We start from the raw sequence: 56,165 nt of genomic DNA, 5'->3' as shown, positions 1-56,165 counted from the left end.
GTGATCGCGCTGCAGATGATGAAGGACAGCGCGAGGGCAATAGCCGTCGCGGCGAACAGCGCGGCGCGCGTGCCGGGCGCCTGGATCGAATAGCCGACGATCTCGCGAAAATCGGTCAGGCCGTTGTTGCCGCCGAAGCCCATGTCGTTGCGGAAGAAGGCGAGCATCAGCGCATAGGTCATGGCCTGCGTGATGATCGACAGATAGACGCCGGTGACGCGGCTGCGGAAGGCGAACCAGCCGAAGACGAAGGCCAGCAGGCCGGGCACGACCATGACCATCAGCATGGCGAACCAGAACTGGTCGAAGCCCCACCAGTACCAGGGCAGTTCCGACCAGTTCAGGAAGACCATGAAGTCTGGAAGCTCAGCGTTGCCGTAGACCCCGCGCGAACCAATCTGGCGCATCAGGTACATGCCCATCGCATAGCCGCCGAGCGCGAAGAAAGCGCCATGGCCGAGCGAGAGGATGCCGACATAGCCCCAGACGAGATCGAGCGCGAGCGCCAGCATGGCGTAGGTCAGGTACTTGCCCATCAACGCGACCATGTAGTTCGGGACGCGCAGCGGATGGCCGACGGGAAGGAGGAGGTTCGACGCCGGAACGAGGATGGCGGCCAACAGGAGCAGACCGACGACCCAGTAGAGCTTCGCGCCGAGTGCGCGGTAGAAGAATTGGGTGATCATGCTTCCACCGCCCTTCCTTTTTGCGCGAAGAGGCCGCGCGGGCGCTTCTGGATGAACAGGATGATGAAGACGAGGAGCAGGATCTTCGCCAGCACCGCGCCGGCATAGGGCTCGAGGAACTTGTTGAGGACGCCGAGCGTCAGCGCGCCGACGAGCGTGCCCCAGAGATTTCCGACGCCGCCGAAGACCACGACCATGAAGCTGTCGATGATGTAGCCCTGCCCCAGATTGGGCGAGACGTTGTCGATCTGCGACAGCGCGACGCCCGCCAGACCGGCGATGCCGGAGCCGAGGCCGAAGGTCATCGCGTCGACCCAGGGCGTTCGGATGCCCATGGACGAGGCCATGCGACGGTTTTGCGTCACCGCGCGCATCTGGAGGCCGAGCGCGGTGCGCTTGAGGACCAGCAGCAGTGCGGCGAACACGATGAGCGCGAAGATGACGATGAAAAAGCGGTTCCAGGTGATGGCGATGCCGTAGAAATCGAACGAGCCCGACATCCAGCCGGGATTTCCGACCTCGCGGTTCGACGCGCCGAAGATCGTGCGGACCGATTGCTGGATGATCAGCGACAGGCCCCACGTGGCGAGCAGCGTTTCCAGCGGACGGCCATAGAGAAACCGGATGACGCCGCGCTCGATGGCGACGCCGATCAGGCCGGTGACGAGGAAAGCGGCCGGAAGGGCGAAGGCGAGCGACCAGTCAAAGAGGTCCGGAAAGGATGCGCGGATGAAATTCTGGACGAGGAAGGTCGTGTAGGCGCCGAGCATGACCATCTCGCCATGCGCCATGTTGATGACGCCCATGACGCCAAAGGTGATGGCAAGACCGATGGCGGCGAGAAGCAGCACGGCGCCGAGCGAGATGCCGTACCAGACGTTCTGGCCGACATCGAGCAGTGCGAGGCGGCTCTGGATGTCCGCGATGCCGCGTTCGATGGTGGGCGTCACGTCGGCATCGGCGCTGGAAAGCGCCGCCTGCAGGATGCCGAGCGCCTGTCGGTCGCCGCGCGCTGCGATCGTGTCGACGGCTTCGGCGAAGGCGACGGGCTCGGCATCGGAACGCAGGATCGCGACGGCGCGGGCTTCGGCCATGACTTGCAGAACGGCGGGGTTTTGTTCCTCCGCGATGGCCTCGTCGAGAAGTTCGACATTGTCGGGATCGCCGGCCTGGAACATGGCGCGCGCGGCCGTCAGGCGGGTGTTGGCGTCCGGGCTCATGAGGGTGAGTTGGCCGATGGCGGTTCGGACGGCGCGGCGCAGCGAATTGTTGACGCGGATGCGTTCGACGGAGGCCTTGGCGACTTCGCCGACGGGGTCGCCGGTTATCGCGTCGGTGGCTTCGACGGGGTCGCCGCGGCTGGAGAGCGTGACGATCTGGCCGGTGGGCTCGACGACGTTGAGGTCGCCGGCGGCGAGCGCTTCGAGGAGCGGGACGGCGCGGGGGTCGGCGGTTGCGGCGATGGCGGAGACGGTTTGAGCGCGGTCGGCAAAGTTGCCTTCGGGGAGCTGGCGGGCGAGGTCTTCGAGGGATTGGGCGTGGGCGGGGAGTGCGGTGAGGGTGAGAAGGATGGCCAGGAACCAACGCAGAAACTGAACGCTCAGTGCTTTGGCGCGCCCCCCTCTGGCCTGCCGGCCATCTCCCCCGCAAGGGGGGAGATCACGCGCGTCGACGCGTGCAATCAACCGCTTTCCGTGACAAAAGAGGAGATCACGAGCGTCGAGGCTGGCGATTGGCTGATCTCCCCCCTTGCGGGGGAGATGGCCGGTAGGCCAGAGGGGGGCAACGTAGGGCATCAGCGAAACCGGTGATCTGCTTGGGAGTTGAGAGGCCGCACTCGTCGGCCTCTCGATGATGCGAAAAGATCAGTTCGCCGCAGCCTGCGCACCGCCGCAGGTTTCGGTCTCGGTGTTGAAGTTTCCGCAGTTGACCGGGTCGGTCCAGTCGGCTTCGAGCACCGCCGACTCGGGAAGGAAGTCGGACCAGGCGTCGCCGGGGACGAGGTCTTCGGTTTCCCAGACGACGTCGAACTGGCCGTCGTCCTGGATTTCGCCGATCAGCACCGGTTTGGTGACGTGGTGGTTGGGCAGCATTACCGCGGTGCCACCGGTCAGATTCGGAACCTCGACGCCGACGATGGCGTCGATGACAGCGTCGGCTTCGGTGGAGCCGGCCTTTTCGACGGCGGCGACCCACATGTTGAAGCCGATATAGTGGGCTTCCATCGGGTCGTTGGTGACGCGTTCCTCATCGCCGATGAAGGCGTGCCAGGTCTCGATGAACTCGGCGTTCTCCGGCGTGTCGACAGACATGAAGTAGTTCCAGGCGGCCAGATGGCCGACGAGCGGGGCGGTGTCGAGACCGGCGAGTTCCTCTTCGCCGACCGAGAAGGCGACGACCGGGATGTCCTCGGCAGCGACGCCCTGATTGCCGAGTTCGCGATAGAACGGAACGTTCGCGTCGCCATTGATCGTCGACACGACAGCGGTTTTCTTGCCCGAGGAGCCGAACGCCTTGATGTCGGACACGATCGTCTGCCAGTCGGAATGACCGAACGGCGTGTAGTTGATCATGATGTCCTCCGCGGCCACGCCCTTGTCCTTGAGATAGGCCTCGAGGATCTTGTTGGTGGTCTGCGGGTAGACATAGTCGGTGCCGGCGAGCACCCAGCGCTCGACGCCCTCGTCGTTCATCAGGTAGTCGACGGCGGGGATTGCCTGCTGGTTCGGCGAGGCGCCGGTATAGAAGACGTTGCGCTGGCTTTCCTCGCCCTCATACTGGACGGGGTAGAACAGGAGGCCGTTCAGTTCCTCGAAGACCGGCAGGACGGACTTGCGGCAGACCGAGGTCCAGCAGCCGAAGACGGCGTCGACGCCGTTGACCTCATACATCTCGCGCGCCTTTTCCGCGGCGAGCGGCCAGTCGGACGCGATATCGATGACGACCGGCTCGAGCTGGCGGCCAAGCAGACCGCCCTTCTTGTTCTGCTCCTCGATGAGCATCAGCATGACGTCCTTCAAGGTCGTCTCCGAAATCGCCATTGTGCCCGACAGCGAATGGAGGACGCCGACCTTGATCGGGCCGTCCTGCGCGGCGGCAGCCGACATCAGAAGACCGCTGGCGACGGCCGCGGCTAGCGTTTGACGAATTCCCCTCATGATTGCCTCCAGTGGCATTCTTGTTTGCACCGCAATATCGGTTGCAACCGGCATGCCAAGCTTCGGCCATGATGAAGATGGCTGAATTCTTCTCAACGTTTTCATGCGCTTACGGCATTTTTCTGCGCCGGTATTGGCGGAGCCGATATCGGCGTGCAGCGCGTGTTGAGGATTATCTGCGCATTGATCTCGCTATCGTGATTAATTGTTGTGCGCTTGCGAGGTGGCGAATTTTCTGCACAAAAAAAGGGCGATATCGACATGCGATATCGCCCGAGTCCGCGGGGGATGATGGGATCAGATCGTGCCCGACGACATTTCCTTGGCGATGTGGTCGGCCTGGCGGATGGCGAGCGCGACGATGGTCAGGGTCGGATTTTCAGCCGCGCCGGTGGTGAACTGGCTGCCGTCGGAGACGAACAGGTTCGCGATGTCGTGCGTCTGGCCCCACTGGTTGACGACGCCGTCCTCCGGCTTCTCGCTCATCCGGTTCGTGCCCAGATTGTGGGTTGAGGGATAGGGCGGCGTCGGGAAGGTGCGCGTCGCGCCGACCGCATCGTAGAGCGCCATGCCCTGTTGGTAGGCGTGGTTGCGCATTGCGGTGTCGTTGGGGTGGTCGGTAAAGGCGACGTCCGGAACCGGCATGCCATACTTGTCCTTCAACTCGGCATGGAGCGAAATCCGGTTGGTCTCCTGCGGCATGTCCTCGCCGACGATCCACATGCCGGCCATGTGGTCGTATTTGTCGAGCGCCGAGGTGAAGGAGCGTCCCCAGCCGCCAGGATTGAGGAAGGCTGCCATGAAGGGCAGGCCGAGCGCGAGTGTTTCGAGCTCGTAGCCGCCGACGAAGCCGCGCGAGGGATCGTGCCTGGCCTCGTCGCGGATGATGCCGGCCATCGTCGTGCCGCGGTAGAAGTGGACCGGCTGGTCGAAGACGGCGTAGACCGAGCCCGTCGTGTGGCGCATGTAGTTGCGGCCGACCTGACCGGACGAGTTGGCGAGGCCGTCCGGATATTTCGAGGAGGCTGAGTTGAGGAGCAGGCGCGGGCTTTCGATCGAATTGCCGGCGACGGCGACGATGCGGGCTTTCTGTTCCTTCAGATTGCCGTCCTTGTCGGCATAGACGACGCCGGTCACCTTGCCGCTGTCGTCATGCTCGATCTTGACGACGTGGCTGTCGGGGCGCACTTCCAGCTTGCCGGTCGCCTCGCCCTTGGGGATTTCGGTGTAGAGCGTCGACCATTTCGCGCCCCACTTGCAGCCCTGGAAGCAGAAGCCGGTCTGCTGGCAGCCCATGCGGTCATCACGGAAGTCGGAATTGATGGCCATGTTGCCGGTGTGGCACTCCGTGTAGCCGAGCTTGTCGGCGCCGGCTTTCAGGATCTTGAAGTTGTTGTTGCCCGGCAGTCCCTCGATTCCGTGGGTGCGGGTCACGCCCATCTTGTCTTCCGCCTTCCCATAGTAGGGCTCGAGATCGGCGAGCGTGATCGGCCAGTCGAGAAGGTTGGCGCCTTCGACGGCGCCGTAATTGGTCAGCGTCTTGAATTCGTGTTCCTGGAAACGCAGCGAGGCGCCGGCCCAGTGGGTGGTCGTGCCGCCAACGGCCTTGACGATCCAGGCCGGCAGGTTGGGAAAGTCCTTCGAGACGCGCCAGTCGCCCGACGTGGTGCGGTTGTCGAGCCAGGCGAGCTGGCCGAAACTGTCCCATTCGTCGTTGATGAAATCCTCATATTCGATGCGCGGCCCGGCTTCGAGCACGACCACGTCGACGCCCTTCTGGGCGAGTTCGTTGGCCAGCGTTCCGCCGCCGGCGCCCGAACCGATGATGACGACGACCGTGTCGTCGGTAAGTGCATAAGGAGCAGGCATGATATCCTCCCGGAAACCTGTCTATGGCTGAATGGTCGGGTCGAGGCGGTCAGAGCCACTCGATGTCGTCGAAGCCGCGGGTCATGTAGCCGCCTTGGGAGTACGATTCGCCTTCGTAGCCGAACAGCGGCCAGAGCTCTTTCTGGTTGTACAGCCCGACGACCATGCCGCCGCGCACCGCCTGGAAAAACGGGGTGGTCTCGATGGTCTGCAGGAGCTTGACGCGGTCTTCCTCCCAACCGACGCCACGATAGCCGCCCTCGCCCGCGCGCTGGTCGAGATCGGCGATGCCGGCTTCGATCAGATCCTTGTGGGCTGCATCGCTGCCGGCCTTGGTGTCGTGGTCCTTCATCGCGATGGCGTAGAAGCGTTCGGCGACGTGATCGTGCGGATAGACGTCGCGGGCCATCTGGATGAGCGTCGCCATCGTGTCCGGTTTCAAGGCCGTGGGCTCCATGCCCCATGCCTGCTGCGGGCTGATGACGGCGCTGCCCGTCACGACGAGGACGAGAGCGGCGGCGCCGCCCTTCAGCAATGCCCGCCGCGAAAGAGCGGGCTCTCTTTGATAGACTGTAACCATGGTTTCCTCCCTGGCTTGCTGGTCGCGCCGATGGCGCGATTGACTGGCTTGGGCCCCGCCTCCCCGCGCGGCCCCTCAGATCATTTGAAACGTCCGTGTCGTTGCAGCACCTCGATCTTGTATCCGTCGGGATCGGCGACGAAGAAGAACCGGGCGATGAGCTGGCCCTCGTTCTTGAACTCGACGATGTCGCGCGGGGCGAGATCATTGGCCTTGAAGCGGGCATGCTCGGCGTCGAGATCGTCGACGCAAAAGGCGATGTGGCCGTAGCCGTCGCCGAGATCGTAGGGATCGGTCCGGCCCTTGTTGACAGTCAGTTCCACCTCGAAATCGGCATCCGCATTGCGCAGATAGACCAGCGTGAACGTCTCGAAATCGAGCCGGTCGGCAATGTCGAGCCCGAAGGCCGTCCTGTAGAAATCGATCGACCGCTGTTCCTCAAGAACCCGGATCATCGAATGGATTGCTTTCGCCAAATCGGCCTCCGCGTCGTTGCTTCGATTAGGATTATGGTCCGTCCGGGCGACCTGTGGTGGCAGCGGGCTACTACGGATGAAGCGGACGAAGATGCGCCGTGCTAAAGTACGACTTGCTCTCGCGCCGACCTTCCCGGAGACTTCGAAAATCGCAGGGCGGCGCGATCGCCACGGTGTCATTGGACGTACAAGAAAAACGATGTCGCGGAGGAAATGTCATGTGCAGGGTGTTTGCCGGACAAGATCCGGAAGGCTACCGGCCGGTCAACCGGTCGGTGCGAATTGGCGGTCATTCGACCAGCATCCAACTGGAGGCGACGTTCTGGCTGCTGCTCGACGAAATTGCGCAGTCGCAGGGGCTGTCGACGCCGAAATTCCTGTCGAAGCTCTATGACGAGGCGATCGAGATCAACGGCGAGATTCCGAATTTCGCCTCGATGCTGCGCACGACCTGCGCGCTCTATCTGCGCGGCCACCGGCCGCAGGATGGCGAACTGGAAGCGTTGCGGCACGAGGCGGCATAATTTTCGTGTAGCAGCCGGCTACCACCACTGTTGATCGGCCGGGTCTGATCTTCCTTCCGCAAGGTAATTCTGGGAGGAAGCCATGAACAAGACTAGTCTGCTCGCAGCAGCAGCACTGATGACGGCGAGCGCATCGACGCTCGCCTTTGCACAGACGCAGGATTCGAATCTCGAGCGTCTGAGCAATTTCCAGACGACGGGAACGAGCCAGTTCGAGGTCATCGAGCAGGGCGGCGAGAAGGCCGAGGCGATCCGCCGAATTCTCGAAAAGGTGCGGGTGCCGAGCGGCTTCAAGATCGACCTCTACGCGATCGTGCCGGATGCGCGGCACATGGCAGTCGGCCCGCAGGGCATCGTCACCTTCGTGGGCACGCGCAAGACCAAGGTCTGGGCCGTGACCGACCGCGACAAGGACCGGGTGGCCGACGAGGTCAAGGACTTCGCACCCTCGCTTGCCATGGCGATCCCGAACGGGCCGTGCTTCTCGCCCGAGGGGGTTCTCTACATCGCCGAGCAGAACCGTGTTCTGTCCTACCCCGCCGCCGAATTCTTCTACGAAAGCCCCGACGTCGCCGCCTTCAAGGTGATGGAGACGCTGGTGCCGGAGGCGGAGGTTTCCTACAACCACACCGCGCGCGTCTGTCGCGTCGGGCCGGACGGCAAGCTCTACATCTCGCTTGGGCAGCCCTTCAACGTGCCGCCGCCCGAGAAGAAGGAGCTCTACGAGCGGGAAGGGATCGGCGGGATCATCCGTGTCGGCCAGGACGGCAAGGGCCGCGAGGTCTACACGCACGGTGTGCGCAATTCGGTCGGACATGACTTCAACCCGGCCAATGGCGAACTGTGGTTCACCGACAACCAGGTCGACGGCATGGGCGACGACATTCCGCCTGGCGAACTCAACCGGCAGACAGCGGCCGGCGAGCATTTCGGCTTCCCCTGGTTTGGCGGGGGGTCGATCCGCACCAACGAATACAAGAGCGAGGAGCCGCCGGCGGGCGTGATCGCACCCGCGGTCGAGATGGACGCCCATGCGGCCGATCTCGGCATGACGTTCTATTCGGGGAACCAGTTTCCGCAGAAATATCGCGGCGGGATATTCTCGGCGCAGCACGGTTCCTGGAACCGCACCACGCCCGTCGGCGCGCGGGTGATGTTCACCGCCGTCAACGAAGACGGCAGCGCAGGCGAGACGGAAGTGTTCGCGGAAGGCTGGCTCGACGAGAACGGCGAATATCTCGGACGTCCCGTCGACGTGGCGCAATTGCGCGACGGTTCGATCCTCGTCTCCGACGATCTCGTCGGCGCGATCTACCGCATCTCCCACAGCAACTGACCACCGTCCGAGAGGCCTCCCGGAACAGATCCGGGAGGCCGGTCGGCGCATTTTGGAGCAAACATGAACAAAGCTTTGTTGCTGGCCGGCATGCTCGGCCTTTGGACATCAGGTGCATTGGCGGACGACCCTGCCGAAGGCCGCAAGGTCGCGGCGCGATGCCAGGCATGTCACGGCATCGACGGCATCGCCAAACTGCCGATCGCCCCCAATCTGGCCGGCGAGAGCGCAGGCTATCTCGAAACGCAGTTGAAGGCGTTCAAGGACGGCAAGCGCGAGAACGCGATGATGACGGTCGTCGTCAAGGATCTGACCGCCGAACAGATCGCCGATGTCGCGGCCTGGTACGAATCGATCGAAGTCACGGTCAAGCTGCCCGAATAGGCCTCAAGGCTGGTCGAGCATGTCCTTGACCACCGTGGCGAGCTGCTTAAGCGAGAAGGGCTTGGGCAGGAAGCCGAACTTCGCTTCCGGCGGCAGGTTCCGGGCGAACGCGTCCTCGGCATAGCCCGACACGAAGACGAACTTGATGTCGGGCTGGATCTTCAGGAGTTCACCGAGCAGCGTCGGCCCGTCCATTTCGGGCATCACGACGTCCGAGACGACGATGTCGACCTTGCCGGCCAACTCATGGAAGGTTTCGAGCGCTTCGACGCCCGACGAGGCTTCGTGGACGGTATAGCCGCGTGACGACAGGGCGCGGACGCCGCCCATGCGCACCGCGTCCTCGTCCTCGACCAGAAGCACCGTCGCGGTGCCGGAGAGGTCCTTGGCCGCGCCGTCCGTCTTTGCAGCGGGAATTTCGGCAGGAGCTTCGCTTGCCGCCGCATCCAGTGCTGCCGCGACATGGCGAGGCAGGAAGATGCGGAAGACGGTCCCCGTGCCCTCCTCGGAGTCGCAGAAGATGTAACCGCCGGTCTGCTTGATGATGCCGTAGACCATGGAAAGGCCGAGGCCAGTGCCCTTGCCGACTTCCTTCGTGGTGAAGAATGGCTCGAAGATTTTCGAGATCACTTCGGGCGGAATGCCGGTTCCCGAATCCTCGACCTCGAGCATGACGTAATCGGCCGGGGCCAGTTCTCGGTAGCCGAAGGCGCCGCAATCCGCGGCAACGACATTGCGGGTTCGGACGGCCAGCATGCCCCCCTCGGGCATCGCGTCGCGCGCGTTGACCGCCAGATTGACGACGACCTGCTCGAACTGGCCGATATCGGCCTTGACGGGCCAAAGGTCGCGTCCGTGCTCGACGGAGAGCTGGATGTCCTTGCCGACGAGGCGAACGAGGAGCATCCGCAGGTCGGCGAGGACGTCGGTAAGGTTCAGCACTTCGGGACGCAGCGTCTGCTTGCGCGAGAAAGCGAGAAGCTGGCGCACGAGCGAGGCCGCGCGGTTGGCATTCTGCTTGATGTTCATGATGTCGGCGAAGGACGGGTCCGACGGGCGGTGACTGGTCAAGAGGAGGTCCGACGCCATGATGATGGCGGTCAGGACGTTGTTGAAGTCGTGCGCGATGCCGCCGGCGAGCTGGCCCACGGCCTGCATCTTCTGGCTTTGCGCCATCTGGCCTTCGAGCGCCTTCTGCTCGGTCGTTTCCACCGCATACACGATCGCCGCTTCCTCGGCGCCATCCTCCCCGCCGCCGTCGGCGACGGCGTTGATGTAGAAGCGCAGATAGCGCTCCTCATTGCCGGGCAGGACGGTGTCGATCGGCGCGATGTCGGCTTGGCCGTGTTTCGCAGCTTCCAGCGCTGAACGGAAGGCATCGTGGTTGCGCGGATGGATGACGCGCTCCAGCGGAGCGCGGCCATCGATCGCATCGCGGTCCACGACGCTGGAGAAGAGCGACAGGAACGGCGCATTGGTGCGCAGGATGCGCCCCTCGCCGTCGATGCCGGCAATCGCCATCGGCGTCGAATTGAAGAAGCGGGTGAAGCGGATTTCGGACGCGCGCAGCTCGGCCGACGAATCGGTGCCTTCGGCCCGGTTGAGGACGATGGTGCGACTGGTCGCGGCGATGCCTTCGCGCGAACTCGCCACACGGTGCATGATGCGCACCGGTATCGCGGCGCCCGAAATGGCCATCAGGTCGAGATCGACGACCGCGTCCCGGGTCGATCCGGGCTCTGCCTTCACCGACGACAAGAGCGCCATTCCGTCACCGGCGACGATCTGGGACAGGCGGACCGAGCCGGGCACGAAGTTGGCCAGATCGATCCCGAGCCAGTCTGCGAGCGTGGCGTTGAGATAGGTCAGGCGGCCCGAGGTGTCGGATGCGAAGAAGCCGGCGGGGGCGTGGTCGAGGTGGTCGATGGCTTTTTGCAGGTCGAGGAAGAAGCGTTCCTGTTCGGCGCGTTCTTCGGAGATGTCGATAAGCGTCCAGAGGGCGGCTGGCTGGCGCATGTCGAGAATACGGAAGGTGCGAGCCGAGGCGCGATACCACCGCGCACCACCCTCGCCGCCGGCACGCAGCGGGCGTGGCAGCCGAAATTCGCCATCGGCGTTGCGACCGTCGCGGATCGCGGCCGCGAGCTTGTAGATCACCTGCGCGGCTTCGGGACTGTCGGCCAGAAGCGCCTCGATCGTCCGGGTCTCCTCCGGCGACGTGGCGCCGGTCAGGTCTGCATAGGCGCGGTTGGCGTAGAGAATGCGGCCCTTTGCATCGGTGACGACCATGCCCTGCGCCGAGCTGTCGACGAGCGCGCGCGACAGACCGTCCGAAGGCGAACGCCCGGCGACGTGGACGAAACCGATCGCGGCCGCAAACAGGAAGCCGACGCCGATCATCGCCAGAACGCCGAGCAGTCCAAGCAACGTGTTCGCGCTCAGAAGATCGTTGAAAACGATCAGAACGACGGCGCAGATGACGAGCGCGATGATGAAACCGATCAGCCGCGACAGCGTCGACATACGGGCATTCTGGTCGACGATCGGCGCCGGATTGAGCTCGCCGCCACTCTTTTGCGCCATGAAGGCGGTCCCCCAACCGATCGGATCATTCGAGATGACACCGGCATACATCATCGCAACGCGAAGCTGCAAGGACGGCACCGGCGGCGGGGAAAGCTTCGTTCCAGTCTCGACGCAACCGGTTGACGCCTGACGCGTTGCGGAGTTTAGCGTCTACTTATTTACGAGCGGAGACAGACATGCCGACATGGTTTGAGGATATTGCGGGCCCCGGATATGCGGGGGCCGTCATGTGGACGCTGGTCGCACTCGTGGCGCTGGGCGTCATCATGCTGATCGTGAAGATCGTCCGGAGGGTTTCGGGCGGGACGTTCTCATCCTCCGGCAGCTACCGGTCGCGGCTTGCCGTGATGGATGCCGCCGAAGTCGACACCCAGCGCCGGCTCGTGCTGGTGCGCCGCGACGAAGTCGAGCATTTGATCATGATCGGCGGGCCGACCGATATCGTCATCGAGCAGAACATCACCGGACCGGGACGCAGTGTTCCGCAGTCCGCGACAGTGTCGCCCGCTCCAGAGCGCCACCCGGAGCCGGTACGCGCCGAACCGCAGGTGGCCGCGCAGCCGGCCGTCGATCATCGTGAGCCCTCTGCCGCGCCGGCCCGTCGTCCGGTCGAGGCACCGGTCGTCGAAAGGCGCCAGCCGGTTGCACCGGTGCCCTCGCCCGCCCCAGCCCCGTATGCACCGGTCGCGCCCGCAGCCGCGCCGCGCGTCGAACCGCGCCAGGAACCGGCAATTGCCGAACGCGTCGCCGCGAGCGAGCCGACCGTCGACGAGGCGATGGTTTCGGAGTTCGAACGGGATTTCAAGTCAAGCGAGGCGCCGCAACGTCGTGAACCCTCGATCGAGGACGAGATGGATCGCCTGCTCAATGAAGCGCCGCGGGAGCGGCGCTGACCGCTACTCGTCGCGGTAGACCTTCTCGCGGCGCTCGTGGCGTTCCTGCGCCTCGATGGAGAGGGTCGCGATGGGACGGGCGTCCAGGCGCTTGAGGGCGATCGGCTCGCCGGTCTCCTCGCAATAGCCATAGGTGCCTTCGTCGATGCGCTGCAGCGCGGCGTCGATCTTGGAGATCAGCTTGCGCTGCCGGTCGCGGGCGCGAAGCTCGATGGCCCGATCGGTTTCGGACGACGCGCGATCGGCCAGGTCGGGGTGGTTGGCGTTTTCGCGCTGGAGGATGTCCAGCGTCTCGCGCGCCTCGCGCAGAATGTCGTTCTTCCAAGAAACAAGCTTGGTCCGGAAGTATGATTTCTGCCGCTCATTCATGAACGGCTCATCTTCGGATGGCATATAGTCAGACTCGATAGCCTTGCTCATCAGACTCACCCCACAGAAGCAATCCGGCGCCTATATATTCGGGCGACTTGGCCCATACAAGCACTAAGAATTGCCATCTCACGCATTTGTCAGCCTTTCGCGAGACAGCAACGGGCGGGACTAACGCTTGTGCAGGAGGCGCCGGGAAGCTAGGCCTAGGCGGAAAGGCGACTGGGGGACCCGATGCCGCGACTTTATCTCCTGCGCCATGCCAAGGCGCGATGGGCCGAGCCCGGACAGCGCGATTTCGACCGCTCGCTCGATCCATCCGGCGTCGCCGACGCGAGGCGGCTCGGCGCTTATCTGCAGGAGAACGAGAGCAGGCCGGAGCGCATCGCCGCCTCTTCGTCGACCCGTACGCGCGAGACGGTCGCCGCTCTCGGCGACCTCTTCGCGAAGGGCGACGTCGCCTATCTGGACAGCCTCTACGAGGCGACTGCCGTGCAGGCGCTCGACATTGTCCGCAAGCAGGCCGGCGACGGCGACCTGATGATCGTCGGACACAACCCGGTGATGGAAGATCTGGCGACCGCGCTGGTCGGCAGCGATGCGGCCGCGCTGAAATCCGGTTTTCCGACCTGCGGCCTTGCAGTCATCTTGTTCGACGTCGCGCTTTCCGCCGCCGAGCCGGGAACGGGCACGCTCGAACTCTTCTGGACGCCCGCCGGCGTGAAATAGGCCCCGCCCCTGTTGCGGAGGCCCCTGCGCACCTATCTCGTCTCCAGACAGGCAGCCCCGGGAATTCGCATTTGGCATCGCAGACAAATCTGGGCGACGAAGCCCGTCTCGCACTCGAAACCTTTGCCGGCCGGACCGCCGGGCTTCTTTCGCCGTCGCTGCGGCTGGGCGTGACGGGGCTTTCGCGTGCCGGCAAGACGGTCTTCATCACCTCGCTCGTCCACAACATGCTGCATGGTGGGCGGCTGCCGATGTTCGACGCGATGAAATCCGGCCGGATCGCGAAGAGCTATCTGGAACACCAGCCGGACGACGCCGTGCCGCGCTTCCAGTACGAGGATCATGTCGCGGCGCTGGTCGGCGAGCGCATCTGGCCCGATTCGACCCGCGCAATCTCGGAACTGCGGCTGACGATCGACTATGAATCCGCTTCCGGCTGGGGCCGGATGTTCTCGCCCGGCCGGCTGTCGCTCGACATCGTCGACTATCCCGGTGAATGGCTGCTCGACCTGCCGCTCCTGTCGAAAAGCTACGAGGACTTTTCGCGCGATGCGGTGTCGCTCGCCGAACTGCCGGTGCGCGCGGGCCTTTCGCGCGAATGGCGTGAGCTGGCCGCGACGGTCGACCCTGCCGCCGAGGCAGACGAGATGACAGCGCGGCGGCTGGCAGAGGCGTTCACGCGCTACCTCAAGGCCGGCAAGGACGATCGCAGTGCACTTTCAACTTTGCCACCGGGCCGTTTCCTGATGCCGGGCGACCTCGAAGGCTCGCCGGCGCTGACCTTCTCGCCCCTGCCCGCGCTTGGCGACGCAAGGCCCGCTCCCGGTTCGCTGCACGCGATGATGGCGCGGCGCTACGAGGCATATAAGGCGCATGTCGTGCGGCCGTTCTTCCGCGACCACGTTGCCAAGCTCGACCGGCAGATCGTGCTGATCGACGCGCTGCAGGCGCTGAATGCCGGGCCTGCGGCCGTCGCCGACCTCGAACGTGCGCTGACGGAAATCCTTTCCTGTTTTCGCCCCGGCGCCCGCAACATCCTGACCGATCTCTTCCTGCGCCGGATCGACCGCATCCTGATCGCCGCGACCAAGGCCGACCATCTCCATCACGAAAGCCATGACCGGCTCGAGGCGATCGTGCGGCGGCTGGCCGACCGGGCGATCTCGCGGGCGAGCGCGAGCGGGGCCGAAATCGAGGTGCTGGCGATGGCGGCCGTGCGGGCGACGCGCGAGGGCACGGTGCGCGAGAATGGCGATACGCTGCCCGTCATCATCGGAACGCCGCTTCAAGGCGAAACGATCGGCCGCGACACGTTCGACGGCGCAACTGAAACGGCGATATTTCCCGGCGACTTGCCGCGCGATCCGAAGGTTGCGCTGGAGGAAAGCGGCAGTCGCGCGCCGATCCGCTTCGTGCGGTTTCGGCCGCCGAAACTCGAGCGTACGAGCGAAGGCGTGACGCTGTCGCTGCCGCATATCCGGCTCGACCGCGCGTTCCAGTTCCTGCTTGGAGACCGTCTGGCATGAGCCGCGAGCGCGAACCCCAGTCCTTTGCCGTGCCGGGTGAAAAGCCTGCCATGACCGCTGCGCCGCAGCGCGAGCCGCGCGCGCTTTCCGGACGCGATCTCGAGCGCATCGAGGAAGCGGAAATCGACGTCTTCGACGGGGTCGACACCGAGGCCCCGCCGCCGGCCCTGCCGAGACGCCGGCGCGGTTTGCGGCTCGGCCGCATCTTCGCGGGCGCATTCGGGCTGCTCGTCAGCTTCGCCATCGGTTTGTGGGCCGAGCGTGTCATCATCGAGCTCTTCGCGCGATCCGAAGCGCTCGGGTTCGTCGGCATCGGGCTTGCCGCGATCGCGGCTCTGGCGCTCGTCGCGATCCTCATCCGAGAGGGCTTGGCGCTGGCGCGGCTGCAATCGGTGACGCGTCTGCGCACCGAATGCGAGCGCGTGCTGCGCGACGGGCGGCTTGCCGAGGCGCGGAGTTTCGTCGACAGGCTGAAGGCGCACCTTGCCGCACGACCCGAGACCGCAGCCGGGCGCGCGCATCTCGACGCGCTACGCGACGACGTGATGGACGGGCCGGACCTCGTGCGTCTCGCCGAAACCGAGCTCGTCGCGCCGCTCGACGCCGAGGCGAAGCGCCTGATCCTCGACGCGGCCAAGCGCGTCAGCGTGGTGACGGCGGTCAGTCCGCGCGCGCTCGTGGACGTTGCCTATATCCTGTTCGAATCAGGCCGCTTGATCCGTCGGCTCGCCGAACTCTACGGCGCACGGCCTGGCACGTTCGGCTATTTCAGACTGGTGCGAAACGTTCTGGCCCATCTGGCGGTCACCGGCGTCATGGCCGTCGGCGACGAGTTCGTTCACCAGGTCGTCGGCCAAGGGCTTGCCGCGCGGCTTTCGGCCAAGCTTGGCGAAGGCGTCGTCAATGGCGTCATGACCGTACGCGTCGGCCTTGCGGCCATGGAAGTGGTGCGGCCCCTGCCCTTCCACGCGGTCAAGCGGCCGGGCGTCGCCGACTTCATCGCTAGCCTTGCGTCTTTTGCGACACGGCGCGGACGTGAAACATCGCCGCCGCAACAATAGGCTTGCGCACGCCGCGAAGCTGACTCATTGTCGGGCGCATTGCTGCTTCGCCGTCCAAATCATTAACCATTCGCGGCCAAGCTTCGCCGAGCCACGCCACGTTTACAGGTGCCCGTTCGATGACCGCCCTACGCCTCGCCTCTTCTGTCCTGGCGGCCACGGCCGCAACCGTGATCGGTCTTGCCGCGCCTGCAACGGCGTCGGAAAAGGACCGGAAGTTCTTTTCCTCCGTGGAAGGCTCGTGGTCGGGTCCGGGCGAAATCGTCGCCGGCAAGTACAAGGGCACCAAGTTCGTCTGCAATTTCACCGGCGCGACGCCGGGCGAAAAGGTCGGCATGTCGCTGGACGGCGGCTGCCGCGTCGGCCTTTTCACGCAGAAGATGCAGGCTAGCGTCGAGCATCAGGGCCGCTCCGGCTATCGCGGCTCGTTCATGGACGGGTCTGACGGCACGGGCCTCGACGTGGTGGGCGGCAAGGTCGATGGCCGCAAGGTCACGCTGACGCTCAACCGCAACCAGCTCAACGGCGCGATGCTGGCGCGCCTGCCCGACGACAACACCATGACCGTGACCGTCTCCGTGCTCGTCGACGAGCAGATGGTGCCGGTCATCGGCATGAACCTGAAACGCGTCGACAGGGGCGCAGTCGGCTCGGTCGCCAATCGCTGACATGCCGGATCGGCGCTGCTGACAGCTTGACAAAATCACGAAGGACCGGGCCTCATCGCCCGGTCCTTTCGCTTTTCAGGAGGCCGTCATGGCCGTCGAGGCTGCCCACGGTGTCGATCTCGTTCCGATCGTCGCGCTTCTCGGCGCCGGCGTCCTGGCGGTGCCGCTCTTCAAGCGGTTCGGCCTTGATTCCGTGCTCGGATATCTGGCCGCCGGTATCGTCATCGGGCCGTTCGGCATCGGCCTCTTCTCCGATCCGCAGTCGATCATCCACGTCGCCGAACTCGGTGTCGTCATGTTCCTCTTCGTGATCGGGCTCGAAATGCAGCCGTCGCGCCTCTGGGGATTGCGGCGCCAGATTCTCGGGCTCGGCGTACTCCAGGTGGCTATTTGCGGGGCGCTTCTGACGGGCGCCGGCATCGCCTTCGGATTTTCGCCACTGGTCGCATTCGTCGCCGGCATGGGGTTCGTGTTGACCTCGACGGCGATCGTCTTCCAAATTTTGAACGAACAGGGCGAGTTGTCGACACCCAAGGGGCAGCGCATCGTCTCGATCCTGCTGCTGGAGGACATCGCCATCGTGCCACTGCTGGCGCTGGTCGCGTTCCTGGCGCCGGGCGGGGAGGATGGCGATGCCGGCTCGCGTGGCGTCACGATCGCCATCGCGCTGGGAGCGATCGCCGCGCTGGTGCTCGTCGGGCGCTATCTCCTCAATCCGCTTTTCCGCATTCTGGCGCAGGCGGAGGCGCGGGAGGTGATGACGGCGGCGGCGCTGCTCGTCGTGCTCGGCTCCGCCCTCTTGATGCAGATGAGCGGGTTGTCGATGGCGATGGGGGCATTCCTCGCCGGCGTGCTCCTCTCCGAAAGCACGTTCCGGCATCAACTCGAAGCCGACATCGAGCCGTTTCGCGGCATCCTGCTCGGGCTGTTCTTTCTCGGCGTCGGGATGGCGCTCGACCTGACGGTGATCGGGCAGAATGCAGCGCTCGTGGCAGGGCTCGTCGTGGTCTACATGGTCCTCAAGGGGTTTGGCATCTATGCCATCGCACGACTGCTGCGCACGCCGCATGGCGAAGCGCTGGAGCGCGCCGGGCTGATGGCGCAGGGCGGCGAGTTTGCCTTCGTGCTTTTCGCGACCGCCGCTTCGGTCGGCGTCATCGACCAGTCCCTCAACGCCATCTTCACGGCGAACGTCATCCTGTCGATGATCCTGACGCCGTTCGTCATCATGGCGCTGCGGCGGTTTATGCCGACACCGACCTTGTCCACCGATGGCGTCGACGTCGCTGACGGCCTTGAAGGCAGTGTTCTCGTGATCGGATTCGGGCGCTTCGGCCAGATTGCGAGCCAGCCACTTCTCCTGCGCGGCATCGACGTCTCGATCATCGACAATGACGTCGAGATGATCCAGGCGGCCAGCGATTTCGGGTTCAAGGTCTATTTTGGCGACGGGACGCGGCTCGACATCCTGCATGCGGCAGGCATCGGCCGGGTCGAGGCGGTGATGATCTGCGTCGACAAGCCCGAGGCGGCGCTTCGCATCGCCGAACTCATCAAGGGAGAATATCCGCTGCTGCCGGTCCTCGCCCGCGCCTTCGATCGCGGTTCGGCGATTTCGCTGATCAATACGGGCGTCGAGTATCAAATCCGCGAGACACTGGAATCGGCCCTGCAGTTCGGCGCGCAGTCATTGCGCACCGTCGGGCTCGATGAGGATGAAGTTGCCGAGGTGATGCAGGAAGTGCGTGTCCGCGACGCCGCCCGTCTCGATCTGCAGGTCGCCGGCGGCATCTATGCAGGCAACGATCTGCTGCGCGGCAATGTCCCCACACCGACGCCGCTGGCGACGCCGCGCCGGGCGGGTCAGGCGCTGAGCGAGGAAACCGCCGCAATTATCGTCAGTGAAAAGGAAAAGGTCGGCTCACCCTAAGGTGCCACTCGCCACCAGTCCGCCGGCAGATCAAGCCGGACGATTCCGCCGGTGTCGAGCGACGTGAGCGCGTGCGAAAGCGGCTGTCCGTCCATCGCGAGTGCCGGCGCGATTTCGAGCAGCGGCACGAGGACGAAAGCGCGCTCGGCGATTCGCGGGTGCGGGATCGTCAAGCCATCTTCGTGGATTGCGAGATCGCCGTAGATCAGGACGTCGAGATCGATGGCGCGCGGTCCCCACCGTTCGGTGCGAACCCGTTTCAGCACAAGCTCGGCATCGAGGCAGGCAGCGAGCAGGTGACGCGGCGACAGGGTCGTCTCGACCTCGGCAACCGCATTCAGGAAATCCGGCTGGTCGACGAGGCCCCAGGGCGGCGTGCGATAGAGCGAGGAGACGCGGATGACCGCGATTTCATCGGAGGCATCGAGCATGGCGAGCGCGGTGGCCATCGCCGTCTGCGGATCGCCCAGATTGCCGCCCAGGCCGAGATAGGCCCGCACCTTATTGCGGCCAGACAATATTGACCTCAACGTAATCGAGAACGCCGGGAACGGGCGCACTCGGCTTGCGGACCGTGATCGAGGCCTTCGTCACCTGCGGGAAACGCGCGCTGAGCGCCTTGGCGACATCGACGGCGAGCTTCTCGATCAGGAACCGGCGGGCACCGGTGACGACGCGCTCGATCTCGACGAAGGCCGCACCGTAGTCGACCGTCCCCTCGATGGAATCACTGTCGAGCGAGCCTTCGGGCACGATCGTGAGTTCCGCATCGATATAGAAGCGCTGGCCGAGGGTTTCCTCTTCGACGAAGACGCCGTGGCGGGCGAAGAACGCGCAGTTCTTCAGTCGGATCGTGTACATGGTCGAAGGTAACTCCGGTCAGGCGTGCCGTGCCAGTATGGCGTCGGCGACCTTTAGCGCGTCGGCGTTGATCGCGACATCATGAACACGAAAAACAGCGGCGCCGGCAAGCCGCAATGCGACGCTCGTTGCCGCTGTACCGACGCCGCGATCTGCGGGTTCGCGACCGGTGACCTCGCCGAGGAAACGCTTGCGCGACGTGCCGACCAGCCAAGGGCTGCCAAGTTCATTCAACTCGGAAAAACGCGCGATCAAGCTGATGTTTTCGTTTGCGTCCTTCGCAAACCCAAAGCCGGGATCAAGGACGATGGCATCGCGCCCGACGCCGGCTTCTTCGGCGATTTCCAGCGAACGGCGGAGAAAATGAAACTGGTCGTCGACAGGGTCGGGAAGCTTCTGGCGGTCGCGTCCGGTGTGCATGATGATGAGGCCGGCGCCGGTTTGTGCGGCGATATCCGCCACGGCGCGCTCGCGCTGGAGGCCCCAGACGTCGTTGACGATGTGCGCGCCCGCATCGATCGCGAGACGTGCCGTCGCGGCGCGATAGGTGTCGATTGACAGGACGATATCGCCCCGCTCCGACAGCGCTTCGATGACCGGTAGAACGCGGTCCTGTTCTTCGGACGCCGAAACGGGCTCGGCGCCGGGACGGGTCGATTCACCGCCAATGTCGATGATGGCCGCGCCGGCCGCGACCATTTCGTCGGCCTGCCGCAATGCGCGCTCGAGCGTATCGAACCGGCCGCCGTCGGAAAACGAATCCGGCGTGACGTTCAGTATACCCATGATCAGCGCGCGCGGGCCGAGCGTCAGCGTGCGGCCATGGGCGAGTGGCCAGTTGCGTTCGGCGAAGGGATCGGTCGACATGGCTTCGCTATGGAACGACCCGGTGTCCGAGATCAACGGATTTCGCGTCTTGCGCAGCAATTGTTCAGCTTTGGGTGTGATCGTGGTGCCGATCCCGCAAGCGTGGTTGCGCCTTTGGCGCATGCGCCGCATGAATAGGCCAAGGAGACGACAATGAAGCACATGCTGGCGGGCGCCATCGCCATTCTCGCGACGACCCTTGCCGCCGATGCAGCTTCGGTGTCGCGCTCTTACAGCTATTTTTCGATCGGCGGCCAGACGCTGAGCGAGATCGAGACCGAGTTGCAGCGGCGCGGCCCCATCCTCGGCTCGACCGGCAATCGGCACCCCGGCGCCACGCGCATGGAGTTCAAGACGCGCATCGGGTACCAGGAAAGCGGCCGCCGGTGCAGCGTGAGCGAGGCGGACGTTCAGATTTCGGCCGAAGTGCATCTGCCCCGTTGGCGCAATCGCAGCGGTGCGCAACTCGACACGGCACTGATGTGGGACACGCTTTCCGCCGACATCAAGCGTCACGAGGAAGGGCATATCGTGATCGCCCGCACCTTCGCGCAGCGCATGGAGCAGTCGCTGCTGGGCGTGCGCAATGCCGCTTCCTGCGAAGAGGCTGCGGCCACGGCCGAGGGCATCAGCAAACGCTTGCTGGCCGAGCACGACGCCGAACAGGCGCGCTACGACAATGTGGAAAGCATCAATTTCGAAAGCCGCATGCTGCGTCTTCTGGAATATCGTCTCCAGAGGATCGAGGACGCGCGCTGAGCGACCTGGCGGCCTGCTGTCAGCCCTGACGTTCAGGGATGTGGACGGTGAGGCCGTCCAGCGCGTCGGCCACGCGGATCTGGCAGGACAGGCGCGAGGTCGGACGCACATCATAGGCAAAATCGAGCATGTCCTCCTCCATCGCCTGGGGCTCGCCGACGGCCGGCGACCATTCCTCGTCGACATAGACATGACATGTCGCGCAGGCGCAGGCACCGCCGCATTCGGCCTCGATGCCCGGGACGCCCGCCTTGATGGCGTTTTCCATGACGGTGGAGCCGTTTTCAGCCTCGACGTCGAAGCGCGTGCCGTCAAAGGCGACAAAGGTAAGCTTGGTCATTGAAAAACCTGTCGGAAGATGGCGCGTCCGTCGAGCGGCGCGGGTCGCGGCGATGACATAATGGCTGGGAACCGGGTGTCAACCCGGGGAGCGAACGCGCCCCCTCACCTGTGCGCCAAGCGTGGTGGCGACGTGCCCCAGTCGATCGAGGGCTGCCGCATCGAGCAGAGGGGCCTCCAGCGCCGCCGCACATTCGGCCACGGTTGCGATTCCGAGCGATCGGGCGGTGCCCTTGAGTGAATGGGCTATTGCCATCCGCTTCTGCGGCCCGGCGGTTGCCAGTTCGCGCATTGCGGCGTCGAGTTGCAGGAGGAACATCTCGAGGAGTTCACCTGCAAGGCGCGCATCGCCCATGGTCTGGCGGTCGAGATGGCTCTCGTCGATCAGGTTCGTCCGCGAATCTCTCAACTGTGTCATTCCGGGATCGTGCGCGTGGCGAATGGACGGTCCGTTAACGCGGCCGGTCGCATTCGCCCGAGCCCGCCAAGGAATCTTTCATCTGCGTTGAGGGGCATTAACCTTATGTTTAAAGTTTTACACATGGCGGGAATTGCGAGTTCCCATCCCGGCCTTGTCCCGATACGATACGAAATGGGCGAATTGGGCCTCAACTGGCGGGTGGTTTCAAGCCGAATACGGTGACCCGCTGCGATCGTATAGGGTAGAGCGGCATGGCGATGAAACCGGCGACAAACAAGGAACTCGACACCGATATCGAGAAGGAGCTCGAAGACGCTCTCGACATCGAACTCGTCATGGATGACGAGGACGCGGAATCCGCGCAGGACGAGAGCCTCGATATCGCTGCGTCGATGGAAGATTTCGAGGCGCAGATTTCGCAAGCCGCCGAAGAATTGGCGCTGGAAAACCGCGAAACCGAGACGGCGGATACCGTACCCGCTGAGGCGGTCGCCGCCGCTGCCGCCGCCCCGGTCGTCGCCAAAGCCGCAAATGACGGCCCGACGCGGATCGCCGATCTCCAGCCCGTCGAAGCGCAGGCCTCCGCTCGCCCCTCCGCTTTCGCCGCCGCCAATGACGACCGCCAGAAGGACTACAAGTCCTTCGTCCAGAGCATTTCGAAACCGGTGCCGAGCACCGTCTATTGGGTCGTCGCGCTTCTCTCGGTCGTCTGGGCGGCCTCGGGCCTCCTCGTCGGCCACCTCCTTTTCTCGCCGCAGATCTGGCAGATCGGCTCACTCGCCGAACTGATCGCGGCACCCTATGCGCTCGGTCTGGCGCTCGGCATCATCGTCCCGATCATTCTCTTCTGGGGCTTCGCGGTGATGATCCGCCGCGCGCAGGAAATGCGCTATGCCGCGCAATCCATGACGGAAGTCGCCTTCCGCCTCGCCGAGCCCGAGCACATCGCGACCGACCGCGTCATGATGGTCGGCCAGGCTGTTCGTCGCGAAGTGCAGGCGATGGGCGAAGGCATCGAGCGCACGCTGGCACGCGCGGTCGAACTGGAGACGCTCGTCCATACCGAGGTGAACGAACTCGAACGCGCCTATTCCGAGAATGAAACCCGCATCCGCGCGCTGGTCGACGGCCTCGGCAGCGAGCGCGAAGCGGTCGTCAGCCACGCCGAGCGGGTCCGCGCATCCATTGCCGGGGCGCATGAGACGCTGAAGGACGAACTTTCGGCGGCAAGCGACGTCATCCGCAAGAATATCGTCGATGTCTCCGGGCAGCTTTCCGGCACGATCGCGGACAGCGGTGCGTCGCTGATCGAGCGGATGAACCAGAGCGGTTCTTCGCTGAGCGAGGCTCTCGATCTTCGCGTCGACACCATCTCCGACCGCATCTCGACCTCCGGCGACGCGATGGCGAACCTGCTCGATACGCGCATCGCCTCGCTGACCGACGCGACCGACCAGGCCACCCGCTCGCTCTCGCAGATGCTCGACGACCGCACGACGGGCATGATATCGCTGCTCGGCAGCTCTGCGCGCTCGCTCTCCGACGAATTCGACACGCGTCTTCGCGACATCGAGCGGACGCTCGAGGAGCGCGGCCAGTCGCTGCTTTCGCAGTTCGAAACGCGCGCACATGCGCTCGACACGGGTACGGAAAAGCTCAACGCCGCGCTCGAGGCGCGTGCCAAGCAGATCAACGACACGCTGATCGACCGCACCAAGGAAATCGCGCAGACGTTCACTGACGGCAAGCAGCAGGTCAACGTACTGCTCGACGAGACCAAGGCGCGGATCGGCGCGGACTTTACCGATCTCGTCGCCTCGACCTCCGCCATGCTCGAGACGCGCACGGCCGATTTCTCGGTCAAGCTCGGCGAAAGCCGCAACCTCATCAGCGCCGCGCTCGACGACGATCTCGAGCGCCTTGCCGAGACGCGGCAGGCGATGGACGATGCGATCACCAGCCATGTCGAACGGATGGCCGAAGGCCGCTCGCTCCTGACCAGCGCGCTCAACGACGACATCGTGCGCCTTGCCGATACGCAGCGCGAGATGGACGGAGCCATCGAGCGGCAGATTTCGGGCCTGATGGAAGGCCGCGAGCGACTTGCAATCGCGCTCAAGGATGACATGGACCTGCTCGACGCGACGCGTCGCGGGCTCGACGATGCGGTTTCGCAGCATGTGCGCACGATCGCCGAGCGCGAATCCGACCTGACGACGGCGCTTTCCTCCGGCACGGCGCGCGTCGAGGACGCGTTCGCCAACCAGATCGACCGGATGGCCGAGCGGCAGGCGGAACTCTCCGCTGCCATCGCTGCCGACGCGGAGCGCATGGACGATCTGATCCTGCGCGGCATCGAGACGCTCGGCACACGGCAGGGCGAGTTGCAGGCTGCAATCGGCAGCGAAGTTTCCAACATCGACACCGCATTCGACCGCCAGATCGAGCGCCTCGCCGAGCGGCAGTCGGGCTTGTCGGCCGCGATCGACGCCGACATGGAGCGCTTTTCGTCTGCGTTCGACCGCCAGTTCGACGCGCTCACCACGCGGCAGGGCGAATTCGGCTCGCGGGTCGAGAGCGACGTCGCGCGCATCGACGAGGCGTTTGCGCGTCAGGTCGAGGCCATTTCGCAGCGCCAGTCCGAGATGGAGAATGCGGTTCATCGCGGCGCCGAGCGATTCGGCGAACTGTTCGGCCAGCTCACGCGCCAGCTCGGCGACCGCCAGTCCGAACTGTCGAGCGCGATTGCGGGGGATGCGCAGCAGGTCGAGGAAGTGTTCGCGCGGCATATCGCGACGCTCGCGGCCCGCCAGGACGAATTGAGCGGCGCCATCGCTGCCGACCTCGGCCGGATCGACGAGACCTTCCTGCGCCAGATCGACCTCTTCGCCGAAAAGCAGAACGAACTCGCGTCGACGATCAATATCGACATGGACAAAGTCGAAGAGGCCTTCACGCGCCACATCGAGGCGCTTGGCGAGCGCCGCGCTCTCATCACCGACGCGGTGGCCACCGATGTCGCGCGGATCGAGGATGCGTTCGGACGACAGACGAGCGTGATCGAGGAACGCACGCAGACGATGGAACGTGCGCTGAAGATCGGCGTCGACAATGTCCGCGGCGCTCTCGAAAGCAGCGCGGTCGTCGTTGCCGGCTCCCTGCGCGACAAGGTTCTGGAAGCAACTGCGGCGATGGGCGAGCAGGCCGGACAGGCCTTCGTCGACGTCGACCAGAAGATCGCCGACCGCGTCGAGCGGACTGCGGCGACGCTGGGTGCCAAGGCCGACGAGATCGCAACGCGCCTCGACGAAAGCGATCGGGCGATTGCTGGCCGGATCGAGGAACGAGTGACCTTCGTGACGGCGCGGGCCGACGAGATCGCCTCACGCTTCGAGAACACGGACCGAGCGCTAGCCGACCGCTTCGACGAGCGCACGCAGTCGCTGTTCTCGCGTGCCTCCGAAATGGTCGATCGCTTCGCGCAGGCCGATGAAACGCTGGCATTCCGTGCCGAGCAGCGCGCCGAAGCGCTGGGCGTCAAGGCGGGTGAAGTCGTCTCCGCATTCGAGACGGCCGAGCGCAGCCTGACCTCGCGCGTCGACGATGCGGCGCAGTCGCTTGCCGCACGTGCCGGCGACTTCGCGCAGATCGTCGAGGAGGCCGACCGCAATCTCGCCGGCAAGGCCGACGAGATCCGCGTCAGCCTACTCTCTCGCGCAGACGAGGTCGTGAACCGCTTCGACGAGGCCGGACACTCTCTCGCCACCCGCACGGAAGATGCCGCCCGCATTCTCGAGGGGCGCGCCGACGACGTCGTCGGCCGGTTTGACGAGGCGGGCAACGCCCTTCTCTCGCGCACCGACGCGGCGGCGAACACGCTTGCGGCACGCGCCGGCGATCTGTCGAACGTCTTCGCCGATGCCGATCGCCAGATCGTCGTTCGTCTCGACGAAACGCAGGCAGCATTGTCGGCGCGGGCCGGCGAGATTGCCGGTGTGCTCGATGGCTCGGACGAGCGTCTGCAGGAACGCGCCAACGAACTCGCGCGGACCTTCGACATGGCCGAGCAGCGGATCATGGCGCGCACGCACCAGACGTCGGCCGAACTCGACGCCCGTGCGGGCGCAATCGCCGAAGCGCTGGCAGCGGCCGACCAGGCACTTGCCGATCGCACCAGCCTTCTGACGTCGCGGATCGAAAGCCAGGTGGCTTCGGCCGAAGAACGCCTGACGCATGGCGCCGCCAATGTCGGCGACCGTCTGGCCGAACAGGTCGCCCGTGTGGAATCCGAACTCGTCGAGCGCGCCAATGCGATTGCCGAGACGTTCGCGGCGATGAACCGTCACATTGACGAAAGCACGGAAGGCGCTTCCGACAAGCTCGACGAGAAGACGCGCCAGCTCAACGCGATGCTGGCCGCCCGCTCCTCCGAGATCGGCCGTATCCTTGACGAGACGGCGCGTCCGCTGGTCGAACGCTTTTCCGAAAGCAGCATCGACCTGCAGCGCAATCTCGAAGAAATCACGCAGGCCGCAGCAGAACGTCTGCAGACAGGCAACAGCGCGCTCGTGTCGGCGCTCGGTGCCAAGACCAGCGAGACGGTTTCCGCGGTCGAACGTGTCCAGGGTGATCTCGCGCGCGGCGTCGACGGCCTGATCGGCCGCCTGTCGGCTTCGAATGCCCGCCTTGGCGAACTTGTCGAGACGGCCTCGGCCAATCTCGGCGGCGTCGACGAGAAGCTTGCAGGCACCACGGAGCAGTTTGCCGAGACGACCGAAAAGGCCGCCCGCTCCTTCGCCTCGTCGGCCCGTATCATCGAGACACAGGCCGGCAAGCTTTCGGAATTGTCCTCGACGACCTTGCGCGACGTGGCCGGCATCGCCTCGCGCTTCGAGGATCACGGCAAGATGCTGACCAACGCCCGAGACCTGCTGAACTCGGCGCAGTCGACCCTGGCGGCGACGCTCGACGACCGCCAGACGGCGCTCGAGACGCTTGCCTCCGGGCTCGTCAAGAAGTCCGAAGAGATCGAACGCGTGATGCGTTCCTTCGAAGGCGTCGTCGGCAAGGCTCTCGAAGGCGCCGAAGGCCGCACCAAGACGTCGACGGAGCAGATGCGCACTGCGATTTCGGAAGTCGTCGAAAGCGCGACCAAGCGTTTTGCCGACGCGACGGACGAAATCCGCAAGACGGCCGGCACGATCCGCACCGAACTCGACCAGACCCGCGCGGAACTGAAGAAGGGCGTGATGCAACTGCCCGAGGAGACGAAGGAATCGACCAGCGCCATGCGCAAGGCGGTTTCCGAGCAGATCAAGGCGCTGAAGGAGCTTTCGGAGATCGTCTCCAAGTCCGGCCGCACCTTCGACGTCTCCCCGGCCCGCATCGAACGTCAGGCGGCTCCCGCTCCCCGTCCGGCAGCGCCGGTGGCCGCTCCGCAGGCGGCGACGCAGTTGCGCGGGTCGCTCGCCGATCCTGCGCCGCAGGGTCAGGCCGGTGGAAGCTGGGTCGGTGCCCTCCTGCGCGGCGCTTCCCAGGATGAGGCGGGTGCGCCGAAACCGGTCCAGCCGCTGCGTTCGCCGCTGCAGATGGTCGAGTCGCTCAACTCGCTTTCCGTCGATATCGCTCGCGCGATCGATCACGAGGCGTCGGTCGAACTCTGGGACCGCTACCGCAAGGGCGAGCGCAACGTCTTTACGCGCCGCCTCTATACGCTGAAGGGCCAGCAGACATTCGACGACATCCGCCGCAAGTACCAGAATGACGGTGAGTTCCGCGGCGCGGTCGACCGGTACTGCCAGGACTTCGAGAAGCTGCTTGCGGACGTGGCCAAGAACGACCGCGACAACATGATGTCGCAGACCTACCTGACGTCCGACACCGGCAAGGTCTACACCATGCTCGCGCACGCCAGCGGCCGCCTGAAGTAGGCCGCCGCTGAGCCGAAACGAGGCCGCAGCCGCCATGCGCGACTGCGGCCTTTTTCATGGGCGGCAGGTGCGCTATCAAGCGGTCTCCAGGAGACCGAACCGCTATGCAGCCGTCCCGCGACATTGCCCGCCTGATCGAAATCATGAACGCGCTGCGCGACCCGCAGACCGGCTGTCCGTGGGATGTCGAGCAGGATTTCGCGTCGATCGCGCCCTATACGATCGAGGAAGCCTATGAGGTCGCCGATGCGATCGAGCGCAGCGACCTTTCCGACCTGCGCGACGAATTGGGCGATCTCCTCCTGCAGGTCGTGTTCCATTCGCGCATGGCCGAGGAACAGGGTGCGTTCGCCTTCGGCGATGTGGTCGAGGCGATCACGAGGAAAATGATCCGCCGCCATCCGCATGTGTTCGGGCCGGATGCCGTTCGCGGCGCGAAGCTGGCGAAGGGCATGTGGGAGACGATCAAGGCGGAGGAGCGCGCGGAGAAGAGGGCGGAACTCGAGGCGCGCGGCATCACGGTCGCCGAGCATGGCTATCTCGATGACGTGCCCGTCGGCCATGCCGCGCTGACGCGGGCGCTGAAATTGCAGGAACGCGCGGCGAAGGTGGGCTTCGACTGGAAGGAGCCGGGGCCGATCCTCGACAAAATCTCGGAAGAAGTGGACGAGCTGCGCGTCGCGCTCGATGCGGGTGAGACGGCGGCGATCAAGGACGAGTTCGGCGATGTGCTCTTCGCGCTCGTCAATCTCGGCCGCCATCTCGGCATCGATGCGGAGGATGCGCTGCGCGGGACGAACGACAAGTTCCGCAAGCGCTTCCACCATGTCGAGCGGGCGCTGAACGCCAATGGAAGCAGCCTCGATGAGGCGAGTCTCGACGAGATGGAAGGTCACTGGCAGGCGGCGAAGCGCGCCTGATCTAGTCTTTTGCTGATTTCCGCCGCTTGGCGATTTCGCCGATGATGGCGGACGGTGCGCGGACAGTGAGCGCAACCGTGCCGTCTTCGCGGTCTTCCCGGGCAATGACCGCGCCATTGCGGTAGACCCAGTCGATGGCGGGTCCATCCTGCGGGCCGAACACGAAGTCGGCTTGGTCGAGTGCACCTGCGATGCGTGATTCCACGACGTCGAGTAGGTGATCGACCCCCTCGCCCGTAATTGCCGAAATCAGGATCGGGCCTTCGTCGGCCTGTTCGCGCGGCAGGTTCTGGCGTGCCTGATCGTCGAGCAGGTCGATCTTGTTCCAGACTTCGAGCACATGACGGCTGTCGCCCGCCTCGACGCCGAGATCGGCGAGGATGCGCACGACGTCGGCAGCCTGCGCAGCGGTGTCGGGGTCGGAGATATCGCGCACATGGAGGACGAGATCGGCCTCGACCACCTCTTCCAGCGTCGCGCGGAAGGCGGCGACGAGATGGGTCGGCAGGTCGGAGATGAAGCCGACCGTATCGGACAGAATGACCACGCTGCCATGCGGCAGGCGCACGCGGCGCAGCGTCGGGTCGAGCGTGGCGAAGAGCATGTCCTCGGCCAGGACTTCGGAGCCGGTCAGCCGGTTGAAGAGCGTCGACTTGCCGGCATTGGTATAGCCGACGATGGCGACGATCGGATACGGCACCTTGCGGCGCTTGGCGCGGTGGAGATCGCGCGTGCGGCGCACGGTTTCGAGCTCGCGCTTCAGCCGCGTGATCTTTTCCTGCAGCATCCGCCGATCGGCCTCAATCTGCGTTTCGCCGGGGCCGCCGAGGAAACCCGCACCGCCGCGCTGGCGCTCGAGGTGGGTCCAGGAGCGCACGAGCCGGCCGCGCTGGTAGTTGAGGTGCGCGAGGTCCACCTGCAGCACGCCTTCCTTGGTGCGTGCGCGGCGGCCGAAAATTTCGAGGATGATGCCGGTGCGGTCGAGCACCTTGGCGTTCCACGCCTTTTCGAGATTGCGCTGCTGCACCGGCGTCAGCGGGTGATCGACGACGACGAGGTCGGCTTCGAGCGCCTTCACCGCCTCGCCGATCTCCTCGACCTTGCCGCTGCCGATCAGCGTCGCGGGCTTGGGGTCCGCGATGGTCACGATCAGGCGGTCGGCGATCTCGAGCTCGATGGCGAGCGCGAGGCCGACCGCTTCTTCGAGGCGCGCCTCGGGGCTGCGCTGCATCAGGGCTGCGGCGATGCGCTCGTCTTCCTGCCCGCGTGGAGCCTTGGTGAGGACGGGTACGATGACGACGGCGCGTGTCGGCGGCGCCATCGTTCCATCATCGACGGGTCCGTGTGCGCGGCGCGGCTTGCGCCCTTCGTTTTCAGGTGCGGTCAATCAGCCGTCCCGGCCGTTCTCTTCGCCTTCGAACATCTGCACGGGCTGGCTCGGCATGATGGTCGAAATGGCGTGCTTGTAGACGAGCTGCGAATGCCCGTCGCGGCGCAGGAGCACGCAGAAATTGTCGAACGAGGTCACGACACCCGTCAGCTTGACGCCGTTGATCAGGAAGATCGTGAGGGGATTCTTGCTCTTGCGTACGGAGTTGAGGAACAGGTCCTGAAGGTTTTGCGTACGTTCCGCCATTGTTTTTTTCTTTCGCCGATGCGCTGAAGCATATCTTTATAGCTGGCTGCACGGCTGTTTATTCAGGCTCTGCCCACCTGAATTCAGACATGCTGAAGTGCCAAGATAATCGGCTCTTTGCGAACGTACAACCGGCCTGAAAAGCCCGTCGACTTGAATATCCCGGCCCCGCCAAGTGGTTATCAGGCCGCACTTTTCTCCGCAACGTCAAAAAAGGCTCGTCGCAGCGAAAGTGCGACGGAGCCCGGATGCCCGTTTGCGACCGGCTGGCCGTCGATTTCCACCACCGGCATGACGAGCGTCGTCGCGGCCGTGATGAAGGCCTCGCGGGCGGATTTGGCCTCATCGACGGTGAAGCCTCGTTCCTCGACTTCGAGGCCGAGCTTCTCGGCGACGCGCATCACGGTCGCGCGGGTGATGCCTTTCAGGATGCCCGACTCGGCAGGCCGGGTTTTCAATTTGCCGTCCTTCGTCACGATCCAGACATTGGTGGCGGCGCCCTCCTTGACCGTCCCGTCGGGATCAACGAACCAGGCTTCCTGCGCGCCTGCCTCCTTGGCCTTCTGGCGCGCGAGCACGTTCGGCAACAGGCCGACGGACTTGATGTCGACGCGCTCCCAGCGGTTTTCCGGAACGGTGATGACCTTGATGCCTGTTTCCGCGCGTTTGGTTGCGGCTTGCGGGCTCGACTTCTTGGCTGTGATGACGAGCGAGGGGCGCGTGTGTGCGGCGGGAAAGACATGGTCGCGCGGGGCGACGCCGCGCGTGACCTGCAGATAGACGAGACCATTGACGACGCCGTTGCGCGAGATGACCTCGCGCATCACCGTCTGCAATGACGAGCGCGACATCGGCCAACCGATCTTCAGTTCGCTCAGCGATCTGTCGAGCCGGTCGAGATGCGGCGTCATGTCGATGATGTAGCCGCGCGCCACCTCGCAGACCTCGTAGACCCCGTCCGCGAACTGGTAACCCCGATCCTCGACATGAACCGCCGCATCGCGGTGGGGCAGATAGCGTCCGTTGACATAGGCGATTTTCGGCATCGGAGGTTCCTAGAAGAATTCGAGACTGACGCGGAAGAGCTGTTCGACCTGCTTCACGGCCTTGGCCATGGCGAACATGACGATACGGTCCTTCGGCTTGATGCGCATTGTGCCAGAAGGCTTCAGCACTTCGCCATTGCGATAGATCGCGCCGAGGCGGATGCCGTCGGGCAGTTCCAGTTCACGCAGTTCCGGGCCCACCAGCGGCGAGGTTTCGAGCGCCTCGGCTTCGATGATTTCGGCCGCGCCACGCTGGATGGAATGGACGGCGCGGATGCGACCGCGACGGACATGCTGGAGCACGCGCGAGATCGTGACCGTGCGCGGGTTCACATGCGCGTCGATGCCGAGCATGTCGGTGAAGTCGTGATAGGTCGGGTTGTTGATGAGGACGAGGTTGGATTTGCAGCCGAGCTGTTTCGCCAGCACCGAGGAGAGGATGTTGACCTGGTCGTCATTCGTCACCGCGACCATCAGATCGGCGTCGGCGATGTCGGCTTCCTGCAGCAGCTTCTGGTCGAGTGCGCTGCCGTTCAGAACCACGGTACGGCGCAGCTCGTCGGCAATGGCGACGGCGCGGCGGCGCGAGGCCTCGATGATCTTGACCTTGGTGCGGCTCTGGCGAAGCTCGATCGTGCGAGCGACGTAGAGGCCGATATTGCCGCCGCCGGCGATGACGATGCGCGTCGCCTCCTGCTCCTCATGGCCGAACAGGCTGAGCGTGCGGCGAACCTGGTCCTTGGTCGTGACGACATAGGCAAGGTCGCCGGCGACAAGCTGGTCGGCCGAATGCGGGATGAAGAGCCGCCCTTCGCGCGAGACGCCGACGACCGTCGACGGAAGGTCCGGGAAGAGATCGGTCAACTGCGACAGCGGCGTGTTGATGACCGGGCAGTCTTCCATGCATTCGATCGCGACCATGGCGATCTTGTTGTCGGCAAAGCGCACGACGTCTGTCGCGCCCGGCAGCGCAATGCGGCGCAGCACCATCTCGCCGACCTCAAGCTCGGGCGAGATGATGACGTCGATAGGCAGGTGATCGCGCGAAAAGAGGTCCATGTAGTGCGGCTGCAAATAGGACTGCGCGCGGATGCGGGCGATCTTGGTCGGCACGTTGAAGAGCGAATGCGCGACCTGGCACGCGGTCATGTTGACCTCGTCATACAAGGTCACCGCGATGATCATGTCGGCTTCCTCCGCACCGGCGGCGGCCAGCATGTCGGGGTGCGAACCGTGGCCGACAAAGCCGCGTGCGTCGAGATTGTCGCGCACCGACTGGATCAGTTCGGGTGAGGTGTCGATGACGGAAACGTCATTGTGCTCGGCCGAAAGGCGCTCGGCGATGCCGTAGCCCACCTGCCCTGCTCCGCAGATGATTACGCGCATGGATAGTCCGCTCGTGTCATTTCAGTCTGCCCCTACCCGGCTCCGTTCGGCCGGCATCAAACGCCGAGAGACTTCAATTTTCGATGAAGCGCGGAGCGCTCCATGCCGATGAATTCGGCCGTGCGCGAGATGTTGCCGCCGAAGCGATTGATCTGCGCCAGCAGATATTCCTTCTCGAACAGTTCACGCGCCTCGCGTAAAGGCAGGGCCATGATGTGCTGATCCGACTGGGTCGGCGTGCGCGGCATCACGTCGCCGATTTCCGACGGCAGGAGGTCGGCCGTGATCGGCTTGTCCTCCTCGCCGTCGCGCGAGAGGATCATCAGCCGTTCGATGTTGTTCTTCAACTGCCGCAGATTTCCGGGCCAGTTGTGCGCCTGGAGAACTGCCATCGCATCGTTGCCGATGCGGCGCATGCGGATGCCGGCCTGCTGGGCGGTCTGGCGCATGAAGTGATCGACCAGGAACGGAATGTCGTCGCGGCGTTCGGCCAGCGGCGGGACCATGACCGGCACGACCGCCAGGCGGTGGTAGAGGTCCTGGCGAAAGCGGCCCTGCGCGATCAGATCTTCCAGATTGTACGCAGTCGAGGAGATGATGCGGACATCGACCTTGACGCGCTTGGTGCCGCCGACTCGCTCGAACTGCTGGTCGACGAGGACGCGCAGAATCTTGGCCTGCGTTTCGCGCGGCATGTCGGCGACTTCGTCGAGATAGAGGATGCCGCCATGGGCCTGCTCCAGCGCTCCGACCTTGCGCTCGGCGCCGTTGGCTTCGGTTCCGAAAAGCTCGATTTCCATCCGTTCGGGCGTGATGGCGGCCGAATTGACGGCGACGAAGGGCCCATCCTTGCGCGTCGAGGCGCCATGGATGGCGCGCGCCACGAGTTCCTTGCCGGAACCCGAAGGCCCGATGATCATGATGCGGCTGTTGGTGGGCGAAACGCGCTCGATCGTCTGGCGAAGCTGCGCCATCGCGGTCGAGGTGCCGATCAGGTCGAAGCTGTCGCCCGACCGCTTCTTCAAGTCCGAGACTTCGCGGCGCAGCTTGGACGTTTCAAGCGCCCGTTCGGCGATCAGCACGAGGCGATCGGCCTTGAACGGCTTTTCGATGAAATCGTAGGCGCCCTTGCGGATTGCGGAGACGGCGGTCTCGATCGTGCCATGGCCCGAAATCATCACCACCGGCAGATCAGGGTGCATGGTCTTGATGGAGTCGAGCAATTCGAGCCCATCCATCTTCGAGCCCTGGAGCCAGATATCGAGAAAGACCAGGCGCGGGGCGCGGTCGGCGATGGACGCCAATGCGCTGTCGCTGTCGAAGGCGGTCCGTGTTTCGTGACCTTCGTCGGAAAGAATGCCGGACACGAGTTCGCGGATATCCTCCTCGTCATCGACAATCAGAATATCAGACGCCATCTGTCACCTCTTCAGTCTCGGGGGCGGTCGATGCCGCCGCCTCTTGTTTCTCCCCGAGGGGAAATACCATCCGCACCAGGGCGCCGACGCCGCCATGGAAACTGGCGGGAGCGTCGAGAAGTTGCAGCGTGCCGCCATGGTCCTCGACGATCTTCTTGACGATCGCAAGGCCAAGGCCGGTGCCCTTCTCCCGCGTTGTCATGTAGGGCTCCAGAAGCCTTTGGCGATTCTCCTTCGGCAATCCCTTGCCATTGTCGATTACCTCGACGACGGCGTTCGACCCCACACGGCGGGCGCGTACCAGGATCGCGCCGGGCCGATCCTCGATCTGCTCGATCGCCTCTGACGCATTCTTGACGATGTTGCCGAAGGCCTGCGCGAGCAGCCGGCTGTCGAACCGGCCCATCAAGGGTTCGGGACCGAAGTCGCGCTTGAACTCGATATCCGCGCGGCTGACTTCGATCAGGAAGGAGGCTTCGCGCAGCGGCTCGCGCAGGTCGACGATCTGCATGTCAGGCTTCGGCATCCGCGCAAAGGAGGAGAACTCGTCGACCATGCGGCCGATGTCGCCGACCTGGCGGATGATCGTCTCGGTGCACTGGTCGAAAACCTCGCGGTCCTCGGTGATGACCTTGCCATAGCGCCGGCGGATGCGTTCGGCGGAAAGCTGGATCGGCGTCAGCGGGTTTTTGATCTCGTGTGCGATCCGGCGGGCGACATCGGCCCAAGCCGAGGAGCGCTGCGCCTGGACGAGATCGGTGATGTCGTCGACCGTCACCACGTAGGACCGCCCGCCGCCGCGCGCCGAGCTGCGCTCGGTGGTGATCTGAACGTTGAAGGTGCGCTCCGCGCCGTTGCGGAAGAAGGCGACCTGTTCGCGATAGACGGGCCGGTCGAGTTCGCGGCCCTTTTCCAGGACGCCGCCGATCTGTGGGAGGACCTCGACGAGACGCTGGCCGACCAGCGACTTGGCGGACACCGACAGCATCTTTTCGACGGAACGGTTGACGATGGCGATTTCGCCCCTGGGGCCGACGCCGATGACACCGGCCGAAACGCCCGAGAGAACCGCTTCGGAGAAGCGCCTGCGCTCGTCCATAACGTCCTTGGCGCGCACGAGCTGATTGCGCTGCGTTTTCAACTGGCTGATCATCTCGTTGAAGGTAAGCCCCAGCGCCCCGACATCGCCGTCCGTCTGCTTGACGGGGACCGAGACGTCGAGATTGCCGCTCGCGACTTCGTCCGCCGCGCCGATCAATTGCCGGATCGGCCGGACGATGCGGTCAGCGACGGCGATGCCGGTCCAGATCGCGGCCAGGACGACGATCAGCGTCACGCCGAGATAGAGGATGGCGAATGCGAGTTGGGTCGTCATGCGGTTCTGTTCGAGGCCGCGATACTCGTCGGTGTTGGCGCGCACGATCTGGCGCGCACGGATGACCTCGGGATCAAGCTCACGGACGGTGAAGAGATAGGCATCGTCGATCTGCTGCAGACGGATGATCGCGCCGACGACATTGCGGAAACGCGGCTCGATCAGCACCGGCTGTCCGTCCGCGGCCGCACGCAGCGCCTCGGGCGGGGCGTCGGGCATCGGAATGCCGGCGGGCGTCTCGGCCTCGATGATCAGCGAGCCGTCGGAACGGATCAGCGCCGCGTGGGCGAGCGCGCGACCGCGCACATGATTGCTCATCAACTGGCGAAAGCCGGTGCGGTCGAGGCTGTAGAGCGAACGTGCCTGGTCGAGATCGAACGCCATCGACAATGTCGTGCCCTGCAGGCTGCGCGAATTCTCCTGCACATAGGCTTCGGCGATCGACAGCGAGGACGAGACGATGGCGCGGGTGCGCAGTTCGAACCAGCGGTCGAGGCCGAGATCGAGCGTCACCGAGGCGACGATGGCGACGAGGATCGCCGGGATGGCCGCCACCAGCGAGAACATCGCGACGATGCGGACATGCAGTCGCGATGCGGCCTTGCCGCGCCGCCGGGCCTGGTAGATGCGGATGATCTCGAAGGCGATCAGCCCGAGAAGCAGCAGGATGAAGCCGGTATTGACGCCGATAAGGATCAGCGTGTTCGACGCGTTGGGCGCGACCGGCGTCAGGCCGAGCAGGATCGCGAACGAAACGGCGGCTGCGATCAGCGCGCAGACGATGGCGACGATACCCGGCAAAAGACCCAGCCTGCGTCCCTCGACGGCGCGGCCTTCAGTCCCCAGCAATGCGCCATCGGGTGCGGTGGTCTGTATCGTCATCGTGCTCAATGTGCCCGGTAAGCGACGACTCTATGCATCGCATTGTGGCCATTGTGCAACATTTTTGGCGATGACAGAAGGTCAGCCGCCGTTTTGTCCCTTGGCGCCGCGATAGACGTTGACGCCCAGTTCGCGGATTTTCTTGCGCAGCGTGTTTCGATTGAGGCCGAGGAGTTCGGCCGCCTTGATCTGGTTGCCCCGCGTCGCCGTCATCGAGGCCAGGACCAGCGGGTATTCGACCTCGGTCAGGATGCGGTGGTAGAGGCCCGGTGGCGGAAGTTCGGTGCCGAAGCCGGAGAAGTAGCGCTGCAGATGTAGTTCAACCGCCTGCGAGATGGTCAGTTGCTCGCCGTTCGGGCCGACCGTGGTCCCGTCACTTGCCTGCGCGGTCTGGAGTTCGCTCTCGATGATCTCGGCGGCGATGTCGTCTTGCGGGTAAAGCGCAGAAAGGCGGCGGACGAGGTTTTCGAGTTCGCGCACATTGCCCGGCCAGGGATAGCGCTTCATCAGGTCGATGCCGGTCGGCGCGATGCGCTTGGTCGGAAGGCCTTCGCTTTCGGCCTGCTTGAAGAAGTGGCGGACGAGGTCCGGCACATCCTCCGAGCGCTCGCGCAGCGGCGGCAGGCGAAGGGGCACGACGTTCAGCCGGTAGAACAGGTCTTCGCGGAAGAGCCCCTGGTTGATGAGGGTGCGCAGATCCTTGTTGGTGGCAGCGACGATGCGCACGTCGGTGCGGATCGGCGTGCGGCCGCCTACCGTCGTGTATTCGCCCTGCTGGAGGACGCGCAGGAGGCGCGTCTGCGCTTCCATCGGCATGTCGCCAATCTCGTCGAGGAAAAGCGTGCCGCCTTCGGCCTGCTCGAACCGGCCCGAGGAACGGTTCTGCGCGCCGGTGAAGGCGCCCTTCTCGTGGCCGAACAGCTCGGATTCGATGAGGTCGCGCGGGATAGCGGCCATGTTGATCGCGACGAACGGCCCGTTGCGGCGGCGGCCATATTCATGGAGAGCGCGTGCGACCAGTTCCTTGCCGGTGCCCGACTCGCCCGAGATCATGACGGTCAAATCCGTCTGCATCATGCGCGCGAGCATGCGGTAGATGTCCTGCATGGCGGCCGAGCGGCCGACGAGCGGCATCGATTCGGGCTGATCCTCGCTGCGTACGTCGCTCTTGACGCGTTTCGGCTCCGATAGCGCGCGCGTGACGATCTGCAGGAGTTCGGTCAGGTCGAACGGTTTCGGAAGGTATTCGTAGGCGCCGGTCTCGGAGGCGCGGATGGCGGTCATGAAGGTGTTTTGGGCGCTCATCACGACCACCGGCAAATCCGGACGCGCCTTCTTGATGCGCGGGAGCATGTCGAAGGCGTTCTCGTCGGGCATGACGACGTCGGTGATGACCAGATCGCCCTCGCCGGCGGCGATCCAGCGCCAGAGCGTCGAGGCGTTCGACGTGACGCGGACCTCATGCCCGACGCGCGACAAGGCCTGGTTGAGGACGGTGCGGATCGCCGCATCGTCATCGGCGACAAGGATGTTGCCGCGAACGGTCATGCTGTTTGCTCCTGATAGTCGCGATTTTCGCCGCCTCTCGGCGCTTTCCAGGTCGGCATCAAGATGCGGAAGGTGGTGCCGCGTCCCGTCGAATCGCATTCGATGACGCCGCCATGCTCGCCCACGATCTTGGCGACGAGCGCCAGGCCGAGGCCCGATCCATTCTGCTTGGTGGAGATGAAGGGGTCGAACAGGATCGGGCGGATGTCTTCCTTGACGCCGGGGCCGTTGTCGTGGACGCAGAACTCGAGCGGCAGGGAGATTCGGTCCTGCGTTCCCGGCACGGCGATACGCATGCCCGGCCGAAACGCCGTCGACAGCGTGATCTCGCCGGAAGGTTCGTTTCCAAGGGCTTCGGCGGCGTTTTTCACCAGATTTAGGAAGACCTGGATCAACTGGTCGCGATTGGCGAAGACCGGGGGAAGCGACGGATCGTAGTCCTCGACGATCTTGATGCGGCTTGCAAAACCGTTGCGGGCGATCGCCTTCACATGGTCGAGGACGACATGGATGTTGACCGGGTGGCGGTCGATCGGCCGCTCGTCGGAAAAGATTTCCATCCGGTCAACCAGCGAGACGATGCGGTCGGTCTCGTCCTGGATCAGGCGCGTCAGCGCGCGATCCTCGTCGCCGACGGCTGTCTCAAGCAATTGCGCCGCGCCGCGGATGCCCGAAAGCGGGTTCTTGATCTCGTGCGCGAGCATGGCCGCAAGCCCTGTCACCGACCGTGCGGCGCCACGATGCGTCATCTGGCGGTCGATCTTGTCGGCCATCGACCGTTCCTGGAACATGACGACGACCGCGCCCGGAATCTCGGCGATCGGCGAGGCGTGGAGGTCGACCAGCCGATCGGTGCCGAGACGCGGCGACGAGATGTCGACGCGATATTCGTTGAACGGTGCGCGGCGCTCGCGGACCTGGTTGATCAGCGTGATTAGCGGGCTGCCGAAGGGAACGAAACGCTCGATCGGATCGCGCGACAGCAGCGACGCGCTGGAGCGGAAGAAGTCCTCGGCATCGGCATTTGCAAATACGATGCGCCCGTCCGTGTCCACCATGATGACCGGATGGCGGATCGCGTTGAGGATGAGCGCGGCGGAGTTGATCGCGGACTGGCTCATGCGGCTACAGCCAAAGTGGGCGCGGCGAATGCTTCGCGCAGGCTTGCGATGACGGCGCGCGGGTCGAGCCCGGTCATGATGGCTGTTCTCATGGTCGGGTCGGTGTGCGGCGCGTGACGGTCGAGATACCAGCCCAGATGCTTGCGCGCGTGGCGCAGGCCCTGCCCGGTTCCGTAAAGCGCCAGCATGTCCTCGTAATGGGCGACGACGTAGTCGGCGAACTCGGCTTGGCCGGGGATATCGCGCGCGGACGGGCCGCCGGCGGCCTCAATGATCTGCGCGCCTGCCCATGGCGCGCCGTAGTGGCCGCGACCGATCATGACGGCATCGGCGCCGGAAAGCGCGAGCGCGCGCCGCGCCGTCGCTATGTCAACGATATCGCCATTGACGACGAGCGGGACGGAGATCGCTTCCTTGACGGCGCGGATCGCCTTCCAGTCCGCCTCACCCTTGTAGAATTGTTCGCGCGTGCGGCCATGGACGGTGATCATACCGACGCCAGCGGCGACCGCGCGCGCGGCGATGGCCGGCGCGTTGAGGCTTTCGGCATCCCAGCCGAGGCGCATCTTGACCGTCACCGGCACGTCGACGGCACCGACGATCGCTTCGATCAACGACAGGGCGTGATCGGGCTCGCGCATCAGCGCCGAGCCGCAATAGCCGCCGGTGACCTTCTTGGCCGGACAGCCCATGTTGATGTCGATGATGTCGGCGCCCTCGGCTATCGCGATGCGCGCGCCTTCGGCCATCCAGTGCGCATCGCGACCGGCGAGCTGGACGACATGGGTCGCCACATCGGGCCGGCGGATGCGGCGCTCGGATTCGGCCCGGCCGCGCGCAAGCTCGCCGCTCGCGACCATTTCGGAGACGACCATGCCGGCGCCGTGCCGCAAAGCGCGGCGGCGCATCGGCTCGTCCGTGACGCCGGAGAGCGGCGCCAGAAACACTCGATTGGGAACGCTGACAGTGCCGATATCGAGCGGCGTCGCCAGAACGCAGATTTCAGTCATGCACAAAAACCCGGCACACTCATCTTCTTGCTCAACTGATAGCCATGTTCTTATCCCGCCGCAACTGCCGCATGCACACAGTCTGGCATTTCTGCCATGCGCTGATATGTGTGCTCGCCAAGCCGGAGACCAGAATGCAAAAGCCGAAAGTCGCAGCCATCATCGTCGCCGCCGGTCGCGGCGAGCGCGCCGGCGATCCGCATGAGGGGCCGAAGCAGTATCGCCGGATCGGCGGTAAGGCCATCCTCGCTCATACGCTCGAAACGTTTCTGGGGCATTCCGAGATCGGGACCGTCGTCGTCGCGATCCACAAGGACGACGGGAGCCTGTTCCGTGAAGCAGTCGGCGCGCTTGCTGAGCGGGTAACGGTGGTGACGGGTGGCACGACACGGCAGGCGTCGACATGGAACGCGATGCAGGCACTGGCCGGTGATCCGCCAGACGCTGTTCTCGTCCATGACGGCGTGCGGCCCTTCGTGGACGCCGGGCTCATCTCGCGGGTGATCGCGGGGATAGATGGTGAGACGGGCAGTCTGCCGTCCCTGCCCGTCTCGGACACGCTGAAGGAAGCTGGGCCGGACGGTCTTGTCGCGCGCACGATTTCCCGGGCGGGGCTTTTCGGGGCGCAGACGCCACAGGGCCTTCCCTTCACAGTCTTCCATGCCGCCCATGCCCGCGCCGCAGCCGAAGGCCGTGACGAATTCACCGACGATGCGGCCATCGCCGAATGGGCTGGCATTCCCGTGCGACTCGTTGAAGGTTCGCCCGACAATGTCAAATTGACCTGGGCGCCCGACATCGCCAATGCCGACACGAAGCTGAGGATCGACGCCACGATGTTTCCCGATATCCGCACCGGCAATGGCTATGACGTCCACTCCTTCGAGCCCGGCGACGCTGTCGTTCTTTGCGGCGTCGCAATTCCGCACGACCGGAAATTGTCGGGCCATTCGGATGCCGATGTCGGGCTTCACGCGCTGACCGACGCGCTTCTGGCGACCTGCGGTGCGGGCGATATCGGCACCCATTTCCCGCCCTCCGATCCGCAATGGAAGGGCGCGGCGTCGAACATCTTCGTCGAGGAGGCGGTGCGGATCGTGCGTGCGCGCAAGGGCCGGATCGCCAATGCCGACATTACCCTGATTTGCGAAGCGCCACGGATTGGTCCATCTAGACAGGCAATGACGGATGCGCTCGTCGCCATGCTCGGCATTTCGCCCGACCGGGTTTCGATCAAGGCGACGACGAACGAGAAGCTCGGTTTCGTCGGCCGGGGCGAAGGCATCGCCGCCATCGCCACCGCGACCGTCGCCTATCCAGGAGTGCTGCCGGAATGATGAGTGTGCTGCCCGAACTCGCCCAGGACTTTCTCGACGCCTGCAAACGCCAGGGCGTTCTGGCGGCCACCGCCGAATCGTGTACCGGCGGGCAGATCATCGCGCTTTTGACCGACATTCCCGGCGCGTCTTCGATGATCGATTGCGGGTTCGTGACCTATTCCAACGAGTCCAAGCAGAAGATGCTGGGCGTGAAGGCGGAGACACTGGAGGCGCATGGCGCTGTGTCGGCCGAAACAGCGCGCGAGATGGCTGAAGGCGCGCTGAAGAAGTCGCGCGCGGGGATCACGCTCGCGGTCACCGGTATTGCCGGACCGGATGGCGGCAGTGCGGAAAAGCCGGTCGGTCTCGTCTGGTTCGCTATCGCGCGCAAGGGCCATCCGACGCGGGTCGAAAAGCGCCAGTTCGAGGATGCCGGACGCGACCATATCCGGGCCGAGACCGTACGGACCGCGCTGGTCATGGGAATTTCGGCGCTAAGCTGACGGGACCGCGTAGATCTCGTCGGCACGCTTTTCGAAGGCTTCGGCGAACATGCGGAAGGCGCGGTCGAACATCGCCCCCATCATCGCGCCCAGAATGCGGCTCTTGAACTCGTAGTCGATGAAGAAGTGAACGGCCGTGCCGCCGTCCTCCGTCGCTTCGAAATGCCAGCGATTGTCGAGATAGCGGAATGGGCCGTCGACATAGGAGACATCGATGATGTTCTCGGCGGGCTTCAGCACGACATTGCTGGTGAAGGTCTCGCGCAGCGCCTTGTAGCCGACCGTCATGTCGGCGATCAGCATCGTCAGGCCGTGGCGCTCTTTCTTCGAGCGCACCGACAAGGCCTCGCACATCGGCAGAAACTGCGGATATTTCTCGACATCGGCGACGAGCGCGAACATCTGCTCGGGGCTGTGGCGAACCCGCCGCGTGGTCTCGTACTTTGGCATCTTCAGGCAGCAGCGAGCTTTGCGGCGCGGGCCGCCTTCAGCCGTGCGAAATCGTCGCCTGCATGGTGCGAGGAACGCGTCAGCGGGCTCGATGCGACCATCAGAAAACCCTTGGAATAGGCGACCGTCTCGAAGGACTTGAACTCCTCCGGCGTAACGAACTTCTTGACTGCGTGATGCTTCTTCGACGGCGCGAGATACTGGCCGATGGTGATGAAGTCGACATCGGCTGAGCGCAGATCGTCCATCAACTGGAGCACTTCGTTCCGCTCTTCCCCCAGCCCGACCATGATGCCGGACTTGGTGAAGATGGTCGGGTCGAGCTCCTTGACCTGCTGAAGCAGGCGGATCGAGTGGAAATAGCGGGCGCCGGGACGCACCGTCAGGTAGTTCGACGGCACGGTCTCCAGATTGTGGTTGAAGACGTCGGGACGCGCCGCGACCACGATCTCCAGCGCGCCCTTCTTGCGCAGGAAGTCGGGCGTCAGGATTTCGATCGTCGTGCCGGGCGCGGCCGCGCGGATCGCATGGATGACGTCGGCAAAATGCTGCGCACCGCCATCGGCCAGGTCGTCGCGATCGACGGAGGTGATGACGACGTGGTTGAGCCCCATCTGCGCGACGGCACGGCCGACGCTTGCGGGCTCCTGCGCATCGAGCGGCATCGGGATGCCGGTCGCGACGTTGCAGAAGGCGCAGGCGCGGGTGCAGATTTCACCCATGATCATGAAGGTGGCGTGCTTCTTGTCCCAGCACTCGCCGATATTCGGGCAGCCTGCCTCTTCGCAGACCGTGACCAGCTTGTTCGACTTCACGATCTCGCGTGTTTCGAGATAGCCCTTCGATACCGGTGCCTTGACCCTGATCCATTCGGGCTTGCGCAGCACTTCCTGGTCGGGCCTGTGGGCCTTTTCCGGGTGGCGCGGGCGTGGGCGGTTGAGCGTGGTGTCGAGTACGGTGACCATGAATGCTCCGGAGCGGGTTCGCCGGTTGTCTTCACCTTGTTCTATAGGGATTTCGCCACAAAAATGTAAGGCCGCCATGAAGCATGGCGGCCTTGCAGAAAATGGATGGTCGGCGCCGTTATCGGCGTATCGCCCTCGCGATCGCGATGAGCAGGCAGGCACCGATGAAGCCGACGATCAAATAGATCAGGATGCCGGTGCCGGTGTAGATGCCGAGAACGCTCAGCAGGAAGTTGAGGAACGCGGCACCGATGATGCCGAGAATGACGTTCATGAAGATGCCCATGTTGGACTTCATGAACTGTTCGGCGAGCCAGCCAGCAATGCCGCCCACGATGATTGCGCCCAGCAGGCCCATTCCGTTCAGATCCATTCCACTCTCCTAGTTTTGCGGGATCAGTCTGCCGGGGAAACGCAGAAATGTCGCACCGGTTCCGGGCGAATCGTTTGAAACTGCTAAATTAGGCGTTCAATGCACGGCCATAGGCGTCGAGCACGCTTTCCTTCATCATCTCGGACAGGGTGGGGTGCGGGAAGACGGTGTGCATCAGCTCTTCCTCGGTGGTTTCGAGGTTCATCGCGACGACGAAACCCTGGATGAGCTCAGTCACCTCCGCGCCGACCATATGGGCGCCGAGAAGTTCGCCGGTCTTCTTGTCGAAGATGGTCTTGATCAGGCCCTGATCCTCGCCGAGCGCGATCGCCTTGCCGTTGGCGGCGAAGGAGAAGCGGCCGACGCGGATGTCGCGACCTGCTTCCTTGGCTTTGGCTTCCGTCAGGCCGACGGATGCCACCTGCGGGTGGCAGTAGGTGCAGCCGGGAATCTTGCCCTTGTCGAGCGCATGGACGCCCTTCACGCCGGCGATCTTCTCGATACAGATGACGCCTTCGTGCTCGGCCTTGTGGGCGAGCATCGGCGCGCCGGCGACGTCGCCGATGGCATAGATGCCGTCGACATTCGTCTTTCCGTAGCCGTCGACCACGACCGTGCCGCGCTCGATCTTCACGCCGACGTCTTCCAGTCCGAGGCTTTCGACATTGCCCTGGACGCCGACGGCAGAGATCAGGCGGTCGGCGGTGATCTTCTGCGTCTTGCCGTCCTTGGTCTCGACATGAGCGGTGACGGAGTTGCCGGATTTCTCAACCTTCGTCACCTTCGCTTCCAGCAGGAACTTCATGCCCTGCTTTTCGAGCTGCTTTTGCGCCAGCTTGGAAATCTCGGCATCTTCGACCGGCATGATCTGCGGCAGGAGCTCGACGACGGTCACATCGGCGCCCATCGTGCGATAGAACGAGGCGAACTCGATGCCGATCGCGCCGGAGCCCATGACGATCAGCGACTTCGGCATTTCCTGCGGAACCATGGCCTCGAAATAGGTCCAGATCAGCTTGCCGTCCGGCTCGATGCCGGGGAGGACGCGCGGCCGCGCGCCGGTCGCGACGATGATGTGCTTGGCCGAATAGGTGCCCTCGCCCTTGGTGCCCTTGGGCGCCGGATGCTGCGGCTCCATCGGCTTCTTCGACGATTTCGAAACGACAACCTTGCCGCCCTTGGCGAGCTTGGCCTCGCCCCAGATCACGTCGACCTTGTTCTTCTTCATCAGGAAGCCGACGCCGCCATTGAGGCGCGCCGATACACCGCGCGAGCGCTCGACGACGGCCTTGACGTCGGCCTTCACTTCGCCGGAGATCGACAGGCCGTAATCCTTGGCGTGCTCGGCATAGTGCTTGATTTCGGCCGAGCGCAGCAGCGCCTTGGTCGGGATGCAGCCCCAGTTCAGGCAGATGCCGCCCAGATGCTCGCGCTCGACGATGGCCGTCTTGAACCCGAGCTGGGCGGAGCGTACGGCGGTGACGTAGCCGCCCGGGCCCGAGCCGATGATGATGACGTCGTAATCGGTATCCGCCATGGCAGGCTCCTAGATTCCAAGCATCATGCGGACGATGGGCTCCAGCCCCCGCCCGATGGCGCGCGTATTTTCCGCATCGAGGTGAACGCCGTCGACCGGCGTCGTTTCAGCGACCGATCCGGCGTCGAAGAAGCCGCAGCCCCATTCATCGGCGAGGTCCGCGTAAAAACTCGCCAGCATCCGCGACTGCTCGACGCCGCCGGCGAACATGGCGCTGTATTCGGTGTTGGCGGTTTCGCACAACGGCGGCGGCGCGACGATCAACACCGCCGGCGGCTCGGACTGGCCGTCGCGCATGGCGTTGAACTTGATCAGTTCCACCAGCCGGCGCATGCCCTGCATTGCAGCGAGCGCCGTGCCCGCGATGGCGGGCTTCATGTCGTTCGAGCCGAGCAGGATGATCACGAGGTCGATCGGCGCGTGGGTGTAGAGAACGGTCGGCAGGATGCGCGCGCCATTGCGGTCGCAATCGGCCAGATGCTCATCGAAAGCCGTCGTGCGCCCGCGCAGGCCCTCGGCGATGATTTGGATGTCCGGGCCAAGCGCAGCCTGTAGAACGTTCGGCCAGCGATCGGCGAAGTCATGCCGCCCGCCGGTTTCGGCGTCGGAGCCCCAGGTGATGGAATCGCCGTAGCAGAGGATGGTTTTCATGAGGGGGTCCGTGCGGATGCGTGGAGTCCTGGCGCGCCCCCCTCTGCCCTGCCGGGCATCTCCCCCGCAAGGGGGGAGAACAGTCTCGTCGTCGCCCTGCGCAACCCGTCAACGGCCTTGCGGGCCAAGTGAAGCGCGTGATCTCCCCCCTTGCGGGGGAGATGGCCGGCAGGCCAGAGGGGGGCGTGACAAGGCGCAAACATTGAAGCCACTCTTTAAACCAACATCCCCATCGGGTTCTCGATCAGGCGCTTGAACGCTGCCAGCAACTCCGCGCCCAACGCGCCGTCGACTGCGCGGTGATCGGTCGAGAGCGTCACGGACATGACGTTGGCGACCTTGATCTCGCCGTTCTTCACGACGGCCCGCTCCTCGCCCGCGCCGACCGCGAGAATGGTCGCGTGCGGTGGGTTGATGACGGCGGCGAAGTCCTTGATGCCGAACATGCCGAGATTGGAGACGGCCGTCGTGCCGCCCTGGTATTCTTCGGGTTTCAGCTTCTTGTTGCGCGCGCGGGCCGCCATGTCCTTCATCTCGTTGGAGATGGCGGAGAGCGACTTCTGGTCGGCCTTGCGGATTATCGGGGTGATGAGACCGCCCGGGATCGAAACGGCGACGCCTACATCGGCATGCTTGTGCTTCAGCATCCCGCCTTCGGACCACGACACGTTCGCATCCGGCACGGCGACGAGCGCCATAGCCATCGCCTTGATGACGAGGTCGTTGACCGAGAGCTTGTAGGCCGGCGCCTCGCCCTTTTCGGTCTTCTTCACCGGCGCCGCGTCGTTGATCTGCTTGCGCAGCGAGAGAAGCGAATCGATCTCGCAATCGAGCGTCAGGTAGAAATGCGGGACCGTCGACTTCGCCTCGACGAGGCGGCGCGCGATGGTCTTGCGCATGTTGTCGTGCGGCACGATCTCGTAGGAGCCCTCCTCGAAGAGCTTGAGGATCGCGTCGTCCGACATGCCCTTGACCGGCGCGGCGGCGGCAGGCGCAGCCTTGTCGGCGGGAGCAGCCTTGGCGACGCCGCCCTTCGATGCTGCCTCGACGTCCGCCTTCACCACACGGCCATGCGGGCCGGAGCCGGTGACGGCGGACAGGTCCAGTCCGGCATCCTTGGCGAGACGGCGGGCGAGCGGCGAGGCGAAGGTGCGCTCGCCGCCCGCCGATTTCTGCGGAGCGGCCGGCGCTGCCGGCGCCTCGGCCTTGGCTTCCGGCTGTTTCGGCTTCTCAGCCGGCGCAGGCTCGGGAGCCTTTTGCGGCTTCGCTTCCGCTTTCGGCGCGTCTGCCTCGGCAGCCGCACCTGCGTCCTCGCCCTCTTCAGCAAGAACTGCGATCAGCGCGTTGACCTTGACGCCCTCGGTGCCGGCGGGGACGACGATCTTCGCGACCGTTCCCTCGTCCACGGCCTCGACTTCCATCGTCGCCTTGTCGGTCTCGATCTCGGCGATGACGTCGCCGGGCGCGACCTTGTCGCCCTCCTTGACCAGCCACTTGGCCAGATTGCCCTCCTCCATGGTCGGGGAGAGCGCGGGCATGGTGATGTTGATCGGCATGGTCCGCTCTCCCTCAGGCCTTGTAGGTGACGGCCTTCACGGCCTGGACGACCTCGGCGACGCTCGGTAGAGCGAGCTTTTCGAGATTGGCCGCATAGGGCATCGGCACGTCCTTGCCGGCGACGGTGATGATCGGCGCGTCGAGATGGTCGAAGGCGCGCTGCATCACCTGGCTGGCGACATGTTCGCCCACCGAGGATTGCGGGAAGCCTTCCTCGACGGTGACGAGGCGGTTGGTCTTCTTGACGCTTTCGACCACCGTATCGATGTCGATCGGACGGATGGTGCGCAAATCGATAATCTCGACGTCGACCCCCTCGCCCGCCAGTTGTTCGGCCGCCTTGACCGCATAGGTCATGCCGATGCCGAAGGAGACGATGGTGGCATCCTTACCGGTCTTGTGAACGCGCGCCTTGCCGATCGGCAGTACGAAATCGTCCATCTTCGGCACGTCGAACGTCTGGCCGTAGAGGATTTCGTTTTCGAGGAAGACGACCGGGTTCGGATCGCGGATCGCGGCCTTGAGAAGGCCTTTCGCGTCGGCTGCAGTATAGGGCATCACGACTTTCAGGCCCGGAATGTGGCCGTACCAGGCGGCATAGCACTGCGAGTGCTGGGCGCCGACGCGGGCGGCCGCGCCGTTGGGTCCGCGGAAGACGATCGGCGCGCCCATCTGGCCACCGGCCATGTAGAGCGTCTTGGCGGCCGAATTGACGAGATGGTCGATCGCCTGCATGGCGAAGTTGAAGGTCATGAACTCGACGATCGGCTTCAGCCCGGCCATCGCCGCACCGACGCCGACACCGGCAAAGCCGTGTTCGGTGATGGGCGTGTCGACGACGCGCCGGTCACCGAACTCCTGCAGGAGCCCCTGCGTGATCTTGTAGGCGCCCTGATATTCGGCGACTTCCTCGCCCATGATGAAGACGTTCTCGTCGCGCCGCATTTCCTCGGCCATCGCATCGCGCAAGGCTTCGCGGACGGTGGTCGGCACCATTTCGGTGCCTTCTGGGATATCCGGATCGGCGGCGACGTCCGTCTTCGGCGCGGCGGGAACGGAAGCGCCGTCCTTCTTGGCTGACGGCTCTTCCGTCGCCTGTTTGTCCTTGCCGCCGGCAGCATTCGCGGCCTGTTCGGGCTCGTCGGATGATTTGGCTGGCTTGGACGCCTTATCGACATCGTCGGCGCTCTCGCCTTCCTCGAACAGAACGGCGATCGGCGTGTTCACCTTCACGCCCTCGGTGCCGGCCGCGATCAGGATCTTTCCGAGCGTGCCTTCATCGACCGCCTCGACTTCCATCGTCGCCTTGTCGGTCTCGATCTCGGCAATGACGTCGCCGGCGACGACCTTGTCGCCTTCGTTTTTCAGCCACTTGGCCAGGTTGCCCTCTTCCATGGTCGGGGAGAGCGCGGGCATCAAAATTTCAATCGGCATGGAGCGCGCTCCTCAAAGAAGAATGTCGGTGTAGAGCTCGGACGCATCCGGCTCCGGATCGTTCTGCGCGAACTCCGCCGAATCGGCGACGATCTCGCGAACCTCCTTGTCGATGGCCTTGAGTTCGTCCTCGGTGGCCCATTTCTTCTCGACCAGGCGCGCCTTCACCTGCTCGATCGGGTCGTGCTCGGAGCGCATCTTCTGCACTTCGTCCTTGGAGCGATATTTCGCCGGGTCCGACATGGAGTGGCCGCGATAGCGGTAGGTCTGCATCTCGAGGATCATCGGGCCGTTGCCCGCACGCGCCCATTCGACCGCCATGTCGCCGGCAGCCTTGACCGCGCGCACATCCATGCCGTCGACCTGGATGCCAGGAATGTTGAACGAGGCGCCGCGGTGCGAAAAATCGGTCTGCGCCGAGGCGCGGGCAACCGAGGTGCCCATGGCGTAGCGGTTGTTCTCGATGATGTAGATCGACGGCAGCTTCCAAAGCGCCGCCATGTTGAAGCTCTCGTAGACCTGGCCCTGGTTGGCCGCGCCATCGCCGAAATAGACCAGCGAGACATTGTCGTTGCCGCGATAGCGGTTGGCGAAGGCAAGGCCGGTGCCGAGCGAGACCTGGCCGCCCACGATGCCGTGGCCGCCGTAGAAGTTCTTCTCCTTGGAGAACATGTGCATCGAGCCGCCCTTGCCGCGCGAATAGCCGCTGCGGCGTCCGGTCAGCTCGGCCATCACCCCGCGGGCGGTCATGCCGGTTGCGAGCATATGGCCGTGGTCGCGGTAGCCTGTGATGACCTGGTCGCCGCCCTTCAGCGCCATCTGCATGCCGGTGACGACCGCTTCCTGGCCGATGTAAAGGTGGCAAAAGCCGCCGATGAAGCCCATGCCGTAGAGCTGGCCCGCCTTCTCCTCGAAGCGGCGGATCAGGAGCATGTCGCGATAGGCCTTGTGTTCTTCGTCTTTCGAGAACTCGAGCGGCGGCGGTGTCTTGATCGCAGAAGTGGATTTCGCGTCGGCTTTTGCGCGCGACGCTTTCTTGGCGGCTGTTGCCATGCCTTGGGTCTCCCGGAGCCTGTCTCTTTGCGGACAACCGGGCATGTGAGCAAACCCGGATATTGACCCAAGGCTAGCATGGCGAATTCGTTCCCGCTATGCCGATTTCGCATAGCGGATATTCGTCGAAGACGCTGAAAAAACAGTGGAATTAGGCGATTAACTGAAAACGAGTTAATCAGCGATCGAGATAGATCACGACTTCGTCGTCGCGCACGAGATCGAGCGCGCGGCGTGCCTGCTCATCGAGCATGTCGCGCTCGATCGTTCCATCATTGATGAGAACGAGCCGCGTTTCAAGCGCTTCGCGCTCGACGATCAGTTCGTCGAGCTCCGCCTGCAGGATTGCCACCCGCTCTTCCAGACGCTGCTTGGAATTGATGCCGTAGGCACCATGAAAGGCATGGTAGCCGAAATAGGCCAGAAAGGCCGATGCGACGACCGGCACGATCAGGCGACCGGTGTTGCGCTGCTTGTGATGACGGGTCCACATGGGGCGATTCCTTGAATAGAACCATGTGAACCCGCCATGCTTAATGGACGGTTACGAAGCGCGTCCCGAACGCAGGATCGAGCGGCCGGCATAGCGCGCCGAGCGACCGAGTTCCTGCTCGATGCGCAGGAGCTGGTTGTACTTGGCGAGCCGGTCCGAGCGGGCGAGCGAGCCGGTCTTGATCTGCCCGCAATTGGTCGCGACCGCGAGATCGGCGATGGTCGAATCCTCGGTCTCGCCCGAGCGGTGCGACATGACCGCAGTGTAGGCAGCCTTGTGCGCCGTCTCGACCGCGTCGAGCGTCTCCGACAGCGAGCCAATCTGGTTGACCTTGACGAGGATCGAGTTCGCAACGCCCATGCGGATGCCGTCCTTGAGGCGCGCGGAGTTGGTGACGAAGAGATCGTCGCCGACGAGCTGGACCTTGTCGCCGACGAGATCGGTCAGCGCCTTCCAGCCGTCCCAGTCGTCTTCGCCCATGCCATCCTCGATGGAGATGATCGGATAGGCATCGCACAGCTTGGCGAGATATTCGGCCTGGGCCTGGCCCTCGCGCTTCGCGCCCTCGCCCTCATAGTCGTAGACGCCGTTCTTGAAGAACTCGGTCGCCGCGCAATCGAGCGCCAGCGCGACTTCCTCGCCCGGTTTGAAACCAGCCTTCTCGATCGACTTCGTCACGAAGTCGAGCGCGTCCTCGGCGCTCTTCAGGTTCGGCGCAAAGCCGCCCTCGTCGCCGACATTGGTGTTGTGCCCGGCCTGCTTCAAATCCTTCTTCAGCGTGTGGAAGATTTCCGCACCCCAGCGCAGGGCCTCGCGGAAGCTCTCCGCGCCGACCGGCATGATCATGAATTCCTGGAAGTCGATCGGATTGTCGGCATGGGCGCCGCCATTGATGATGTTCATCATCGGAACGGGAAGAACATGCGCCCCGGCGCCGCCGACATAGCGATAGAGCGGCAAGCCGGAGGACTGGGCGGCGGCCTTGGCGACGGCGAGAGAAACGCCGAGGATCGCGTTGGCGCCGAGCCGCGCCTTATTGGGCGTGCCGTCCAGGTCGATCATGGTGCGGTCGATGTGAAGCTGGTTCTCGGCTTCCATGCCGCCGATCGCCTCGAAGATTTCGCCATTGGCGGCTTCGACGGCGCCCTCGACGCCCTTTCCGAGATAACGCGCCCCGCCGTCGCGCAGCTCGACCGCCTCATGCGCGCCGGTCGACGCGCCCGACGGGACCGCCGCTCGGCCGAATGCACCGTTCTCCAGCGTGACGTCGACCTCGACGGTCGGGTTGCCACGGCTGTCGAGGATTTCGCGGGCCGTGATGTCGATGATTGCGGTCATGGCGGAGGCACCTTTGGCTGGGAATGGTGCGGGTTTCTTAGCGAAAGGCTGCGAAAAGGCAATGACAAGGCGCTGAAGCCGGGCATATATCCGCTCGGGCTTGCAAGGACCAAAGCGCATGCAATCGTTCGTCATCAATCTCGATCGCGCAACGGAACGGCTGGCGCATATCGAGGCTACATTTGCACGTCTGGGTCTATCGTTCGAACGCGTCCCGGCGATCGATGGCCGATGTCTTGAAGGCGACGAGATCGACCGCTGGCAAAGACCGGGAAGTGCCGTCGGGCCTTCCGAGATCGCCTGTTTCCTCAGTCATCGGCGATGCTGGCAAGAAATCGTTGCACGCGATCTCGCACACGCCGCCATTTTTGAGGACGACGTGCTGCTCAGTAGCGACGCCGCAGAATTCCTGAATAGCGCAGAGTGGATCGTCAGCGACGCCCACATTGTCAAACTCGAAACAAACGGCCGCCCGACATTCGTGGCGCGAAATCTTGCAAGCACCCATTCGGGCCGCGAACTTCGGCGCCTGACCGGGCCGCATTTCAACGCCGCCGCTTATATCGTGTCCCGTTCTGCAGCAGAACGACTGATCGAAGCCAGCAACGTTATCGAGATGCCGGTGGATTTGTTTCTGTTCGACACTCGCGGACTTCAGCACTGGCCGACCTACCAGTTGATGCCGGCCCTTTGTGCGCAGCCATTCGTCGCGCACCGTCTGAGCATTGCAGCCGGTCCGAGAGATCTTGAGCCCAGTACGATCGAAGAAGATCGCCGCCGGCGCCGACCTCGCGGGTGGCGACGGTTGCGACACAAGCTGCGCCGGATAATCGAGGAATTTCGCCAGACGTCCCGGGGCTTTGTCGTCCGGCTGACAGGGCCGCACCAATGGGGCCCCGTACCGTTCAAATGAAAAGGCCCCGCAAGGCGGGGCCTTCCAGGAGAATGCCGATCAGTCAGTACCAGTAGGGCTGGACCTTGTAGTAATCATAGGACGCGTCGCGCGCCGCCTTGCCGTCCGATCCCGTTAGATCGTCGATGTCGTGTGTCGGCGCGGCCTCGAGCTGTTCGCGCGTGAAGGGTACGACGTAGCCCTCCTGGTTCTTCTCGTAGTCGAGTGCCGACCACGGAATGGCGTGGTATTTCTCGCCGATCCCGAGGAAGCCGCCGAAACCGATGACCGCGAACATGATGTTGTTGGACGTCTTGTCCAGCATCACGTCCTCGATCGAGCCGATATGCTGGCCTTCGGTGTTGTAGACATTGGTGCCGATGACGCGCGAGGCGCGGATGGCCTGGGTGTGGCCTGTTGCGGTGGTCATTGAACTGCTCCTTGGGTTGTTTCCCGTTGAGCATCCAACCGATCAGCGTGGTGAATGTTCCGACGTTTTTGCGATCCGGTCGAAGGCGACCAGGCGCGAAAGAAGCGCTTCCATCTGGTCGATCGGAACCATGTTGGGCCCATCGGATGGCGCGTTGTCGGGGGCCTGGTGCGTCTCGATGAAGACGCCTGCGACGCCGACCGCGACGGCTGCGCGCGCCAGCGTCTCGACGAAGCGGCGCTCGCCGCCAGACGATCCACCCTGGCCGCCCGGCTGCTGCACCGAGTGGGTCGCATCGAAGATCACTGGCGCGCCCGTCTCTGCCATGATCGGCAGCGATCGCATGTCGGAGACAAGTGTATTATAGCCGAACGAGGCGCCGCGCTCGGTCAGGAGCACATTGGGATTGCCCGATTCGGTCACCTTGGCGATGACGTTCTTCATGTCCCAGGGTGCGAGGAACTGGCCCTTCTTGACGTTGACGACCTTGCCGGTGTTCGCGGCGGCGATCAGAAGGTCGGTCTGGCGCGACAGGAAGGCGGGGATTTGCAGGATGTCGACCACGTCCGCGACGATGCCACACTGTTCCTCGGTGTGCACGTCCGTCAGCACGGGAAAGCCGAACGCGCGCTTCAGGTCGGCGAAGACCGGCAGCGCTGCGTCGAGCCCTGCGCCGCGTGTACCTTTCAGCGAGGTGCGGTTTGCCTTGTCGAAGGATGATTTGTAGACGAGGCCGAGGCCAAGCCGGTCGGTGATCTCCTTCAGGCGACCGGCCATGTCGAAGGCATGGTCGCGGCTTTCGAGCTGGCAGGGGCCCGCGATCAGGACGAAGGGCGCATCGTTGGCGAAGGCTACATTGCCGACGGAGACGGTGGCGTTGGGGCGGATCATGATCTGTCCTCGAAAGTGAAAATTGCGCCCTGCCCGGGTGCGGGCCGAACCGTCAGCTTGCTGCCTTCGCGTTCGAAGGCAACATTTCCGGCCGCGATCGCTGCGGCAGTCGTATCGATATCGGCGACGGCGAAGTGGATCGCGGCTAGGCGTAGTGGTCCGTCTGCAGGCTGCATCGCCAGGCGCGAATTGCCCAGACGCGCGGCGATGGCGCCATTTTCAGTCGCGACCGGCGAATGGGCGAGTACCGACAGGAAGGCCTTGTGGGCCTGTGAATCGGCACCAGCCAACGTCACGCCGGCAATGCCGCTCGCGCCGTTGCGATGCGCTTCGAGCGCGGCGCGCCCTGCCGTGGCCGGCGCCTCGATCCGCTGGCAGGTGAAGAAATAGGCGGCGTCGCTGTCAGGCACCGCTGCGAAGGCAAGACGGAACGAGACCTTGCCGGACCTGCCAGCAGGGTCGACGAAGGCGCGGGAGAAATCGAGAATAGGGCCGGCAGAAACATCCGCTTCTTCAAACCCTGCATGATCGGCCCTCGCATCATCGGTCTTGAAGACGAGCGCCGAGAAGCCATCCTCGCCGATGGCCTGCCGATAGAGTGCGTCGCGAGCGACGAAGACGTTCCTGCTCCCGATCGCATCGCGGACCTTGGCCGCATCGCCGATCGCCAGCGGCTCGAGGAAGGTGTCGTCGGAGAAATAGACGCATGAATTGATCGTACCGAACGGGTGCGTACCCTGCGGCGCCACCGTGAATCCGAGCGCCTCATAGCGGGTGCGCGCCGTTGCCAGATCGGGCACCGGCAGGACGCAGTGGTCGAGAAGTCGCGGCGTCAATGTCATCGCGGCGGTTTGCCCCAAAGCGGGCTCGGGTGCAAGGCTAGGGCGTCACGGCTTCCAGCGGTGCGGCCTGCGCCGTTCCGGCGCCAAGATCGGGCAGGAGCTCGGGCAGCCGGAACTGCTCGAGAAAGCCGGTGACGGCTTCAAGGGCGCCGTGGGCGAACATGTCGCCATGCCCGGCTTCCTTGAAGATGTGCAGCGATGCGAATGTCTCGTTCAACGAAGCGAGCTTTTCGGCGAAGGTCGCAGGCGTCACCTGGTCCTGCCCGCCTGCCATCAGAAGGATCGGCACGTCGATCTCGCCGATCCGCGAGCGCGTGTCGAACTGGGTGCGCACGAGCCAGACGGGCGCCCTGCCCGCCTGCTGGCGAACGGCATCGCGAAAGCTGGTGAACGGCGCTTCGAGGATCACCGCGCGCGGCTTGATCTGGCTGGCGGCATAGCTCGCAATGCCTGTGCCCATCGAATATCCGTATAGGATGGTCCCGTCGGGCGCCATGTTTTCGACCGCGAGCTTTGCAAGCAAGCCTGCTGCGTCGCCGTAGAGATGCGTTTCGCTCGGCCTGCCCGGATTGCCGCCATAGCCGCGATAGCCGGCAAGCAGCAGGCCGTAGCCATCTTCTGCCAACTCGAACAGATGGCTCGGCTTTTTGACCAGATCGCCGACGCGGCCCGGAAAATAGACAATGACCGGCTTGCCGGCCTCGGGCTGCTTGTACCAGCTTCGCAGGATCAGGCCGTCATGGGTCTTCATGTCGAAGGGTTCGAGCTTGGCGTCGCTTTCCAGATGAAGGACGCTGAGAACCAGTCGTTCGCGAAAGAGGATCAGTTCCGGCACGGTCTGCATCGCAAGCGTCGCGATGCCGCACAGCGCGACGACGAAAGCGGCGGCCATCATGCGTGGGGACTTCACGGACTTCATGCGGAGCGACGTGCCTCTTGCGAAAAAATTGGCTGCCCTCGTCGAGAGCAGCCAATCATGTCCGCAATTTGTTACACATCCGTCACATTGCGTGAAGAGGGTGCGACCGATCGGCTCAGACGAGCCGGCTCTGCTCCACCGCAGCCTCGATGAACGAGGCGAAGAGCGGGTGCGGTTCGAACGGACGCGACTTCAGTTCCGGATGGTACTGGACGCCGATGAAC

General features: G+C 64.3%; 52 protein-coding genes (2 of these 52 only partly in view). 15 read left to right on the top strand and 37 right to left on the bottom strand.

What is annotated here, in order from left to right:
* The 6 genes from urtC to ACT6QU_RS04905 form a co-directional block, all read right to left on the bottom strand.
* On the bottom strand, positions 1-686 hold the 5' portion of the coding sequence (gene urtC / locus ACT6QU_RS04930) for an urea ABC transporter permease subunit UrtC (protein WP_444562912.1). It extends 523 nt beyond the left edge of the window; only the first 686 of its 1,209 coding nucleotides appear in the window; its start codon is at positions 684-686; its stop codon lies beyond the left edge, outside the window.
* Complete coding sequence (gene urtB, locus ACT6QU_RS04925) at positions 683-2,290, bottom strand: urea ABC transporter permease subunit UrtB (protein WP_444563015.1); 1,608 nt, start codon at positions 2,288-2,290, stop codon at positions 683-685. The genes urtC and urtB overlap by 4 nt, the downstream gene beginning before the upstream one ends.
* 261 nt (positions 2,291-2,551) lie before the next feature.
* Positions 2,552-3,844 (bottom strand): urea ABC transporter substrate-binding protein, encoded by a 1,293-nt coding sequence (urtA, locus tag ACT6QU_RS04920; RefSeq protein WP_029660118.1) that lies wholly within the window; start codon positions 3,842-3,844, stop codon positions 2,552-2,554.
* Positions 3,845-4,141: 297 nt separating this feature from the next.
* Positions 4,142-5,713 carry a GMC family oxidoreductase gene (locus ACT6QU_RS04915; protein WP_444562911.1) on the bottom strand — a complete coding sequence of 524 codons (1,572 nt, stop codon included), beginning with the start codon at positions 5,711-5,713 and terminating at the stop codon, positions 4,142-4,144.
* A gap of 49 nt (positions 5,714-5,762) precedes the next feature.
* Positions 5,763-6,293 (bottom strand): twin-arginine translocation signal domain-containing protein, encoded by a 531-nt coding sequence (locus ACT6QU_RS04910; RefSeq protein ID WP_444562910.1) that lies wholly within the window; start codon positions 6,291-6,293, stop codon positions 5,763-5,765.
* Positions 6,294-6,373: 80 nt separating this feature from the next.
* A complete protein-coding gene (locus ACT6QU_RS04905) occupies positions 6,374-6,769 on the bottom strand; it encodes a VOC family protein (protein ID WP_444562909.1) in 396 nt (131 codons plus the stop codon).
* Positions 6,770-6,987: 218 nt separating this feature from the next.
* On the opposite strand from ACT6QU_RS04905, the gene ACT6QU_RS04900 reads away from it, so the two are divergent.
* The 3 genes from ACT6QU_RS04900 (at position 6,988) to ACT6QU_RS04890 (ending at position 9,013) form a co-directional block, all read left to right on the top strand.
* Positions 6,988-7,293: a ribbon-helix-helix domain-containing protein gene (locus ACT6QU_RS04900; protein WP_024585717.1), complete on the top strand. Its 306-nt coding sequence runs from the start codon at positions 6,988-6,990 to the stop codon at positions 7,291-7,293.
* 82 nt (positions 7,294-7,375) lie between these two features.
* Entirely contained in the window at positions 7,376-8,629 is a 1,254-nt protein-coding gene (locus tag ACT6QU_RS04895; RefSeq protein ID WP_444562908.1) for a PQQ-dependent sugar dehydrogenase, read from the top strand.
* 63 nt (positions 8,630-8,692) lie between these two features.
* Positions 8,693-9,013, top strand: coding sequence for a c-type cytochrome (locus tag ACT6QU_RS04890; protein ID WP_444562907.1), 321 nt, complete (start codon positions 8,693-8,695; stop codon positions 9,011-9,013).
* Positions 9,014-9,016: 3 nt separating this feature from the next.
* Here the strand turns inward: ACT6QU_RS04890 and cckA are convergent, their stop codons facing one another.
* Entirely contained in the window at positions 9,017-11,596 is a 2,580-nt protein-coding gene (gene cckA / locus ACT6QU_RS04885) for a cell cycle histidine kinase CckA (protein WP_444563014.1), read from the bottom strand.
* A gap of 179 nt (positions 11,597-11,775) precedes the next feature.
* Between cckA and ACT6QU_RS04880 the strand changes: the two genes are divergently transcribed.
* The gene (locus tag ACT6QU_RS04880; protein WP_444562906.1) at positions 11,776-12,492 is read left to right on the top strand and encodes a hypothetical protein; all 717 of its coding nucleotides are present in this window, start codon (positions 11,776-11,778) and stop codon (positions 12,490-12,492) included.
* Positions 12,493-12,495: 3 nt separating this feature from the next.
* Here the strand turns inward: ACT6QU_RS04880 and dksA are convergent, their stop codons facing one another.
* Positions 12,496-12,912 (bottom strand): RNA polymerase-binding protein DksA, encoded by a 417-nt coding sequence (gene dksA, locus ACT6QU_RS04875; RefSeq protein WP_444562905.1) that lies wholly within the window; start codon positions 12,910-12,912, stop codon positions 12,496-12,498.
* A 183-nt stretch (positions 12,913-13,095) separates the two neighbouring features.
* Here dksA and ACT6QU_RS04870 point away from each other — a divergent pair, with 183 nt between their 5' ends.
* From ACT6QU_RS04870 to ACT6QU_RS04850, 5 genes are all read left to right on the top strand, one after another.
* On the top strand, positions 13,096-13,590 hold the full coding sequence (locus ACT6QU_RS04870; RefSeq protein WP_444562904.1) for a SixA phosphatase family protein: 495 nt from the start codon (positions 13,096-13,098) through the stop codon (positions 13,588-13,590).
* 71 nt (positions 13,591-13,661) lie between these two features.
* Positions 13,662-15,116, top strand: a complete 1,455-nt coding sequence (locus ACT6QU_RS04865) for a YcjX family protein (RefSeq protein ID WP_444562903.1) — start codon at positions 13,662-13,664, stop codon at positions 15,114-15,116.
* Positions 15,113-16,177: a YcjF family protein gene (locus ACT6QU_RS04860; protein WP_444562902.1), complete on the top strand. Its 1,065-nt coding sequence runs from the start codon at positions 15,113-15,115 to the stop codon at positions 16,175-16,177. The genes ACT6QU_RS04865 and ACT6QU_RS04860 overlap by 4 nt, the downstream gene beginning before the upstream one ends.
* A 119-nt stretch (positions 16,178-16,296) precedes the next feature.
* The gene (locus tag ACT6QU_RS04855; RefSeq protein ID WP_024585726.1) at positions 16,297-16,845 is read left to right on the top strand and encodes a hypothetical protein; all 549 of its coding nucleotides are present in this window, start codon (positions 16,297-16,299) and stop codon (positions 16,843-16,845) included.
* An 88-nt stretch (positions 16,846-16,933) separates the two neighbouring features.
* Complete coding sequence (locus tag ACT6QU_RS04850) at positions 16,934-18,775, top strand: monovalent cation:proton antiporter-2 (CPA2) family protein (protein ID WP_444562901.1); 1,842 nt, start codon at positions 16,934-16,936, stop codon at positions 18,773-18,775.
* Here ACT6QU_RS04850 and folK read toward each other — a convergent pair.
* Genes folK through folP form a run of 3 tightly spaced genes read right to left on the bottom strand, consistent with a single transcriptional unit; the run spans position 18,772 to position 20,503 of the window.
* A complete protein-coding gene (folK, locus tag ACT6QU_RS04845) occupies positions 18,772-19,293 on the bottom strand; it encodes a 2-amino-4-hydroxy-6-hydroxymethyldihydropteridine diphosphokinase (protein ID WP_444562900.1) in 522 nt (173 codons plus the stop codon). The two genes, ACT6QU_RS04850 and folK, sit on opposite strands and share 4 nt — an antisense overlap.
* Positions 19,277-19,636, bottom strand: coding sequence for a dihydroneopterin aldolase (gene folB / locus ACT6QU_RS04840; protein ID WP_444562899.1), 360 nt, complete (start codon positions 19,634-19,636; stop codon positions 19,277-19,279). Before folB ends, folK begins: the two co-directional genes overlap by 17 nt.
* Positions 19,637-19,654: 18 nt before the next feature.
* A complete protein-coding gene (gene folP / locus ACT6QU_RS04835; protein WP_444562898.1) occupies positions 19,655-20,503 on the bottom strand; it encodes a dihydropteroate synthase in 849 nt (282 codons plus the stop codon).
* Between the two features lie 153 nt (positions 20,504-20,656).
* Here folP and ACT6QU_RS04830 point away from each other — a divergent pair, with 153 nt between their 5' ends.
* The gene (locus ACT6QU_RS04830; RefSeq protein ID WP_029660120.1) at positions 20,657-21,262 is read left to right on the top strand and encodes a DUF922 domain-containing Zn-dependent protease; all 606 of its coding nucleotides are present in this window, start codon (positions 20,657-20,659) and stop codon (positions 21,260-21,262) included.
* Positions 21,263-21,281: 19 nt separating this feature from the next.
* On the opposite strand, the gene ACT6QU_RS04825 is transcribed toward ACT6QU_RS04830, so the two are convergent.
* Together ACT6QU_RS04825 and ACT6QU_RS04820 are read right to left on the bottom strand one after the other, a co-directional pair.
* Positions 21,282-21,602 (bottom strand): 2Fe-2S iron-sulfur cluster-binding protein, encoded by a 321-nt coding sequence (locus ACT6QU_RS04825; protein ID WP_029660121.1) that lies wholly within the window; start codon positions 21,600-21,602, stop codon positions 21,282-21,284.
* A 78-nt stretch (positions 21,603-21,680) separates the two neighbouring features.
* Positions 21,681-22,019: an Hpt domain-containing protein gene (locus ACT6QU_RS04820; protein ID WP_444562897.1), complete on the bottom strand. Its 339-nt coding sequence runs from the start codon at positions 22,017-22,019 to the stop codon at positions 21,681-21,683.
* Positions 22,020-22,273: 254 nt separating this feature from the next.
* Here ACT6QU_RS04820 and ACT6QU_RS04815 point away from each other — a divergent pair, with 254 nt between their 5' ends.
* Complete coding sequence (locus ACT6QU_RS04815; protein ID WP_444562896.1) at positions 22,274-27,952, top strand: apolipoprotein A-IV repeat region-like domain-containing protein; 5,679 nt, start codon at positions 22,274-22,276, stop codon at positions 27,950-27,952.
* A gap of 104 nt (positions 27,953-28,056) precedes the next feature.
* Positions 28,057-28,872 (top strand): nucleoside triphosphate pyrophosphohydrolase, encoded by an 816-nt coding sequence (gene mazG / locus ACT6QU_RS04810; RefSeq protein WP_444562895.1) that lies wholly within the window; start codon positions 28,057-28,059, stop codon positions 28,870-28,872.
* Position 28,873: 1 nt separating this feature from the next.
* Here the strand turns inward: mazG and hflX are convergent, their stop codons facing one another.
* The 9 genes from hflX to dusB form a co-directional block, all read right to left on the bottom strand.
* Complete coding sequence (gene hflX / locus ACT6QU_RS04805) at positions 28,874-30,193, bottom strand: GTPase HflX (RefSeq protein WP_444563013.1); 1,320 nt, start codon at positions 30,191-30,193, stop codon at positions 28,874-28,876.
* Between the two features lie 66 nt (positions 30,194-30,259).
* On the bottom strand, positions 30,260-30,508 hold the full coding sequence (gene hfq / locus ACT6QU_RS04800) for an RNA chaperone Hfq (RefSeq protein ID WP_024585735.1): 249 nt from the start codon (positions 30,506-30,508) through the stop codon (positions 30,260-30,262).
* 182 nt (positions 30,509-30,690) lie between these two features.
* Positions 30,691-31,554 (bottom strand): D-amino-acid transaminase, encoded by an 864-nt coding sequence (locus tag ACT6QU_RS04795; RefSeq protein ID WP_444562894.1) that lies wholly within the window; start codon positions 31,552-31,554, stop codon positions 30,691-30,693.
* A gap of 9 nt (positions 31,555-31,563) precedes the next feature.
* Positions 31,564-32,940: a Trk system potassium transporter TrkA gene (gene trkA, locus ACT6QU_RS04790; protein WP_024585737.1), complete on the bottom strand. Its 1,377-nt coding sequence runs from the start codon at positions 32,938-32,940 to the stop codon at positions 31,564-31,566.
* A gap of 56 nt (positions 32,941-32,996) precedes the next feature.
* Entirely contained in the window at positions 32,997-34,358 is a 1,362-nt protein-coding gene (gene ntrX / locus ACT6QU_RS04785; RefSeq protein ID WP_024585738.1) for a nitrogen assimilation response regulator NtrX, read from the bottom strand.
* Positions 34,348-36,615 (bottom strand): ATP-binding protein, encoded by a 2,268-nt coding sequence (locus ACT6QU_RS04780; RefSeq protein ID WP_444562893.1) that lies wholly within the window; start codon positions 36,613-36,615, stop codon positions 34,348-34,350. The genes ntrX and ACT6QU_RS04780 overlap by 11 nt, the downstream gene beginning before the upstream one ends.
* An 81-nt stretch (positions 36,616-36,696) precedes the next feature.
* Complete coding sequence (ntrC, locus tag ACT6QU_RS04775; RefSeq protein WP_444562892.1) at positions 36,697-38,163, bottom strand: nitrogen regulation protein NR(I); 1,467 nt, start codon at positions 38,161-38,163, stop codon at positions 36,697-36,699.
* Positions 38,160-39,284: a two-component system sensor histidine kinase NtrB gene (locus ACT6QU_RS04770; RefSeq protein WP_444562891.1), complete on the bottom strand. Its 1,125-nt coding sequence runs from the start codon at positions 39,282-39,284 to the stop codon at positions 38,160-38,162. The genes ntrC and ACT6QU_RS04770 overlap by 4 nt, the downstream gene beginning before the upstream one ends.
* Entirely contained in the window at positions 39,281-40,294 is a 1,014-nt protein-coding gene (gene dusB, locus ACT6QU_RS04765; protein WP_444562890.1) for a tRNA dihydrouridine synthase DusB, read from the bottom strand. Before dusB ends, ACT6QU_RS04770 begins: the two co-directional genes overlap by 4 nt.
* 134 nt (positions 40,295-40,428) lie before the next feature.
* Between dusB and ACT6QU_RS04760 the strand changes: the two genes are divergently transcribed.
* Together ACT6QU_RS04760 and ACT6QU_RS04755 are read left to right on the top strand one after the other, a co-directional pair.
* A complete protein-coding gene (locus tag ACT6QU_RS04760) occupies positions 40,429-41,631 on the top strand; it encodes a bifunctional 2-C-methyl-D-erythritol 4-phosphate cytidylyltransferase/2-C-methyl-D-erythritol 2,4-cyclodiphosphate synthase (protein WP_444562889.1) in 1,203 nt (400 codons plus the stop codon).
* Entirely contained in the window at positions 41,631-42,116 is a 486-nt protein-coding gene (locus ACT6QU_RS04755; RefSeq protein ID WP_444563012.1) for a CinA family protein, read from the top strand. The genes ACT6QU_RS04760 and ACT6QU_RS04755 overlap by 1 nt, the downstream gene beginning before the upstream one ends.
* On the opposite strand, the gene ACT6QU_RS04750 is transcribed toward ACT6QU_RS04755, so the two are convergent.
* The 10 genes from ACT6QU_RS04750 to eno all read right to left on the bottom strand — a co-directional run bounded on the left by ACT6QU_RS04750 (position 42,108) and on the right by eno (position 51,967).
* Complete coding sequence (locus ACT6QU_RS04750) at positions 42,108-42,566, bottom strand: type II toxin-antitoxin system RatA family toxin (RefSeq protein WP_444562888.1); 459 nt, start codon at positions 42,564-42,566, stop codon at positions 42,108-42,110. The two genes, ACT6QU_RS04755 and ACT6QU_RS04750, sit on opposite strands and share 9 nt — an antisense overlap.
* 2 nt (positions 42,567-42,568) lie before the next feature.
* Entirely contained in the window at positions 42,569-43,531 is a 963-nt protein-coding gene (gene lipA, locus ACT6QU_RS04745) for a lipoyl synthase (RefSeq protein ID WP_024585746.1), read from the bottom strand.
* Between the two features lie 118 nt (positions 43,532-43,649).
* Positions 43,650-43,904 (bottom strand): GlsB/YeaQ/YmgE family stress response membrane protein, encoded by a 255-nt coding sequence (locus ACT6QU_RS04740; protein ID WP_024585747.1) that lies wholly within the window; start codon positions 43,902-43,904, stop codon positions 43,650-43,652.
* Positions 43,905-43,992: 88 nt separating this feature from the next.
* Positions 43,993-45,441, bottom strand: a complete 1,449-nt coding sequence (lpdA, locus tag ACT6QU_RS04735; RefSeq protein ID WP_444562887.1) for a dihydrolipoyl dehydrogenase — start codon at positions 45,439-45,441, stop codon at positions 43,993-43,995.
* Positions 45,442-45,450: 9 nt separating this feature from the next.
* Complete coding sequence (locus ACT6QU_RS04730; protein WP_444562886.1) at positions 45,451-46,092, bottom strand: SGNH/GDSL hydrolase family protein; 642 nt, start codon at positions 46,090-46,092, stop codon at positions 45,451-45,453.
* Between the two features lie 215 nt (positions 46,093-46,307).
* On the bottom strand, positions 46,308-47,648 hold the full coding sequence (locus tag ACT6QU_RS04725; RefSeq protein ID WP_444562885.1) for a pyruvate dehydrogenase complex dihydrolipoamide acetyltransferase: 1,341 nt from the start codon (positions 47,646-47,648) through the stop codon (positions 46,308-46,310).
* 13 nt (positions 47,649-47,661) lie between these two features.
* Entirely contained in the window at positions 47,662-49,083 is a 1,422-nt protein-coding gene (locus ACT6QU_RS04720) for a pyruvate dehydrogenase complex E1 component subunit beta (RefSeq protein WP_444562884.1), read from the bottom strand.
* A 12-nt stretch (positions 49,084-49,095) separates the two neighbouring features.
* Positions 49,096-50,136 (bottom strand): pyruvate dehydrogenase (acetyl-transferring) E1 component subunit alpha, encoded by a 1,041-nt coding sequence (gene pdhA / locus ACT6QU_RS04715; protein WP_444562883.1) that lies wholly within the window; start codon positions 50,134-50,136, stop codon positions 49,096-49,098.
* Positions 50,137-50,314: 178 nt separating this feature from the next.
* Positions 50,315-50,629: an FtsB family cell division protein gene (locus ACT6QU_RS04710; protein WP_444562882.1), complete on the bottom strand. Its 315-nt coding sequence runs from the start codon at positions 50,627-50,629 to the stop codon at positions 50,315-50,317.
* A 51-nt stretch (positions 50,630-50,680) separates the two neighbouring features.
* Positions 50,681-51,967: a phosphopyruvate hydratase gene (gene eno, locus ACT6QU_RS04705; protein WP_444562881.1), complete on the bottom strand. Its 1,287-nt coding sequence runs from the start codon at positions 51,965-51,967 to the stop codon at positions 50,681-50,683.
* A 118-nt stretch (positions 51,968-52,085) separates the two neighbouring features.
* On the opposite strand from eno, the gene ACT6QU_RS04700 reads away from it, so the two are divergent.
* A complete protein-coding gene (locus ACT6QU_RS04700; RefSeq protein WP_444562880.1) occupies positions 52,086-52,880 on the top strand; it encodes a glycosyltransferase family 25 protein in 795 nt (264 codons plus the stop codon).
* Between the two features lie 43 nt (positions 52,881-52,923).
* On the opposite strand, the gene ACT6QU_RS04695 is transcribed toward ACT6QU_RS04700, so the two are convergent.
* The 5 genes from ACT6QU_RS04695 to ACT6QU_RS04675 all read right to left on the bottom strand — a co-directional run.
* The gene (locus ACT6QU_RS04695; RefSeq protein ID WP_024585756.1) at positions 52,924-53,289 is read right to left on the bottom strand and encodes a PRC-barrel domain-containing protein; all 366 of its coding nucleotides are present in this window, start codon (positions 53,287-53,289) and stop codon (positions 52,924-52,926) included.
* Positions 53,290-53,331: 42 nt separating this feature from the next.
* Positions 53,332-54,180 (bottom strand): 3-deoxy-8-phosphooctulonate synthase, encoded by an 849-nt coding sequence (gene kdsA, locus ACT6QU_RS04690; protein WP_444562879.1) that lies wholly within the window; start codon positions 54,178-54,180, stop codon positions 53,332-53,334.
* Positions 54,177-55,022, bottom strand: a complete 846-nt coding sequence (locus ACT6QU_RS04685) for a VOC family protein (protein WP_444562878.1) — start codon at positions 55,020-55,022, stop codon at positions 54,177-54,179. Before ACT6QU_RS04685 ends, kdsA begins: the two co-directional genes overlap by 4 nt.
* 37 nt (positions 55,023-55,059) lie before the next feature.
* Entirely contained in the window at positions 55,060-55,917 is an 858-nt protein-coding gene (locus ACT6QU_RS04680; RefSeq protein ID WP_444836862.1) for an alpha/beta hydrolase, read from the bottom strand.
* Between the two features lie 139 nt (positions 55,918-56,056).
* On the bottom strand, positions 56,057-56,165 hold the end of the coding sequence (locus tag ACT6QU_RS04675; protein WP_444562876.1) for a CTP synthase. Its footprint extends 1,520 nt past the window's final position; 109 of the gene's 1,629 nt are visible here — the last part of the coding sequence; its start codon lies beyond the right edge, outside the window; it ends in the stop codon at positions 56,057-56,059.

Source organism: Aliihoeflea sp. (assembly GCF_052435475.1).
GTDB lineage: Bacteria > Pseudomonadota > Alphaproteobacteria > Rhizobiales > Rhizobiaceae > Aliihoeflea.
The sequence above is the reverse complement of the archived record's forward strand: the minus strand, read 5'-3'. Positions and strand labels throughout refer to the sequence as shown.

Excerpts from the sequence above, each read along its gene's own strand:
- ACT6QU_RS04795 (WP_444562894.1), bottom strand. The coding sequence starts at position 31,554 with ATGCCGAAAATCGCCTATGTCAACGGACGCTATCTGCCCCACCGCGAT.
- ACT6QU_RS04850 (WP_444562901.1), top strand. The coding sequence starts at position 16,934 with ATGGCCGTCGAGGCTGCCCACGGTGTCGATCTCGTTCCGATCGTCGCG.
- ACT6QU_RS04870 (WP_444562904.1), top strand. The coding sequence starts at position 13,096 with ATGCCGCGACTTTATCTCCTGCGCCATGCCAAGGCGCGATGGGCCGAG.
- ntrX (WP_024585738.1), bottom strand. The coding sequence starts at position 34,358 with ATGGCGTCTGATATTCTGATTGTCGATGACGAGGAGGATATCCGCGAA.
- ACT6QU_RS04825 (WP_029660121.1), bottom strand. The coding sequence starts at position 21,602 with ATGACCAAGCTTACCTTTGTCGCCTTTGACGGCACGCGCTTCGACGTC.
- ACT6QU_RS04830 (WP_029660120.1), top strand. The coding sequence starts at position 20,657 with ATGAAGCACATGCTGGCGGGCGCCATCGCCATTCTCGCGACGACCCTT.
- ACT6QU_RS04700 (WP_444562880.1), top strand. The coding sequence starts at position 52,086 with ATGCAATCGTTCGTCATCAATCTCGATCGCGCAACGGAACGGCTGGCG.
- ACT6QU_RS04725 (WP_444562885.1), bottom strand. The coding sequence starts at position 47,648 with ATGCCGATCAACATCACCATGCCCGCGCTCTCCCCGACCATGGAGGAG.
- ACT6QU_RS04755 (WP_444563012.1), top strand. The coding sequence starts at position 41,631 with ATGAGTGTGCTGCCCGAACTCGCCCAGGACTTTCTCGACGCCTGCAAA.
- ACT6QU_RS04685 (WP_444562878.1), bottom strand. The coding sequence starts at position 55,022 with ATGACATTGACGCCGCGACTTCTCGACCACTGCGTCCTGCCGGTGCCC.
- mazG (WP_444562895.1), top strand. The coding sequence starts at position 28,057 with ATGCAGCCGTCCCGCGACATTGCCCGCCTGATCGAAATCATGAACGCG.
- folP (WP_444562898.1), bottom strand. The coding sequence starts at position 20,503 with ATGTCGACCGATCCCTTCGCCGAACGCAACTGGCCACTCGCCCATGGC.
- ACT6QU_RS04760 (WP_444562889.1), top strand. The coding sequence starts at position 40,429 with ATGCAAAAGCCGAAAGTCGCAGCCATCATCGTCGCCGCCGGTCGCGGC.
- ntrC (WP_444562892.1), bottom strand. The coding sequence starts at position 38,163 with ATGACCGTTCGCGGCAACATCCTTGTCGCCGATGACGATGCGGCGATC.
- ACT6QU_RS04915 (WP_444562911.1), bottom strand. The coding sequence starts at position 5,713 with ATGCCTGCTCCTTATGCACTTACCGACGACACGGTCGTCGTCATCATC.
- ACT6QU_RS04680 (WP_444836862.1), bottom strand. The coding sequence starts at position 55,917 with ATGATGGCCGCCGCTTTCGTCGTCGCGCTGTGCGGCATCGCGACGCTT.
- urtA (WP_029660118.1), bottom strand. The coding sequence starts at position 3,844 with ATGAGGGGAATTCGTCAAACGCTAGCCGCGGCCGTCGCCAGCGGTCTT.
- ACT6QU_RS04910 (WP_444562910.1), bottom strand. The coding sequence starts at position 6,293 with ATGGTTACAGTCTATCAAAGAGAGCCCGCTCTTTCGCGGCGGGCATTG.
- ACT6QU_RS04750 (WP_444562888.1), bottom strand. The coding sequence starts at position 42,566 with ATGCCAAAGTACGAGACCACGCGGCGGGTTCGCCACAGCCCCGAGCAG.
- eno (WP_444562881.1), bottom strand. The coding sequence starts at position 51,967 with ATGACCGCAATCATCGACATCACGGCCCGCGAAATCCTCGACAGCCGT.
- ACT6QU_RS04695 (WP_024585756.1), bottom strand. The coding sequence starts at position 53,289 with ATGACCACCGCAACAGGCCACACCCAGGCCATCCGCGCCTCGCGCGTC.
- ACT6QU_RS04900 (WP_024585717.1), top strand. The coding sequence starts at position 6,988 with ATGTGCAGGGTGTTTGCCGGACAAGATCCGGAAGGCTACCGGCCGGTC.
- ACT6QU_RS04710 (WP_444562882.1), bottom strand. The coding sequence starts at position 50,629 with ATGTGGACCCGTCATCACAAGCAGCGCAACACCGGTCGCCTGATCGTG.
- trkA (WP_024585737.1), bottom strand. The coding sequence starts at position 32,940 with ATGCGCGTAATCATCTGCGGAGCAGGGCAGGTGGGCTACGGCATCGCC.
- ACT6QU_RS04855 (WP_024585726.1), top strand. The coding sequence starts at position 16,297 with ATGACCGCCCTACGCCTCGCCTCTTCTGTCCTGGCGGCCACGGCCGCA.
- dksA (WP_444562905.1), bottom strand. The coding sequence starts at position 12,912 with ATGAGCAAGGCTATCGAGTCTGACTATATGCCATCCGAAGATGAGCCG.
- ACT6QU_RS04720 (WP_444562884.1), bottom strand. The coding sequence starts at position 49,083 with ATGCCGATTGAAATTTTGATGCCCGCGCTCTCCCCGACCATGGAAGAG.
- cckA (WP_444563014.1), bottom strand. The coding sequence starts at position 11,596 with ATGGCGCAAAAGAGTGGCGGCGAGCTCAATCCGGCGCCGATCGTCGAC.
- lipA (WP_024585746.1), bottom strand. The coding sequence starts at position 43,531 with ATGGTCACCGTACTCGACACCACGCTCAACCGCCCACGCCCGCGCCAC.
- ACT6QU_RS04740 (WP_024585747.1), bottom strand. The coding sequence starts at position 43,904 with ATGGATCTGAACGGAATGGGCCTGCTGGGCGCAATCATCGTGGGCGGC.
- ACT6QU_RS04820 (WP_444562897.1), bottom strand. The coding sequence starts at position 22,019 with ATGACACAGTTGAGAGATTCGCGGACGAACCTGATCGACGAGAGCCAT.
- dusB (WP_444562890.1), bottom strand. The coding sequence starts at position 40,294 with ATGACTGAAATCTGCGTTCTGGCGACGCCGCTCGATATCGGCACTGTC.
- ACT6QU_RS04770 (WP_444562891.1), bottom strand. The coding sequence starts at position 39,284 with ATGAGCCAGTCCGCGATCAACTCCGCCGCGCTCATCCTCAACGCGATC.
- folB (WP_444562899.1), bottom strand. The coding sequence starts at position 19,636 with ATGTACACGATCCGACTGAAGAACTGCGCGTTCTTCGCCCGCCACGGC.
- ACT6QU_RS04895 (WP_444562908.1), top strand. The coding sequence starts at position 7,376 with ATGAACAAGACTAGTCTGCTCGCAGCAGCAGCACTGATGACGGCGAGC.
- kdsA (WP_444562879.1), bottom strand. The coding sequence starts at position 54,180 with ATGATCCGCCCCAACGCCACCGTCTCCGTCGGCAATGTAGCCTTCGCC.
- ACT6QU_RS04780 (WP_444562893.1), bottom strand. The coding sequence starts at position 36,615 with ATGACGATACAGACCACCGCACCCGATGGCGCATTGCTGGGGACTGAA.
- pdhA (WP_444562883.1), bottom strand. The coding sequence starts at position 50,136 with ATGGCAACAGCCGCCAAGAAAGCGTCGCGCGCAAAAGCCGACGCGAAA.
- hfq (WP_024585735.1), bottom strand. The coding sequence starts at position 30,508 with ATGGCGGAACGTACGCAAAACCTTCAGGACCTGTTCCTCAACTCCGTA.
- ACT6QU_RS04730 (WP_444562886.1), bottom strand. The coding sequence starts at position 46,092 with ATGAAAACCATCCTCTGCTACGGCGATTCCATCACCTGGGGCTCCGAC.
- ACT6QU_RS04860 (WP_444562902.1), top strand. The coding sequence starts at position 15,113 with ATGAGCCGCGAGCGCGAACCCCAGTCCTTTGCCGTGCCGGGTGAAAAG.
- ACT6QU_RS04880 (WP_444562906.1), top strand. The coding sequence starts at position 11,776 with ATGCCGACATGGTTTGAGGATATTGCGGGCCCCGGATATGCGGGGGCC.
- lpdA (WP_444562887.1), bottom strand. The coding sequence starts at position 45,441 with ATGGCGGATACCGATTACGACGTCATCATCATCGGCTCGGGCCCGGGC.
- hflX (WP_444563013.1), bottom strand. The coding sequence starts at position 30,193 with ATGGCGCCGCCGACACGCGCCGTCGTCATCGTACCCGTCCTCACCAAG.
- ACT6QU_RS04890 (WP_444562907.1), top strand. The coding sequence starts at position 8,693 with ATGAACAAAGCTTTGTTGCTGGCCGGCATGCTCGGCCTTTGGACATCA.
- ACT6QU_RS04815 (WP_444562896.1), top strand. The coding sequence starts at position 22,274 with ATGGCGATGAAACCGGCGACAAACAAGGAACTCGACACCGATATCGAG.